Source organism: Variovorax sp. CAN15 (assembly GCF_030462475.1).
Taxonomy (GTDB): domain Bacteria; phylum Pseudomonadota; class Gammaproteobacteria; order Burkholderiales; family Burkholderiaceae_C; genus Variovorax.
Genome location: NZ_JASMRZ010000051.1, coordinates 1 through 41,098 on the forward strand (window position 1 = coordinate 1; position 41,098 = coordinate 41,098).

General features: G+C 67.4%; 42 protein-coding genes, 2 tRNA genes and 3 pseudogenes. 29 read left to right on the forward strand and 18 right to left on the reverse strand.

Going from position 1 to position 41,098, the window contains the following annotated elements; genetic code table 11:
- From QMO14_RS23525 to QMO14_RS23535, 3 genes and pseudogenes are all read right to left on the reverse strand, one after another.
- Positions 1-107 (reverse strand): annotated as a pseudogene (locus tag QMO14_RS23525) (TOBE domain-containing protein); the annotation flags it as partial.
- Positions 86-769 (reverse strand): universal stress protein, encoded by a 684-nt coding sequence (locus tag QMO14_RS23530; RefSeq protein WP_301510137.1) that lies wholly within the window; start codon positions 767-769, stop codon positions 86-88. The gene QMO14_RS23530 and the pseudogene QMO14_RS23525, both read right to left, overlap by 22 nt.
- 1 nt (position 770) lies before the next feature.
- Positions 771-1,037: a hypothetical protein gene (locus QMO14_RS23535; RefSeq protein WP_301510138.1), complete on the reverse strand. Its 267-nt coding sequence runs from the start codon at positions 1,035-1,037 to the stop codon at positions 771-773.
- 218 nt (positions 1,038-1,255) lie between these two features.
- Between QMO14_RS23535 and QMO14_RS23540 the strand changes: the two are divergent.
- Positions 1,256-2,971 (forward strand): annotated as a pseudogene (locus QMO14_RS23540) (adenosylcobalamin-dependent ribonucleoside-diphosphate reductase); the annotation flags it as partial.
- 57 nt (positions 2,972-3,028) lie between these two features.
- Here QMO14_RS23540 and QMO14_RS23545 read toward each other — a convergent pair.
- Positions 3,029-4,285, reverse strand: coding sequence for a DUF4010 domain-containing protein (locus QMO14_RS23545; RefSeq protein ID WP_301510139.1), 1,257 nt, complete (start codon positions 4,283-4,285; stop codon positions 3,029-3,031).
- Positions 4,286-4,388: 103 nt separating this feature from the next.
- Between QMO14_RS23545 and QMO14_RS23550 the strand changes: the two genes are divergently transcribed.
- The 8 genes from QMO14_RS23550 (at position 4,389) to QMO14_RS23585 (ending at position 12,095) form a co-directional block, all read left to right on the forward strand.
- Positions 4,389-5,426: a zinc-dependent alcohol dehydrogenase family protein gene (locus QMO14_RS23550; RefSeq protein ID WP_301510140.1), complete on the forward strand. Its 1,038-nt coding sequence runs from the start codon at positions 4,389-4,391 to the stop codon at positions 5,424-5,426.
- 75 nt (positions 5,427-5,501) lie between these two features.
- Positions 5,502-5,882, forward strand: a complete 381-nt coding sequence (locus tag QMO14_RS23555) for a hypothetical protein (RefSeq protein ID WP_301510141.1) — start codon at positions 5,502-5,504, stop codon at positions 5,880-5,882.
- A gap of 20 nt (positions 5,883-5,902) precedes the next feature.
- Positions 5,903-6,568 carry a PRC-barrel domain-containing protein gene (locus QMO14_RS23560; RefSeq protein WP_301510174.1) on the forward strand — a complete coding sequence of 222 codons (666 nt, stop codon included), beginning with the start codon at positions 5,903-5,905 and terminating at the stop codon, positions 6,566-6,568.
- Positions 6,569-6,661: 93 nt separating this feature from the next.
- Entirely contained in the window at positions 6,662-6,892 is a 231-nt protein-coding gene (locus QMO14_RS23565) for a hypothetical protein (protein ID WP_301510142.1), read from the forward strand.
- A gap of 24 nt (positions 6,893-6,916) precedes the next feature.
- Positions 6,917-8,143 (forward strand): cyclopropane-fatty-acyl-phospholipid synthase family protein, encoded by a 1,227-nt coding sequence (locus QMO14_RS23570; protein WP_301510143.1) that lies wholly within the window; start codon positions 6,917-6,919, stop codon positions 8,141-8,143.
- Positions 8,140-9,501, forward strand: a complete 1,362-nt coding sequence (locus tag QMO14_RS23575) for an FAD-binding protein (protein WP_301510144.1) — start codon at positions 8,140-8,142, stop codon at positions 9,499-9,501. The genes QMO14_RS23570 and QMO14_RS23575 overlap by 4 nt, the downstream gene beginning before the upstream one ends.
- A 132-nt stretch (positions 9,502-9,633) precedes the next feature.
- On the forward strand, positions 9,634-10,473 hold the full coding sequence (locus QMO14_RS23580) for a universal stress protein (RefSeq protein ID WP_301510145.1): 840 nt from the start codon (positions 9,634-9,636) through the stop codon (positions 10,471-10,473).
- A 71-nt stretch (positions 10,474-10,544) separates the two neighbouring features.
- Positions 10,545-12,095 carry a bifunctional aminoglycoside phosphotransferase/ATP-binding protein gene (locus QMO14_RS23585; protein WP_301510146.1) on the forward strand — a complete coding sequence of 517 codons (1,551 nt, stop codon included), beginning with the start codon at positions 10,545-10,547 and terminating at the stop codon, positions 12,093-12,095.
- Positions 12,096-12,099: 4 nt separating this feature from the next.
- Here the strand turns inward: QMO14_RS23585 and QMO14_RS23590 are convergent, their stop codons facing one another.
- Positions 12,100-12,606, reverse strand: a complete 507-nt coding sequence (locus tag QMO14_RS23590) for a universal stress protein (RefSeq protein WP_301510147.1) — start codon at positions 12,604-12,606, stop codon at positions 12,100-12,102.
- 167 nt (positions 12,607-12,773) lie between these two features.
- Between QMO14_RS23590 and QMO14_RS23595 the strand changes: the two genes are divergently transcribed.
- Positions 12,774-13,358 carry a hemerythrin domain-containing protein gene (locus QMO14_RS23595; protein ID WP_301510148.1) on the forward strand — a complete coding sequence of 195 codons (585 nt, stop codon included), beginning with the start codon at positions 12,774-12,776 and terminating at the stop codon, positions 13,356-13,358.
- 33 nt (positions 13,359-13,391) lie between these two features.
- Here QMO14_RS23595 and QMO14_RS23600 read toward each other — a convergent pair whose 3' ends face one another.
- The 4 genes from QMO14_RS23600 to QMO14_RS23615 form a co-directional block, all read right to left on the reverse strand.
- A complete protein-coding gene (locus QMO14_RS23600) occupies positions 13,392-15,056 on the reverse strand; it encodes an alpha/beta hydrolase (RefSeq protein WP_301510149.1) in 1,665 nt (554 codons plus the stop codon).
- A gap of 87 nt (positions 15,057-15,143) precedes the next feature.
- Positions 15,144-15,518 carry a TraR/DksA C4-type zinc finger protein gene (locus QMO14_RS23605; RefSeq protein WP_301510150.1) on the reverse strand — a complete coding sequence of 125 codons (375 nt, stop codon included), beginning with the start codon at positions 15,516-15,518 and terminating at the stop codon, positions 15,144-15,146.
- Between the two features lie 88 nt (positions 15,519-15,606).
- Entirely contained in the window at positions 15,607-17,082 is a 1,476-nt protein-coding gene (locus QMO14_RS23610; RefSeq protein WP_301510151.1) for a trypsin-like peptidase domain-containing protein, read from the reverse strand.
- 31 nt (positions 17,083-17,113) lie between these two features.
- Positions 17,114-17,641 (reverse strand): flavodoxin, encoded by a 528-nt coding sequence (locus tag QMO14_RS23615; protein WP_301510152.1) that lies wholly within the window; start codon positions 17,639-17,641, stop codon positions 17,114-17,116.
- Between the two features lie 203 nt (positions 17,642-17,844).
- Between QMO14_RS23615 and QMO14_RS23620 the strand changes: the two genes are divergently transcribed.
- The 8 genes from QMO14_RS23620 (at position 17,845) to QMO14_RS23655 (ending at position 22,118) form a co-directional block, all read left to right on the forward strand.
- The gene (locus tag QMO14_RS23620; RefSeq protein WP_301510153.1) at positions 17,845-18,267 is read left to right on the forward strand and encodes a universal stress protein; all 423 of its coding nucleotides are present in this window, start codon (positions 17,845-17,847) and stop codon (positions 18,265-18,267) included.
- Positions 18,268-19,710 (forward strand): trypsin-like peptidase domain-containing protein, encoded by a 1,443-nt coding sequence (locus QMO14_RS23625; protein WP_301510154.1) that lies wholly within the window; start codon positions 18,268-18,270, stop codon positions 19,708-19,710.
- A 10-nt stretch (positions 19,711-19,720) separates the two neighbouring features.
- Positions 19,721-20,254 (forward strand): NUDIX hydrolase, encoded by a 534-nt coding sequence (locus QMO14_RS23630; protein ID WP_301510155.1) that lies wholly within the window; start codon positions 19,721-19,723, stop codon positions 20,252-20,254.
- A 44-nt stretch (positions 20,255-20,298) separates the two neighbouring features.
- Positions 20,299-20,454 carry a hypothetical protein gene (locus tag QMO14_RS23635; RefSeq protein ID WP_301510156.1) on the forward strand — a complete coding sequence of 52 codons (156 nt, stop codon included), beginning with the start codon at positions 20,299-20,301 and terminating at the stop codon, positions 20,452-20,454.
- The gene (locus QMO14_RS23640; RefSeq protein WP_301510157.1) at positions 20,451-20,762 is read left to right on the forward strand and encodes a high-potential iron-sulfur protein; all 312 of its coding nucleotides are present in this window, start codon (positions 20,451-20,453) and stop codon (positions 20,760-20,762) included. Before QMO14_RS23635 ends, QMO14_RS23640 begins: the two co-directional genes overlap by 4 nt.
- 103 nt (positions 20,763-20,865) lie before the next feature.
- Positions 20,866-21,201, forward strand: a complete 336-nt coding sequence (locus QMO14_RS23645) for a hypothetical protein (protein WP_301510158.1) — start codon at positions 20,866-20,868, stop codon at positions 21,199-21,201.
- Positions 21,202-21,255: 54 nt separating this feature from the next.
- Complete coding sequence (locus QMO14_RS23650) at positions 21,256-21,693, forward strand: Hsp20/alpha crystallin family protein (RefSeq protein WP_301510159.1); 438 nt, start codon at positions 21,256-21,258, stop codon at positions 21,691-21,693.
- Between the two features lie 53 nt (positions 21,694-21,746).
- Positions 21,747-22,118: an Hsp20/alpha crystallin family protein gene (locus tag QMO14_RS23655; protein WP_301510175.1), complete on the forward strand. Its 372-nt coding sequence runs from the start codon at positions 21,747-21,749 to the stop codon at positions 22,116-22,118.
- Positions 22,119-22,167: 49 nt separating this feature from the next.
- Here QMO14_RS23655 and QMO14_RS23660 read toward each other — a convergent pair whose 3' ends face one another.
- Positions 22,168-22,419, reverse strand: a complete 252-nt coding sequence (locus QMO14_RS23660) for a hypothetical protein (protein ID WP_301510160.1) — start codon at positions 22,417-22,419, stop codon at positions 22,168-22,170.
- 116 nt (positions 22,420-22,535) lie between these two features.
- Here QMO14_RS23660 and QMO14_RS23665 point away from each other — a divergent pair, with 116 nt between their 5' ends.
- Positions 22,536-22,754: a hypothetical protein gene (locus QMO14_RS23665; protein WP_301510161.1), complete on the forward strand. Its 219-nt coding sequence runs from the start codon at positions 22,536-22,538 to the stop codon at positions 22,752-22,754.
- 557 nt (positions 22,755-23,311) lie between these two features.
- Here QMO14_RS23665 and QMO14_RS23670 read toward each other — a convergent pair.
- The 5 genes from QMO14_RS23670 to QMO14_RS23690 form a co-directional block, all read right to left on the reverse strand.
- Positions 23,312-23,388, reverse strand: a tRNA-Arg gene (locus QMO14_RS23670).
- A 186-nt stretch (positions 23,389-23,574) separates the two neighbouring features.
- A tRNA-Pro gene (locus QMO14_RS23675) sits at positions 23,575-23,651 on the reverse strand.
- 35 nt (positions 23,652-23,686) lie between these two features.
- The gene (locus QMO14_RS23680; RefSeq protein ID WP_301510162.1) at positions 23,687-24,391 is read right to left on the reverse strand and encodes a glutathione binding-like protein; all 705 of its coding nucleotides are present in this window, start codon (positions 24,389-24,391) and stop codon (positions 23,687-23,689) included.
- Positions 24,392-24,510: 119 nt separating this feature from the next.
- On the reverse strand, positions 24,511-24,756 hold the full coding sequence (locus QMO14_RS23685; protein WP_301510176.1) for a UBP-type zinc finger domain-containing protein: 246 nt from the start codon (positions 24,754-24,756) through the stop codon (positions 24,511-24,513).
- 59 nt (positions 24,757-24,815) lie between these two features.
- A complete protein-coding gene (locus QMO14_RS23690; RefSeq protein ID WP_301510163.1) occupies positions 24,816-26,498 on the reverse strand; it encodes an FAD-dependent oxidoreductase in 1,683 nt (560 codons plus the stop codon).
- Between the two features lie 173 nt (positions 26,499-26,671).
- Here QMO14_RS23690 and QMO14_RS23695 point away from each other — a divergent pair, with 173 nt between their 5' ends.
- The 3 genes from QMO14_RS23695 to QMO14_RS23705 all read left to right on the forward strand — a co-directional run bounded on the left by QMO14_RS23695 (position 26,672) and on the right by QMO14_RS23705 (position 30,352).
- On the forward strand, positions 26,672-27,553 hold the full coding sequence (locus QMO14_RS23695) for a GNAT family N-acetyltransferase (RefSeq protein WP_301510164.1): 882 nt from the start codon (positions 26,672-26,674) through the stop codon (positions 27,551-27,553).
- Between the two features lie 179 nt (positions 27,554-27,732).
- Entirely contained in the window at positions 27,733-29,871 is a 2,139-nt protein-coding gene (gene ppk1, locus QMO14_RS23700) for a polyphosphate kinase 1 (RefSeq protein WP_301510165.1), read from the forward strand.
- A gap of 19 nt (positions 29,872-29,890) precedes the next feature.
- Positions 29,891-30,352 carry a histidine phosphatase family protein gene (locus QMO14_RS23705; protein ID WP_301510177.1) on the forward strand — a complete coding sequence of 154 codons (462 nt, stop codon included), beginning with the start codon at positions 29,891-29,893 and terminating at the stop codon, positions 30,350-30,352.
- A gap of 34 nt (positions 30,353-30,386) precedes the next feature.
- Here the strand turns inward: QMO14_RS23705 and QMO14_RS23710 are convergent, their stop codons facing one another.
- Positions 30,387-31,907: a Ppx/GppA phosphatase family protein gene (locus tag QMO14_RS23710; protein ID WP_301510166.1), complete on the reverse strand. Its 1,521-nt coding sequence runs from the start codon at positions 31,905-31,907 to the stop codon at positions 30,387-30,389.
- Positions 31,908-32,166: 259 nt separating this feature from the next.
- Between QMO14_RS23710 and pstS the strand changes: the two genes are divergently transcribed.
- From pstS to phoR, 7 genes are read left to right on the forward strand one after another with little or no spacing between them, the layout of a single operon-like run.
- Positions 32,167-33,201 carry a phosphate ABC transporter substrate-binding protein PstS gene (pstS, locus tag QMO14_RS23715; protein WP_301510167.1) on the forward strand — a complete coding sequence of 345 codons (1,035 nt, stop codon included), beginning with the start codon at positions 32,167-32,169 and terminating at the stop codon, positions 33,199-33,201.
- Positions 33,202-33,231: 30 nt separating this feature from the next.
- Positions 33,232-34,314 carry a phosphate ABC transporter permease subunit PstC gene (pstC, locus tag QMO14_RS23720; RefSeq protein ID WP_301510168.1) on the forward strand — a complete coding sequence of 361 codons (1,083 nt, stop codon included), beginning with the start codon at positions 33,232-33,234 and terminating at the stop codon, positions 34,312-34,314.
- The gene (pstA, locus tag QMO14_RS23725) at positions 34,311-35,195 is read left to right on the forward strand and encodes a phosphate ABC transporter permease PstA (RefSeq protein WP_301510169.1); all 885 of its coding nucleotides are present in this window, start codon (positions 34,311-34,313) and stop codon (positions 35,193-35,195) included. The genes pstC and pstA overlap by 4 nt, the downstream gene beginning before the upstream one ends.
- A 20-nt stretch (positions 35,196-35,215) precedes the next feature.
- Entirely contained in the window at positions 35,216-35,995 is a 780-nt protein-coding gene (gene pstB, locus QMO14_RS23730; protein ID WP_301510170.1) for a phosphate ABC transporter ATP-binding protein PstB, read from the forward strand.
- A gap of 16 nt (positions 35,996-36,011) precedes the next feature.
- Positions 36,012-36,713, forward strand: a complete 702-nt coding sequence (gene phoU / locus QMO14_RS23735; RefSeq protein WP_301510171.1) for a phosphate signaling complex protein PhoU — start codon at positions 36,012-36,014, stop codon at positions 36,711-36,713.
- Between the two features lie 27 nt (positions 36,714-36,740).
- A complete protein-coding gene (gene phoB / locus QMO14_RS23740; RefSeq protein ID WP_007836652.1) occupies positions 36,741-37,433 on the forward strand; it encodes a phosphate regulon transcriptional regulator PhoB in 693 nt (230 codons plus the stop codon).
- A 44-nt stretch (positions 37,434-37,477) separates the two neighbouring features.
- Complete coding sequence (gene phoR / locus QMO14_RS23745; protein ID WP_301510172.1) at positions 37,478-38,815, forward strand: phosphate regulon sensor histidine kinase PhoR; 1,338 nt, start codon at positions 37,478-37,480, stop codon at positions 38,813-38,815.
- Between the two features lie 19 nt (positions 38,816-38,834).
- Here phoR and QMO14_RS23750 read toward each other — a convergent pair whose 3' ends face one another.
- Together QMO14_RS23750 and QMO14_RS23755 are read right to left on the reverse strand one after the other, a co-directional pair.
- Complete coding sequence (locus QMO14_RS23750; RefSeq protein ID WP_301510173.1) at positions 38,835-40,178, reverse strand: MATE family efflux transporter; 1,344 nt, start codon at positions 40,176-40,178, stop codon at positions 38,835-38,837.
- Positions 40,175-41,098 (reverse strand): annotated as a pseudogene (locus QMO14_RS23755) (hypothetical protein); the annotation flags it as partial. The gene QMO14_RS23750 and the pseudogene QMO14_RS23755, both read right to left, overlap by 4 nt.

Genomic DNA, 41,098 nt, shown 5'->3' on the forward strand with positions numbered 1-41,098 from the left:
AGCGGCGTGCGGTCGTTCTGCCGCGCGATCAGCGGCACGCCGGCCACGTCGACGTGGATCAGCGTGTCGGCGCCCAGCGCCTCGATCAGCTCGACGCGGCCGAGCACGTCCGACACCGGCGCGCCCTGCTTCGGATCAGACGCAGGTAGCCGCGCAGTCTCGACATCGTCGTGCCGTGCCCCGAATCCGCAGCGCTCATCGGGGCCACGAGGTGGACTTCCTGTGCCGAGCACAGCAGCGGCAGGGCGGTTTCCAGCGCACGGGCGGACTCGCGCGCACCGCGCCATGCGACCAGCACCTTGCCGGGGTTCGGCGACACCCTGCCCGCGAGCGGTACGACCAGCGCCGGCTTGCCGCTGGCCAGCACGACCGCCTCGACGAAATCGGCCGGCACGTCGAAGCCGGTCTTGTCGCGCGGATCGCGCTGCCCCAGCACCATGAGATCGCAGGTCAGCGCATGCTGGACGAAGCTTTCGACGACGGGCTCGCCGCGCAGCTCGCGCCAGTCGCTGCGGCTGGCGTGGTCCTGCAGCAGGCGCTCGAACACCGCCGCGGCATGCGCGCGGTGCTCGGGGTCTATGTCTCCGGCCATCGGCATCGGAGGCAGGCCGCCGATCATCGGCAGAACGGCCAGCACCGAGGGCGACACCGCGAAGAGCGCGGTCAGGGCCGAGCCGTGTAATGCCGCCAGGCGGTGGGCGAGGCGCAGGCGCACCTCGGCGCGGTCCGTGCCGTCGAGGTGGACGAGGATCGAACGAAGCGTGCTCATGTCAGGCTGCGCGCGCGCCGGATGAGTGGTCGGCGGCCACCGTGGACGGCATGGCCGGCATGAGGTCGGTGCCGGCGGTGTCGAACCAGCGGCAGATCGAATCGGCGCCGAACCTGAAGGGCGCCCGCTCGTGCAGGAAGCCCCGTGCGAGCTCGCCGCCCGCATCCACGGGAATGCCCGCGGCCTGGAGCAAGGCGATGCGCCCCTGCTCCGTGGTCCCGAAGGGAATCCGGACCGTGATGTCGGCAAGCCGGTAGTGACGCGGCATGGGTTTGCTTCTCCTCTGAGCGGATGTGTCCGTGTGTGCGGGGTCCGGTTCACTCTAGGAGTTCGACGCGGCCGCGGCCTTGCGATGGATCAAGGCCGCGGCGGGGCGCGCACCCATCATGGGTGCCCGACCTTCCGCCGATGGCCATGACAAGCTTCACCGTCGACAGCCCGAGACTTCCCGAACTGCCCGTCCAGCCGATCTGCTGCGACGTGCTGATGGAGAAGTACGCGCAGGACGGCGAGCATGGCATCGACGACATCCACCGCCGGGTGGCGCGGGCCCTGGCACAGGCCGAGAAAACCGGCGAGCGCGAGGCCTGGGAGGCGCGCTTCCTGCAGGCATTGCGCGACGGCTTCGTGCCCGCGGGGCGCATTCAGTCGGCGGCGGGCACGGCGCTGACGGCCACCCTGGTCAACTGCTTCGTTCAGCCCGTGGGCGACTCGATCACCGGCGACGACGAGGGCTATCCGGGGATCTACATCGCCCTCGCGGAGGCCGCCGAGACCATGCGCATGGGCGGCGGCGTCGGCTACGACTTCTCGCGCATCCGCCCGCGCGGGGCCTGGGTGGCCGGCACCCGTTCCAGCGCCTCCGGGCCCGTGCCGTTCATGCGCGTGTTCGATTGTTCCTGCCAGACGGTGGAGTCGGCCGGTGCGCGGCGGGGCGCACAGATGGGCGTGCTGCGCTGCGACCATCCCGACATCGAGGACTTCATCGGCGCGAAGGACCACGGCGAGCTGACCAACTTCAACCTGTCGGTGGCGCTGACCGATGCCTTCCTGCTGGCCGTGCTGGACGGCAGGGAGGTCGAGCTGGTGCACCGGGCCGAGCCCGGGCCGCGCATCCGCAGCGCGCAGCAGCACCGCCGCGAGGACGGACTGTGGGTGTACGGCCGCCGCCCCGCGAAGGCGCTGTGGGAGAGCATCATGCGCTCGGCCTACGCGCACGGCGAGCCGGGCGTGCTCTTCCTGGATCGCATCAACGCCGACAACAACCTCGCCAGCTGCGAGACGCTTGCCGCCGCGAACCCCTGCGGCGAGCAGCCCCTGCCGCCCTACGGCAGCTGCTGCCTCGGGTCGATCGACCTGACGCGCTTCGTGAAGGACCCCTTCGAGCCGGCGGCACGCTTCGACGAGGAAGCCTTCTCCCGGCTCGCCGCGCTGGCCGTGCGCATGCTCGACAACGTGCTGGACATCACGGCCTGGCCGCTGGAGCGCCAGGGCCGCGAGGCGATGCTGAAGCGGCGCATCGGCCTGGGCTTCACCGGCCTGGGGGACGCGCTGGTCATGCTCAACCTGCGCTACGACGCGCCACCGGGCCGCGCCGCCGCACGGCGCATCGCGCGGCTGCTGCGCGACGCGGCCTATGCCGCTTCGTGCGCGCTGGCCCGCGAGCGCGGGGCATTCCCGCTCTTCGATGCCGGTACGTACCTCGGGCGGGGCACCTTCGCGTCCCGCCTGTCCGAACCGATGAAGACGCGCATCCGCGCCCGGGGCATGCGCAACTCGCACCTGCTGTCGATCGCGCCCACGGGCACCATCAGCCTGGCCTTCGCCGACAACGCGAGCAGCGGCATCGAGCCGGCCTTCGCGTGGACCTGCACGCGGCGCAGGCGCCTGCCTGAAGGCGGGACGCGGGAATACGAGGTCGAGGATCACGCGCTGAGGCTGTATCGCCAGCGCAGGGGCGAGCGCACGGCGCTCGGGCCGGCCTTCGTCACGGCGCTGCAGATGAGCGCCAGGGCGCATTTGGACATGGTGGCGGCGGTGGCGCCCTACATCGATGCCGCCATCTCGAAGACGGTCAATGTGCCCGTCGACTGTGCCTTCGAAGACTTCGAGGAGCTCTACATGCACGCCTGGCAGCTCGGGCTCAAGGGCCTGGCCGCCTACCGATCGGGCTCGGCGGCGCAGGGTTCGGTGCTGGAAGTGCGCACGCGGCCGGCGTGCAGCGGCTGCGCGGCGCCGGTGGCCTCGGCCTGATCCGGCTCAGGTCCGCAGCCAGGTGGCCGCGATGCATGCGCAGCCCAGGCTGGCCAGCAGTGCCACCCCCACGCGCAGCGCATAGGCGCGCCCGCCCGCGCCGAACGCCACCGCGCAGCGTGTGAGCGTGTTGGTGCCCACGGCCACCAGCACGCCCTGGATGAACAGGTCGGTCGTCAAAGTGCCGGCTGCGTGCAGCGATGCGAGCGAAGCCACGGGCGCGTGCGCATCCACCAGGGCCGCGAGCGCGATGCCGGCCTGAAGCCCCGCATCGCCGAAGTGCCGCTGCGCCGAGCCCACCAGCAGCGCGACGAGCGCCAGCGCGAGCGCGACGGCGAGGGCTTCGCGCGGACGCAGCGCGCTGCGCTGCGTGGCGGGTGGCTCGACGGCCGCGGCGTCGCGCGACGTCAGCAGCGGCAACAGGCCTGCGGCCACGGCGCCCGCCGCGCCGGCCAGCGCCACGGGCAGAAGGGCGGCCCCCGCCTGCGGCGACAGCGCGCTCGTCATCGCGATCGCCAGCACCCAGGTCGCCACCGCCGACAGCGCCGCGGCGCCGGCCAGCAGCCCGGTATGCAGCGGCTGCGCCCGCGCACGGTTGCCGAACGAGGCCACCGTGGCGGTGCTGGAGACGAAGCCCGACGCGAAGCCCGCGCCCAGCAGGCCGCCGCGCACGCCGAGCCATCGCACCGCCGCCTGTCCGGCGGCCTGCATCGCCATGATCAGCAGCACCATCGAGGCCAGCGGCCGGGGGTTGATGCCGCCGAGCATCTCGATCGGCCGCGAGGGTATGAGCGGCAGCGCGATGAGGGCGAGCGCCGCCAGCAGCACGCCGTCGTGCAGCTCCTGCTCGCTCAGCAACTGCGTGGCGAACCGGTGCAGCCTGCGGCGCGCCGCCAGCAGCAGCGCCAGGCCCATTCCGCAGGCAGCGCCCAGCCCCGGTTCGACGACGCACAGCACGCCGATCAGGTAAGTCGCGAAGAGCGCGATCTCGGTGGTCATGCCGGGGTCCGGCGAGCGGCTCTTCCAGTGCGACACCGCGGCCAGCGCGGCGACGAGCGCGCCGCCGATCGGCACCAGCGCCGCGAAGGAGAGGGCCTGCGCTATCGCACCCGTCAGCGCGACGATGGCGAAGGTGCGCAGTCCCGCCGCCGCGCGGCGCTCGCCGTCGCCCTTGCGGCGCTCGCGCTCGATGCCGATCACGAGGCCGATGCCCACGGCCACGGCGAGTCCGACGATCGTGGCCGACGGGCCGGGGAAGTTCATGCACGCAGTCTCTCCGGCAGGCGCGCCGCGTCAAGGCGTGCGCGCGGATGTCCCTTGCGCTGGATCAAGGCAGCCGCGCCCACGCGGGCATAACGTGCCGGGCATGAAAGCACTCGTCTACCAGGGCCCCGGCCTGAAGTCGCTCGAAGACCGCCCGAAGCCGGAAATCCTGGCGCCGGGCGACGCCATCGTCCGGATACTCAAGACCACCATCTGCGGCACCGACCTGCACATCCTCAAGGGAGACGTGCCCAGCTGCACGCCGGGGCGCATCCTCGGCCACGAGGGCGTGGGCGTGGTCGAGACCGTGGGTGCCGGCGTGACCGCGTTCCACCCCGGTGACCACGTGTTGATCTCGTGCATCTCGTCGTGCGGCAAGTGCGAGAACTGCCGCCGCGGCATGTATTCGCACTGCGCCACCGGCGGCTGGATCCTGGGCAACACCATCGACGGCACGCAGGCCGAGTACGTGCGCATACCGCACGCCGACACCAGCCTCTACCCCGTGCCGGCCGGCGCGGACGAGGACGCGCTGGTGATGCTCAGCGACATCCTGCCCACCGGCTTCGAGTGCGGTGTGCTCAACGGCAAGGTGGCGCCCGGCAGCACGGTGGCCATCGTCGGCGCGGGCCCGATCGGGCTGGCCACGCTGCTCACGGCCCAGTTCTACTCGCCCTCGCAGATCATCCTCATCGACCTGGACGAGGGCAGGCTGGAGGTCGCGCGCCGCTTCGGCGCCACGCACACGATCAACAGCACCGGCGGCAACGCGGCCGAGGCGGTGCTCGCGCTCACCGGCGGACGCGGTGTGGACGTATCCATCGAGGCCGTGGGCATCCCGGCCACCTTCGTGCTGTGCCAGGACATCGTGGCGCCCGGCGGCACCATCGCGAACATCGGCGTGCACGGGCATGCGGCCGACCTTCACCTGGAGCGCCTGTGGTCGCAGAACATCGCGATCACCACGCGGCTGGTCGACACCGTGTCGACGCCCATGCTGCTGAAGACGGTGCAGTCCGGCAAGGTGGACCCGGCCCGGCTGATCACGCACCGGTTCAGGCTTGCCCAGGTCATCGATGCCTACGACACCTTCGCGCGCGCGGCCGAGACGCATGCGCTGAAGGTGCTCATCGAGACGTAGCGCCCCGAAAGGCCGTGCCGCGCCTTTCCCGCTGTCTTTCTTTTTTCTTTTTTCTTTTTCGTACGGATATCCGCCATGTCGCTTTTCCACGCCGTCGCCTGGGTCGATCACCACGCCGCGCAAGTCTTCCAGTTCGATGCTTCGCAGGTCCTTGCGCAGCAGGTCAGGGAGCACGCGCGCTACACCCGCCAGCACGGCAGCAGCGTTCGCAGCGAACACGAGTTCTTCGGCGAAGTCTGCGACGCCCTGAAGGGGATCACGCAGGTGCTCGTCACCGGCTCCCGCATGGCGCAGGCCGACTTTCGTCACTACGTCGAGAAGCACCGGCCCGAAGTGGCGGGGCAGATCGTCGGCTGGGAGACGGCGGAGCACATGAGCGCCAACGAGCTCGTCGCGCTGGCCCGGCGGTATTTCTCGGTGCACGAGGGCATGGCGGCGCCCATGAAGGCCGGTTGAGCGGGAGCGGCTCCGTGAAGATGCTGCGCCATCTCGCCGCCCTCGGGCTGACGTCCGCGCTCGCAGGCATCGCGGCCGCGCAGGTGGCCGGTGCCACGCGCACGGGTGCGACGCTGACCGAAACCGGGCAGCTGATCCCGGGATGGAGCGCGAAGCAGAGCATCCTCGGGCGTGCCGTGTATGACGCGTCGGGCGAACGGATCGGCAAGGCGCTGGACCTGATCGTCGGCACCGACAGGCGCGTGACCTTCCTGATCGTGGAGATGGGAACCTTTCCCTCGGGCTCGCGGCACCTGGTCGCCGTGCCGGCATCGCAGCTCGCGGTGCGCGGCGGACGCCTGCTGCTGCCCGATGCCGATCGCCAGGCGCTGGCGTTGCAGCCCGCGTTCGTCCATGCCCCCGTCACCCGCACGCAGAGTGCGATCGTCGAGCAGGCACTGCAGGACGCCGACAGGGCACGGCGGACCATCGCGCGGCTGGAGCGCCAGCTGGCGCACGGCGAGGGCGGCGAGGCCCGTGCGAGCCTGGAGCGGCAGATCCTCGTGCTGCGGCAGGCCGTGCATGCGGTGGAGGAGAAGGTGGCCGAGATGGATGCCGCCGACTCCGACCGATGGCAGGCCGCGGAGGCCCAGGTCGGCCAGGCCGCGGCGCGCCTGCGAAGCGCGATGCGCGGCGCGCCGGCCTGAAGGGAACCGGGAACCGCACGCGGCTTGATGTGCGTCAACCTGCGCCCGTGGCATGTACCTAGGATGGACCGAAGACTCTTGGAGACATTTCTCATGCCCGCGGAACCTTTCCCCCTCATCCAGACGCAGCCGGTGCCGCCTGACGGCAGCTACCTCCAGGCCATCATGAACTGGCAGATCGCGATTGCGGGGAGCGCGCTGCAGGCGCAGCTGAGGCAACTGGAGTTGATGGCCGACTGGCAGCGCTCCTTCGGTGCCGTGCAGCGCGAGCTCACCGACCAGTGGATCTGCAGGTTCGGCGGCGGCGTGCCGCTGGACGGTTAGGCGAAAGCGGAAACGGACGCTCCCATGACGCTGTCGCAGCCCCTGCGCAACATGCTCGACGACCTGGGGCGGCGGTCCGCGGCCTGCTTCGCCATCGCGATGCCCGATGGCAGCCGCCACCGCGCCGGCGAGGGCGAGCCGGCCTTCACCGTCGTCTTCCACACCGAGGCCGCCTTGTTCGCCACCGCGACGCGCGGCCACATCGGCCTGATGGAGGCCTATTTCGACCAGGAAGTGGATGTGCAGGGCGATTTCGGCGCGGCCCTGGCGGCGGGCATGGCCGCCGGCTTCGACCATCGGGCCGGCGCGCTCAACGGTATCGAGAACAGCCTGCACGAGCTGCGGCACTCCAACCGCGACCCCGCCCAGGCCAAGGCCAATGCCCGTGCGCACTACGGACTGGGCACGGGCTTCTACCGCCTGTGGCTCGACGATCCGCTCATGATGTACACCTGCGGCTACTGGCCCGAAGGCACGCACAGCCTCGAGGAGGCGCAGCGCCGCAAGATCGACCACGTCTGCCGCAAGATCCTGCTGTGCCCCGAAGACCACTTCATCGACATCGGCTGCGGCTTCGGCGGCTTCATGTTCCGCGCCCAGGAGAAGACCGGCGCCACGGGTGTGGGGCTCAACACCACCACCGAGCAGGTCGAGTGGCTGCGCGACGAGATCGAGCGCCGCGGGCTCGAAGCCTCGCTGCAGGTGCGCGAGGCCGACTTTCGCGACGTCGACGAGCAGTACGACAAGGTCGTCTCCATCGGCACGCTGGAGCACGCCGGCCGCGACCAGCTGCCGGAGGTGGTCCGGGCCCATGCGGAGTTCCTGAAGCCCGGCGGGCTCGGCATCCTGCACTTCATCGGCCATGTGGGCCGCTTCGAGACGGAGCTCTTCATCCGCAAGCACGTGTTCCCGGGCGGCTGGATTCCCAGCCTCGCCGATGTGATCGTGGAGATGGAGCGCAACGGCCTGGAGGTGCTGGACATCGAGAACCTCCGCCGCCACTACGCGCCGACCCTCGATGCCTGGGCCCGGCGCTTCGATGAGCACTGGCCCGCGATACAGCGCCTCGATCCGCAGCGATTCGACGAACGCTTCCGGCGCGTCTGGCGCACCTACCTGGTCGGCTGCGCCGAGATGTTCCGGTCGCCAGAGGGTTACACGCACCTGTTCCAGGTCGTCTTCAGCAAGGGCAACGTGACGCCGCGCAGCTACCCGATGGACCGGGCGCACCTGTACGAGCCCGGGCAATGACCTCCGGCAATGAGGCGCGGGCCCACGAGGCGCGCAGAGGCCGCCTGCTGGACGCCATGCGCGAAGGCGGCGCGGGGCCGGGGGCGCCGATCGCGCTGGCGAAGCGCACGTCGAATCTCTTCCGCGACCGCGAGGCCGGCCCCCGGCGAAGGATCGACCTCGGCGAATTCGACCATGTCATCGACGTCGACGCGTCGCGCGGCACGGTCGAGGTCGAGGGCATGGCCACCTACGAGACGCTGGTGGACGCCACGCTGCGGCACGGCCTGATGCCGGCGGTGGTGCCGCAGCTCAAGACCATCACCGCGGGCGGGGCGGTGGCGGGCGTGGGCATCGAGGCCACGTCGATGCGCCAGGGGCTGGTCCACCACACGATGCTCGAGCTCGACGTGCTGCTGCCGGACGGCCGCATCGTCCGCTGCACGCCTGACAACGAGCACCGCGACCTGTTCTTCGGCTTTCCGAACTCGTACGGATCGCTGGGCTACGCGCTGCGGCTGGTGCTGCGCACGCAGCCGGTGCTGCCGTTCGTGCGGGTGGAGCACGTCGCATACGGGCATCCGCGCGAATTCTTCGCGGCGCTGGCCGAGGCGGCGGAAGGCGATGCCGACTTCGTCGACGCCGTGGTGTTCGGCCCCCGGTCGATGGTGCTGAACGTCGCGCGCTTCGAGCGCGACGCGCCGTGGACGAGCAACTACGAATTCGAGCGCATCTACTACCGTTCGCTGCTGGAGATGCCGGTCGATCACCTCGCCGTGCGCGACTACCTCTGGCGCTGGGACACCGACTGGTTCTGGTGCTCGCGCAATTTCGCGGCGCAGCACCCGCTGGTGCGGCGCATGTTCGGCCGCAGCCATCTCAACTCCCGCACCTACACGCGGCTGATGCGCATGAACGCCCGCTGGGGCGTGACGAGGCGCATGGCCGCGCTGCGGGGGATGCATGTGGAACCGGTCATCCAGGACGTCGACATTCCGATCGGCTCCGCGCACAGCTTCCTGGAGTTCCTCGGGCGCGAGATCGGCATTCTTCCGGTCTGGATCTGCCCGGTGCATGTGCCGGACCCGGGCGCGGACTTCGTGCTGTACCCGCTCGAGGCGGGCACGCTGTACGTCAACTTCGGCTTCTGGGACGTGGTGGAGAGCCGCGAGGCGCACGAAGCCGGGCACTTCAACCGCCTGGTCGAGCAGGAGGTGCTGCGCCTGGGCGGCATCAAGTCGCTCTACTCCGACAGCTTCTTCACGCGCGAGGAGTTCGATCGTGCCTACGGCATGGATGCCTACGACGCACTGAAGCGCCGCTACGACCCCGAAGGGCGGGCGCCTCGCTTGTATGAAAAGTGCGTGCTCAAGCGCTGACCCGGCGCTGGCTTGATCGCCATCAACACCCGTGCACGCGGGACGCGTGAACATGTGCCCGAGGTCCGGTTCCCTCCGGTATTTCCTCCAGATGCCGTGCCTGGACGCGGCGCATCAACTTGCGGGGCAGACATGAATTTCAGAACCATCCTCGTCCACCTCGACCGCTCGGTCCGCAGCCCGGTGCGCGCGGCACTGGCAGCCCGGTGGGCGCGTTCGCACGAGAGCCATCTGACCGGGCTGATTCCCACCGGCCTGTACGACGGCGTGATTCCCGCCGACGCCATCGCCACCGGCATGACCGACTACATCGCCGAGTCGGCCGACTACCTGCGGCGCCGCGCCGAGGCCATCGCGCGCGAGTTCAGGCAGGACATCGCCGCCTCGGGGCCGCTGTCGTACGAGGTTCAGCTGGTCGACGGTGTCACCGAAGAGGCCGTGGTGCGCTACGGGCATGCGAGCGATCTCGTCGTGGTGGGGCAGAGCGACGAATCGACGAAGCGCGACAACGCGGCGCACGGCCTTGCCGGGCACCTGCTGATGGAAGTCGGCCGGCCGGTGCTCGTGGTTCCTTTCGCCGGCGAGTTCTCCGGCGTGCCCAGGAACATCGTGGTGGCGTGGGACGGCTCGCGAGAGGCGGCCGTGGCCCTCCATGCGGCATTGCCTGCCCTGCGCGGCGCGCGCGTCACGCTGCTGTCGCTGCGCCACCCGCGCGACGGCGATGATGCGCAACGCCTGCTGGTGCGGGAGATGCTCCAATTCCTGCTGCGCCACGGCGTGCAGGCGCGCGCCGAGTCCGAGGTGACCGAGATCGGCATTGCGGATGCGCTGCTTTCCCGGGTGTCCGACCTCGGTGCCGATCTTCTCGTGATGGGCGCCTACAGCCATTCGCGCCTTCGCGAGCGGATACTGGGCGGCGTGACGCGGCAGATACTGGCGCAGATGACCGTGCCCGTGCTGATGGCGCACTGAGCCCTTCGGGCGCTTGCGGCGCCCGTTCTTCCTGTTTTCCATTCCGGACCTCGCCATCCGGCACCCGCCGCATGGACACCACACTGGTCGACGCACTGCGCGCGGAACTCCAGCGCGAAACCGGACAGGCCGTGGCGCTGGTCGAGACGCACATCTCCTGGGTGCTGCTGACTGCGACGCAGGCCTTGAAGCTCAAGAAGCCGGTGCGGCTGCCGTTCCTCGACTTCGGCAGCGTCGAGTCGCGCAGGCACTTCTGCGAAGAAGAGCTGCGCCTGAACCGGCGTTTCGCGCCATCGCTCTACATCGACGTGGCCCCGGTCTGCGGCACGCGCGAGTCGCCCCGCATCGGCGGTGGCGGCACGCMGGTCGACCACGTGGTGCGCATGCGGCGTTTTTCCGAATCCGCGCTGCTGCGCAATCTGCTGGCGTCGAACGCGCTGGAGCCACGGTTGCTCGACAGCTTCGCGCAGCGGCTGGCCGGACTGCATGGGGAGGCGCCGCGCGCGGCGCCGGTTTCCGGCTTCGGCGCGCCCGACGCGATCGTCCGCGCGGCGAACGACGTACTGGCCTCCCTGCGCGCCCAGGCGCGGCAAGGCGAGGGTGATCGTGCCGCATCGCTCGCTGAACTCGGCGCCTGGATCGACGAACAGGAACGGGCACTGCGCATGGCCTGGATCGCCCGCCAGCAGGCCGGTGCCGTGCGCGAATGCCACGGCGACCTGCACCTGGCCAACGTGGTGCTGGTCGATGGCGCGCTCACACCCTTCGACTGCATCGAGTTCGATCCGGCCCTGCGCTGGATCGACGTCATGAGCGACGTCGCCTTCCTCACCATGGACCTGAAGGCGCACGGCCATGGCGAACTCGCGTTCAGCTTCCTCGATGGCTGGCTGCAGCACGGCGGCGACTACGCGGGGCTGCAGGTGCTGCGCTTCTACGAGGTCTACAGGGCGCTGGTGCGGGCCATGGCTTCAGGCATGGCGCCGGGAAGTCCGGGCGGGGGGACGAGGAGGCCGGACTACCTGGCATGCGCATGGCAACTGCTGACACAGCCGGAAGACGGGGCGCGGCTGATGATCACGCACGGGCTTTCGGGCTCCGGGAAATCCAGCGTGGCCCGGCAACTGCTTGGCGCCACCGGTGCCATCCGCTTGCGCTCCGACGTGGAACGCAAGCGCCTGTTCGGCCTTGCCCCACTGGAGCGCTCCGCCGCCGCGGGCCTGGACATCTACGGCGCGGATGCGACCCGCCGGACCTTCGAAAGGCTGCGAGCATGCGCCCGCGATGCCCTGCTGGCGGGCTACCCGGTGATCGTGGATGCGGCGTTCCTGCGCCGTGACGAGCGGCGCAGCTTCGGGACCCTGGCGACGGAGCTGCGCGTGCCTTTCTCGATCCTGGACTGCGTCGCCACGCCCGCCACGCTGCGGCGCCGGGTGGCCGACCGGGACGCGGCGGGCACGGACGCATCGGAAGCCGGGCCGGCCGTGCTGGAGCGGCAGCTGGCCACGCATGAGCCGCTCGATGCGCACGAGCGCGCGGCCGCCATCGAAGTGTCCACAGAAGACGCCATCGACATCGCTCGGCTGCGGTCCCGATGGCGCTCGGCGGGCCTTGCCCGCTGAAACCTCACTGGCTGGCCAGTGCTCCGCTGGGCAGCGTGAAGCGTTCGTGCTCGGCCTTCGCGCTTTCGGGCGCACGCACGAGCAACACGGGTACGGGCGACATGCGCAGGATGTGCTCCGCGCTGCTGCCCATGACCCAGCGGCCGATTCCGCGGCGGCCGTGCGTACCGATCACGATCAGTTCGGCCTTCCACGCCTGCGCTTCGGCGATCAACTGGTCGTGCACGGTGCCCTTGAAGCTGTCGAGCAGCACGGTCTCGGCCTCGACGCCTTCCCTGGTCGCCTCGGCCCGCGCGCCCTCGAGAAGCTTCGTTGCGTTGCCGCGCAGCTCCTCGAGCCAGTTGCCGGCATAACCCGCGTAGGCGTCCATGGCCAGCGCGAACGACAGCTCGTCGATGACGTGCGCCACGCGCAGCCGTCCACCCGTGAGCTTCGCGAGCTGGATGGCTTCGGCGAGACCCCGGCTGGCCGTTGAACTGCCGTCGATGGGAACAAGAATTCGCTTGTACATGGCACGACTCCGGTCTGTTGATTGGATCGCTCCAGTATCCGGACGAACGCCTCGCGCGGTTTGACGTCGATCAAAGGCGAAGCCCCGGAGCCGGACCGGGCTTGATCTGGAGCAACCCTGCGCGCAAGCGAAAGCGCGACCCTCGGGGCATGCACAGGAACACACTCATGCCCCACGCCACCGTTCGCATCATCCGGCAGGAGCACGCGGCGCTCGCCGCCATGCTCCGATCCATCGTCATGCTGCTCGAACAGCACCGCAGGAAGGGCACGCTGCCCGACTTCGCGACGCTCAGGGCGATGCTCTTCTACGTGGACGAATTCCCCGAGAAGCGCCACCACCGCAAGGAGACCGAGCTGCTGTTTCCCAAGCTGCGCGCCCGCACGCCGATCTCGCGGGAACTGCTGGACAGGCTCGACAGCGACCACGCCAAGGGCGAACGCCGGATCCGCAACGTGGAGCACGCGCTGCTCGCCTTCGAGATGCTCGGCGAGCCGCGGCGCGAGGAGTTCGAGAAAACCGTCGGCGAGTACGTCGATTTCTATCTCGACCACATGGCGCTCGAAGAGCGCGAGATCCTGCCGCTGGCCGAGCGGGTGCTGACCGAGGACGACTGGCGCGACCTCGACGACGCCTTCTCGCAGAACCGAGACCCGATGACCGGGCATGTGCCCGATACGGAATACAACGCGCTCTTCACGCGCATCGTCAACATCGTTCCCGCGCCGATCGGGCTGGGGCCGGCGCTGTAGGGGCCACCGGCTCTCCAGCTTCCTCTTCGGCGGTCAGCGCATCAGCACATAGGTGCCGGGCGCTTCGCAAAGCGGAGCAAGACCGCGCCGCGGCGCTCCCAACGCCGGCGGACGGCGCCTGGGCCCCGACTGCGCCGCGAGCCACTGATGGAAGCCAGGCCACCACGAACCTTCGACTTCGCGCGATTGCTCCAGGAAGTCGTCGGGCGGGACGTAGGCGCCATGCCTGCGCCGGCGCAGCACGCGGTAGCTGCGGTGCGCATGCCCGGGCTCGCTCACGATGCCCGCGTTGTGGCCGCCTTCGGTGAGCACGAAGCTCACATCGGAGTCGCACAGCAGGTTGAACTTGTAGACGGAACGCCAGGGCGCGACGTGGTCTGTGCGCGTTCCGAGAAGGAACACCGCAACGTCGATGTCGCCCAGCGAAACAGGTCGCCCGTCGACGAGGTAGCGGCCCTCGGCCAGTGCGTTTTCAAGGAAGAGGCTGCGCAGGTAGTCGGCGTGCATGCGGTAGGGCATGCGTGTGCCGTCCGCGTTCCAGGCCATCAGGTCGTTGGGCGCCTGGCGTTCGCCGAGCAGCCAGGTGCGCACCAGCGGTGCCCAGATCAGTTCGCCGGGGCGCAACGACTGGAAAGCCGCCGCCATCTGCGCCGCGCCCAGGAATCCCTGGTACGCCATGACGTCCTCGAGGAAGGCGAGCTGGCTTTCGTCGATGAACAGGCCGATCTCCCCGGGCTCGGTGAAATCGGTCTGCGCGGCCAGCAGCGAGAGCGAGGCGAGGCGGTCTTCCCCGTCGCGCGCCATCGCCGCCGCCGCGATGGCCATCAGCGTGCCGCCCAGGCAGTACCCGAGCGCATGCACGCGATGACCGGGCACCACGGCCTCGACGGCATCGAGGCTGGCGCGGATGCCCAGGCGCAGGTAGTCGTCCATTCCGAATCCGGCGTCTGCGGCAGCAGGGTTCTTCCAGGAGACGGCAAACACCGTGTGGCCCTGGCCGACGAGATAGCGGATGAGCGAGTTGTGCGGGGAGAGATCCAGCACGTAGTACTTCATGATCCAGGCGCTGACGACCAGCACCGGCTCGGCATGCACAGTGGGCGTGGAAGGCGCGTACTGGATGAGCTCGACGAGCTCGTTGCGCATGATGACCTTGCCCGGCGTGAGCGCCACCTCGTGCCCCGGCCTGAAAGCCTCGGCGCCGGCCTGCGGCATTCCGAAGGTGCCGCGCAACAGGTCTTCCGTGCCCTGAAGCGCGCCGGTGAGCAGGCTCATGCCCGCGGTCGCCGCGGCCTTCTTCAGCACCTGCGGGTTGGTCGCCGGGAAGTTGGCGGGCGAGACCATCTCGAGCCATTGCCGCACGGTGAAGGCGACCAGCTGTTCGTGGTGCCGGTCCACGCCGGGAACGTCACGGACCAGTTCGAGCAGCCGCCGTCCGCCCGATTCGAAGGCCTCGCGGTAAACGCAGAAGGGCCAGGCGGCCCATTCGTGCGCGGCCAGCCGGGCGGCCGGTTCCTGCGGACTCGCGAGGGGCAGGGCCTGGTGCAGCGCCAGGCCGGCGCCGCGTCCGGGCTGGGTCGCGAAGTGGACGGCCCAGTCGGACCACGCCAGCATCAGCGCCGCCGGAGACATGCCGCCGCCGAAGCGGCCCCAGGCGGCGTGGAGCAGGCGGTCGAGTTCGTTGTGCTGGCGGGTCAAGCCGTATCCTTTGAAGAAGGCGCCTCGGGGTTCCGAACGGCGCGGGTGTGATCCAGACGCCTCGTCGATTTCGGAGGTTGCCTCGCCTCAGCGGCGCTGGTGCGCCTCGATCGCCGATTGGCAGGCCGCGCACCTGATGGCCGTGGGCTGCGCAAACAGCCGCGCGCGCGGAATCTCGCGGCGGCAGTCCTCGCAGACGCCGTAGCGGCCGTCGGACAGGCGCGCGAGCGCCTGCTCGATTTCCTCGAGCCTGGTGCGGTCGATCTCGATCTCGGCGAGGTGCACGTCGGCAGCGCGCTCGGTTTCGGCGTCGTCGGCATGGGTCGTCACTTCGCGTCCGCCCTCGGCGGACAGGAGTTCGGCCGTGGGAGCCGAGGCGCGGAGCTCGTCGAGGACCTGCCGCTTCATCGACTCGAGCTGCCGATGGAGGGTTTGGCGGTCGGTGGCATCGAGGTGTTTCATGGTCGTCTGTCCTTGCGATGAAATAGTGTGAGAAGGCCCCTGGCTGCCCATGGGGTGTGCGCGGCGCCCGCCCGGCGGTCGCCGGTGGTCATGAGCGGCCTCGGCGCGAGGCCGGAAGACGCACCGCCACGTAGGCGAGCCGGCGGTCGCGCATGACCAGCAGTGCGACGGTGTTTCCGCCCGGCACGCGGGCGATTGCCTGCCCGAGATCCTCGACGCGATACAGCTTCGTCGTGTTCACGGCCACGACCACGTCTCCCGCACGGATGCCTTCGCCGCGGGCGAGCCCGCCGGCTTCGCGCACCATCAGGCCGCTGTCGACCTTGAGCTGCAACCGCTGGGCGGGCGAGAGCTCGCCCAGGCTGAGGCCCAGGCCGTCGTTCCATTCGTGGGGCGCGGCCGTGAAGGACGTTCCGGCCGGGGCCGGCTGTACCGCCAGCGTCGCGCGCAGCATCCGGGGCGCGCCTTGGCGCCAGACCTGCATTTGCATCCGGCTGCCGGGTGGGCGTCGCGTGATCTGCTGCGGCAGGTCGGCGAACCTCTCGACGGGCCGGCCGTCGAGCGCGAGCAGGGCGTCGCCCTGCGCGAGACCGGCGGCCTGCGCCGGGCTGTCGGGGTCGACGCGGACCACCAGGGCGCCCGTCGCGGCCGGCAAACCGAAGGACTGGGCCAGCGCGGGTGTCATTTCCTGGAACTCGGCGCCCAGGTAGGCCCGGCGTACGCTGCCGTGCGCCTGCAGTTCGCCGGCAATGCGCATCGACAGGTCGATCGGCACGGCGAAGGACAGGCCCATGTACCCGCCGCTGCCGCTGTAGATCATCGAGTTGATGCCCACCACCTCCGCGCGGCTGTTGAACAGCGGGCTGCCCGAGCTTCCCGGGTTGATCGCGACGTCGGTCTGGATGAACGGGATATCGCCGGCGCCCGCCATGACGCGCCCGACCGCGCTCACCACGCCGGCGGTCACGCTGCCGTGGAAGCCGAAGGGCGAGCTGATCGCGGCAACCCAGTCGCCCGGCGCGAGCGCCGAGGAGTCGCCGATGACGGCCACGGGCAGGCCGGTTGCATCGATCTTCAGCAGCGCGACGTCGGTGCGCCGGTCCACGCCGGCCACGCGCGCCGTGAAGCGGCGGCCGTCGTCCAGCTGGACCTGCGCTTCGTCGATGTTCGTGACGACGTGCGCGCTGGTGAGAATCAGGCCGTCGCTGCGGATGATCAGGCCCGAAGCGAGGTCGCGGATCTGGCTGATGCGCGCGCTCGCGGGCAGGGGCCAGGCCAGGCGGTCGGCGAAATCGTGCTCCGGTGCGATCTCGAGTTCGATGTCTTCCGGGTTCAGGTCGCGGCCGATGCGCAGGGTGCTGATGTCGACCACCGACCGGCCGCGGCTGGCGAGCAGGGACGAGAAATCGGCGGAGCCCGGGGCCGCCTGCACGGCGCGAACCGGAGGTGCCGGCACCGGCAGGGGGGCAGGCTCCGGCTCCGGTTTCGGCGTCGTCGCGGCACATGCGCACAGCAGCGAGGCGCTGGCTGCCAGTGCCGCGGCAAGGCGGACGGCGCGATGCATCGCGTTCACGCAAGGAAGAAGCGTGGCCACGTCAGCTCGACTGCGGCGACAGCGTGACGGGGCGCGCCACGTCGTGCGAGTCTTCGGCCTCGCGCACGGCGGTGCCGAAGGCCTGCAGTCGGGCCGCGCAGCTGCCGTCGTCCACTTCGCGCATGGTGACGGAGGAACTCAGGATCGGCGCGCGGCCGAGGACGCGGGCGACTTCCGCCGCGGCGTTGGGCGCTCCCTGTCCACCCATCACCGACAGCACGGCGACATCGGGAAGCCGATCGCGCTGGCGTGCGACGAACGCGCGCATGGGGCTGGCGAGCTGCAGCATCCAGATCGGCGACACCAGCACCACGGCATCGAAGTCGCCAGGCGGCGGGCCGTCGTAGCGGATCGCGGGCTGCAGCCGGAAGAAGGAGTCGACCACGCAACGCAGGGTGCCAAGGGCGCCTTTTCGAGGGTGCGCTTCGGCCACGCTTGCAAGTTGCCAGTTCTGCTGGCTGCATAGCAGTTCCGCGACCCGGCGCGAAGTGCCCGTGTACGAATAGACGATCACCAGGATGTTGTTCATGGTTGCCTCAACTGCGTTCATGGATGGCCAATGTAGGCACTCGGGCAGGGCGTTGCCTTGCGCTGCATCAAGGGGCGCAGGGTGTGGCGGCCGCGGGCCGCGAGCTCCCGGATTCCTTGATGCAGCGCAAGGCGCGGCATCGGCTGCGGGGCGACGATTCCCTGCATCGGGGGCGACCCCAGACCCCAGCCGAAGGAACCATCATGAAGATCCTGCTTGCCGTCGACGGAAGCGACTACACGAACCGAATGCTGTCCTACCTGACCCGGCACAAGGAATGGTCGGGTGCGGGCCATGCCTTCACGGTCTTCCACGTGGTGCTGCCCGTGCCGCACCGCGCCGCCGCCTTCGCGGGGCCGGACATCGTGCACGGCTACTACGAGGACGATGCGCGGGTGGTGCTCGAGCCGGTGCGCGCGCTGCTTGCCGGCAGCGGCATCGAAGCCCGCTTCGAACACCGCATCGGCCACCCCGCCGAGGAGATCGCCGCGTTCGCGCAGAAGGGGCAGTTCGATCTGGTGATCATGGGCTCGCGTGGCCATGGTGCCCTGACGAACCTGGTACTGGGTTCCGTCGCCACCAAGGTGCTCGCGGCATGCACGGTGCCGGTCCTGCTGGTGCGCTGAATGAATGCCGTCGCCTTGGCGAGGAGCACGATCGCCGCCGCTTTGCTCGGCGCATTCGCGCTGGCGGGCGCGACGAGTGCCTGGGCGCAGCCTCGGTCGTGCCTGGAGCGGGTGCGGCCGGCATCGCAAACCGCCGACTTCTCGGCGGCCGCCGCGCGGCAGGCACCGGCGGTGGTGAGCATCATGGTCACGGGCTCCGGCAACGACCGGCCGGTTGTCGGCGACATGCGGCCCTTCGCATCGTGGGGGCAGGGCGCGGGCCGCAGTTTTGCTTCGGGATTCGTCATCGGCAGCGACGGCTTCATCCTGACCAGCGCGCACGCGTTGGCCGGCGCCCAGGCGATCTCCATCACCACCGCCGACCGGCGGCGGTTCGATGCCGAGATAGTGGGAATCGATCGCCCAACGGATGTCGCGCTGCTGAGAGTCGCCGCCTCCGGGCTGCCGGTCGTCGCCGTGGGCCGCGGCAGCGAGCTGTGCCCCGGCGAGTGGGTTGCCGCGATGGGGGCGCCGTTCGGCTTCGAGCAAAGCGTGACGGCGGGCGTGGTGAGCGCCAATCCGCGCTACGTTCCCGGAGGAAGCGGGGTGCCGCTGATACAGACCGATGTCGCACTGAACCCCGGCAACTCGGGCGGCCCCCTGTTCGACGAACGCGGCCAGGTGGTGGGCATGAACTCGATGATCTATTCCCCCGGCGGCGGGTATTTCGGCATGTCGTTCAGCCTGCCCATCGATACGGCGATGCGTGTCGCGGATGAACTCCGCGCGAGCGGTCGCGTAAGGCGAGGGCACATCGGCGCCCGCACCCAGCCCTTGACGGCCGAGCTGGCGCCGGCTTTCGGCCTTGCTGGCGCGCAGGGAGCGCTGGTTGTGCGGATCGACCCCGGCAGCCCGGCCGAGGAGGCGGGGCTGCGCAGCGGCGACGTGGTGCTGGCCGTGGGCGCCGACGCCGCGATGAGCTATGCCGACATACAGAACAGCGTGGCGGCAGCCCGAAAGGGCAGCCGCATCTCGCTGAAGATCTGGCGCCAAAGGGCCCCGTTGACGGTGCAGGTGGGCGTGGCCGAGAACGCGCCCGATGCCACGCCCCGGCTGGCCGTACGCACCGCCGCGCAGGAAACGCGCTTCGGGCTGGAGTTCGCCGAGCGCAAGGGTGTGCTGGGCATCAGCATGCCGTCTCCGGGGCTCTACGTGCAATCGGTCTCCGGCTCGGCCCAGCTTGCCGGATTGCATCATGGCGACATGCTGATCGCCGTCAACGACGTGGAGGTGGCAGACCTCGCGGACTTCGACGCGGCGATACGGTCCGTCCGCGACGCAGACACGGTCGCGCTGCTTGTCATGCGCGGTTCGGCCCGAAGCTATGTGCCTATCCTTCCGCGCGGCTCGCCGCATGCCCCGGTTGCTCGGAATGCAGGCGACAAAGCGGCACCGACCCCCTGAGGCTTTCGCAATGGAAAGATCGATCAGCTGCGGCGTTCTCGTGCTCGATCCGGCGGGCCGGCTGTTGCTTTGCCATGCGAGCGACAGCCGGTATTGGGACATTCCCAAGGGAATGCGAGAGGGGCAGGAGCAGGGCGCGCAGGCCGCCACGCGCGAGGCGCTCGAGGAGTGCGGCCTGCGGCTGCTGCCCGGGCAGCTGAGGGAAATCGGGCTTCTTCCCTATCGCAAGGGCAAGGACCTGTGGCTCTTCGCCGTGCTGGTGCGGCATTTCGAGGCGAAATCGTGCGTGTGCTCCAGCTTCTGCACGGATCGCCATGGGCGGCGGCGCCCCGAGATGGACGGATTCCGCTGGGCCGCATTCGAAGAGTTGCCGCAGCTTTGCGCACCCAGCCTTGTCGCCGTGCTGACACAGGCGATCTCGCTGGCAGGGATTCACGGGCAACTTCTGTACGAGGTGGGGCCGATCGACGCGGCACCCGAAGCACGCCCCCGTTGCGGGCTTGATCCCGAGCAAGGCCGCGCGCAGCCGATCGCTCAAGAATGATCGCGGTCCATTCCAGCAGCTCATCACGATCACGAGGTCTCCCGATGAACATCACATTGAACGCAGCCCTGCAAGCACTGGGGTTCTGCATCGCGACGCTCCTGGCCACGGGGGTGCTCGTGCTGGCGGGGCTGAATGAACGCAACAGCGCGCAGGAAAACCTCGCGTCCATCTCACACACAACGAAAGACCCACGATGAACTCCAGCCAGAACCGCCGAACCTTCGTGATTGCGCTCGCCGCGACCGGCATGGCAGCCTGCGCGACCAGCTCGTTCGCACAGGCCCGGCTCGACGAAAAAGACCCGCAGGCCGTCGCCCTCGGCTACACGGCCGACTCCACGAAAGTCGATGCGAAGAAATATCCGAAACACGACAACGCACAGCTGTGCAGCGGCTGCGCGCTGTGGCAATCCAAGCCGGCCGACGCGCAGGGCAACTGCGCACTGTTCGCAGGCAGGCAAGTCAATGCAAAGGGGTGGTGCAGCGCCTGGGCCAAGAAGGCATAGTCCGGCCCCGCGCGGCTGTCGAAAAAATCCCTCTTGAAATCAGCGGCAGCCGGCCTATCTTTTCCTCCGTCGGAAATTGGTCAACCGAAAAGGAGGTACTGAAATGACCATGAACTTGCTCAAGCAAATCGCCGGCTCCCGCCTACCTGTCTCGTTCTATCGCAGCGAGGACATCGATCAGGTCCGAATACTTCGGGCCGCCGGGCTGGTCGTCGCCCTGGTGCCATCGCCCTCGAACCCGCTGTCCTTGTCCGGTTCCGCCGCGGCCGCGCAGGTGCTGGCCGTTACGCAGAAGGGGCGCGAGGAACTGGCGAAATTCAACTATCCGGAATCACGGCCTCCGCGCTGGCGGAACCGCTCCGCGCGCTTCACTGCACGGCCGCGCTCCTATGCGAGCGGCCCTTCGCAGCCCGGCAGCGCGCGCCATCTGCCCCAGTAAGGGCTCCGGTCCTTTTTCAGGTCCTGTCTGTTCCAGATTCTTGGAGGCTCAGCCATGCACAGAACTTTCTTCCCACGCGACATGCTTGCCGAGATGGACCGCTTGCAGCGGGACATGCAGCAAGCTTTCGATCTGGCGCCGACGATCCGCGGCTTCGGCAGCAACGGTTTTCCGGCGCTGAACATCGGTGCCACGCCGCAGGCGGTGGAAATCCATGCGTTCGCACCGGGCGTCGACCCAGGCACATTGGAGGTCCAACTCGAACGCGGCCTCCTGACGATCGCGGGCAAGCGCGCGAGCGTGCTGCCCGAGGCGGACGCGAAGGCCGCCGTGCACATCAACGAGCGCTTCGAAGGCGCGTTTCGCCGCATGCTCACGCTGCCGGACGATGCGGACCCGGACGCGGTCGATGCAAAGCTCACCGACGGTGTGCTGCGCATCACCATTCGCCGGCGCGCGTCGGCCCAGCCTCGCCGCATTGCGGTCCAGTGAGACAAGAGGAGATGACGACCATGAGCAACGACATCCAGACTCGCTACACCGGTATGCCGGAGAGCGCTGAAGCGAAGGCGTCGCGCTATGGCAGCGCGGCCCTGACGCCGCCAGTGGACGTGATCGAGGACGCCGGCGGCATAACGCTCTATGCGGATCTTCCTGGCGTCGCGCGCGAGGGGCTTTCCCTTCACGTGGAGGCTGCCACCCTGACCATCGAGGCCGAGTCGAGCCTGACGGTTCCCGATGGCCTGAAGACCAGCCATACGGAAGTCGGGCTGGGACGGTTCCGCCGTGTCTTCACGCTAAGCAAGGAACTGGACACCGAAAAGGTGTCCGCGGAGCTTTCGCAGGGTGTCCTGAAGCTGCGGATTCCCAAGGCGGAGCACGCGAAGCCCAGGCGGATCAACGTGGAAGTGGCCTGAGCGCACGCGCTTCGAGCCGGGCGACCGGCTCGAAGCGCGTGGCAGGCCGTCATTGCAACGCGACCTCGCTGCCGTCCGCGGCGACCATGACGCCCGGCGAGGCTTCGTCGATCTCGATGGGAACCCCCATGTGCTTCGTGGCGCTCATGTCGCGTTCACCCGGGATGGTCACGAGCCCGAGGTTTCGCAGGTACTCGTCGCGCAGGGCCGGCGACAGCACGAACTTCCGCGGATAGGCGTTGTTGTTCTCCCTCCAATGCGCGGAGAGTTTCTCGGTCATCTGCAGGTAAAGAGTGGTCATCGTTCGATCGTACTGGTAGGCATGGCCCTACATCGCGATCGGCCGCGGCGCTCCAGAATTGCCACGGGGCGATATGAACACCGACGACAAGAAGCGGACACCTATGAGGATCAGCAATGCCGATGGACTTTCTTCGCCGCATCGAGGAGGCATCCTTCCCCCTGGCGGTTGTCGAGGAGGCCGACATCCAGTGCGCGGCGGTTCTGGCCGCTGCCAATCTCATCGAAGCGAGGCTGCCGCAACCGGGTGAGTCGCTCAGGCGGTCTGCCTTGATCTTGCGCATCACGCCGCTCGGTCGGGCCGAGCTTTCCCGATCGCGGCATCAGCGCGCATAGAGTTCTTCGGGGCCGCGCGGCGAAGGCTATGCCCAAAAGAAAACCCGCCGAAGCGGGCTAAATGGACAGCCAGGGAGGGAGGAGGGGGAGATTGGCTGCCCGAAATGAAGTGTAGCCCTTTTGTTTGCAGAAATCTCCTGCAGCGAAAAGATGCCCCGATGTGCCCTTGGGAGGAAGCGCTCGGTGGTGCCGCTCGAGGCGCACGACTTCGACCGCTGGTTGACCTGCACCGTGGAGGAAGCGCGCGACATGCTCATGCTGCCTGCCGAAAGAGTGATCGCTTCAGGCCCCCCGGTCGATGACGCTGCGCCGGCGGCAGAAGAAGCGTCGGCTGAGGCCCGATCTACTCGACCTTGGGGCCAAACGGCGGGCACGTAGGCACGCATTGACATGATTTGGGTGCCGGCCCCTCGGCCTTCAGGCTCCGTCGGTATTGCGAGCGTGATTCGGAGAGCGGAGAGCGGAGACCAGGTACCAGCCGTCGCCTTCTGCTCGAGTTCCACGAGCCGAAGCAGCGGTATTGCGTCAGAGAAAACCGCGACGGTCAGAGACGGGATTGGCCTGCCCGGAGGGGATCGAACCCCCGACAACCTGCTTAGAAGGCAGGTGCTCTATCCAACTGAGCTACGGGCAGATCCCGGCTGCAAAGAAGCCAGGAAAATCAAGGACTTGAGCGCGATTGCCCTCAAGTGGCAGCGGCGGATTCTACCGAGTTCCGCGTCATGATTCGCGGGGAGGGCGCTGCTTCGGGGCAAGCGCCGGACGACCCAACGAAAAAAGCACACAGCCGTTGAGAGACTGTGTGCTTTTCGATTTCTATTGGTCGGGGCGAAAGGATTCGAACCTTCGACCCTCTGGTCCCAAACCAGATGCGCTACCAGGCTGCGCTACACCCCGACAAGCCCTCTATTCTAGCCCGGATAAAAGGACTCTCAGCGTTTCTCGTACTGAGTCTTGCCGAAAAGAATCTCCCGCTCCTTGTCGCCGGTGATCGGCTGACGCAGATCGGCCAGAACTTTCACGCCGCGTTGCACGGCCGGGCGCGCGGCGATGCCGTCGAACCAGTCCTTCAGATGGGGGAAGTCGGTGAGGGTGATGCCCTGGTTTTCCCAGCTGCGCAGCCACGGGAAGATGGCGATGTCGGCGATCGAGTAGCTCTTGCCGGCGATGAACTTGCTTTTCGACAACTGCTTGTCGATCACGCCGTAGAGGCGCTTGGCTTCGTTGCTGTAGCGGTCGATGGCATAGGCGATTTTCTCGGGCGCGTACAGGCGGAAGTGGTGCGCCTGGCCAAGCATGGGGCCCACGCCGCCCATCTGGAACATCAGCCACTGCAGCACGTCGTAGCGCTCGCGGTCGCCGGTGGGCAGGAACCTGCCGGTCTTGCCAGCGAGGTAGACGAGGATGGCGCCCGATTCGAAGAGCGAGATCGGCTTGCCGTCCGGACCATTGGGGTCGGTGATGGCGGGGATCTTGTTGTTGGGGCTGACCCGAAGGAAGTCGGGCGCGAACTGGTCGCCCTTGCCGATGTTCACAGGGTGCGCGTGATACGGCAGCCCGCACTCCTCCAGCATGATGTGAATCTTGTGGCCGTTCGGCGTGGGCCATGAATAGACCTCGATGGGCGATGCGGGCATGTTGTCTGGCACTCCGGTGATGGGATGTGTTTGATTCGAGCCCGGCAGCATATACGTGCGAATTCAATCGCGTGCTGGCGCGGGAATTCGGAGTCTGGCTGGCGAAGCTTCCGAAAATTTCAGCCGACTTGCTTCTCGTGCAGGTTGCACCACATCCAGCTTTCACCAGGCTCGATCGACTGGATGACAGGGTGGCCTTCGGCGTGGGAGTGTCGCGTCGCATGACGGTTCTTCGACGAATCACAGCAGCCGATGTGCCCGCAATGCACGCACAGGCGCAGGTGGACCCAGGTGTCGCCGGTCTTCAGGCAGTCTTCGCAGCCGCGCTGTTGCTGGGCGTGGGGCTGGGCGATCTCGGCGGGCACGTGCTCACAGGGTTTGATGGGCAACTTCGGACTCCTTCTGGTTTGAGCTGATGCGCCGTTCAGGCCACGGCCGAGGCCTGCGACAGGTGCTGGTGAATCAGCGCGACCGCGGCCGCGCCTTCGCCGATGGCGCCGCCCACGCGCTTGACCGAGCCTGAACGTACGTCACCGACGGCGAACACGCCCGGCACGCTCGATTCGAGCGTCGCGGACGGCCGCGCAGGAAAGCCGCGGCTGGCGGCGTCCCCGGTCAGCACGAAGCCATGCTTGTCGACCGCCACGCCACAGCCGTCGAGCCATGAGGTTTCCGGCTCCGCGCCGACGAAGAGAAAGATGTTGCGCGCCGCGCAGTCATGTTCGTTGCCGGAGGTGTGACAGCGCCATGTCGCGCCCGTGAGGCCTTCGTCGGAGCCGCCATGCAGGCGAACGAGCTCGGTGTGCGGCTGCAGCGAGATGTTGGGCGTGGCCTCGATCCGGTCGATCAGGTAGCGCGACATGCTGGCGGCGAGCGACGGCCCACGCACAAGCACATTGACCTTGGCCGCATGGCGCGACAGGAACACTGCGGCCTGGCCGGCCGAGTTGCCGCCGCCGACCAGGGCGACCTCTTGTTGCGCGCAGATCTTCGCCTCGATCGCCGAGGCCCAATACCAGACGCCTCGGCCTTCGAATTCGGCAAGCCTCGGAACTTCAGGGCGGCGGTAGCGAGCGCCACTGGCGATGACCACCGTACGCGCATGGATCGTCCGGCCATCGGCCAGCGCGACGGCCAGACTCTCGAGCGCGTTCTCGCGCGAGCAGTCGAGCGACACGACCTTGGCCGGAATCAGCATCTCCACGCCGAATTTCTGGGCCTGCACGAACGCGCGGCCCGCCAGCGCCTGTCCCGAGATGCCGGTTGGAAAGCCCAGGTAGTTCTCGATGCGCGCGCTGGCACCGGCCTGGCCGCCGAACGCGCGGCAGTCGAGCACGATCACGCGCAGCCCTTCGGAGGCCGCGTATACCGCAGTCGCCAGTCCGGCGGGCCCGGCACCGACGACGGCCACGTCGTACAGCTCGTTGCGCTCGGCCGTGTCGACCATGCCGAGGCAGCGCGCCAGCGCATCGTCGCTCGGGTTGACCAGCACCGATCCGTCCGGGCACACCGCCAGCAGCTTGCAGGCGCCGTACTGGGCAAGCAGCGCGGCGGCGTCGTGGTCTTGCGCGGCGTCGACCAGGTGATATGGATAGCCGTTGCGGCGCAGGAAGTTTTCAAGCCGCGCCATGTCGGGCGACTGCGGCTGGCCGATCAGGACCGGCCCGCTGGCACCCGATTCGATCAGCGCCACGCGCCGCAGGATCAGCGCGCGGGTGATGCGCTCGCCGAGGTCGGCCTCGGCCACCAGCAGCGCACGCAGCTGCGCGGGCGACACCAGCAGCGCTTCCACATCCTCGTCGGCGTGGCCGTCGACGAGGGCAGGGCGGCCGCTCAGCTGGCCGACCTCGGCGAGGAATTCGCCCGGCCCCTGCCGCAAGATCGGCACCACATGACCGAGCCCGTCGCGTTGCGTGACAGCCACGACGCCTTTCAGCAGCACGAACATGCCGGGGCCTGTTTCGCCCGCGGTGAACAGCCGGGTGCCGCGCGCGAACTGCTGCACGGTGCCGAAGCGTGCAATGCGCGCAATCTCGGTGTCACTGAGGACGGGGAAAGTCTGGTGGAGGCGGCTGTTGTCAGCGCCGTTGGCGGCGGTTGTGGCCATGGGTGGAGCTCCATTTCGCGAATCCACCGCATTAAACGACGAAGCCGGCCCAAGTGGTTCGCAGCCGTTTTTACGGGTGGCTTGGGGCTGTAACGGCGTCACGCACCTGCAATGTTCCTGACATGCCCGCTTCATCGCAGGTACGGAGACTCCCTCGGCAGAAAGGGTTCCCCATGAAAGAACTGCCCAACCCGACGTTTCCGCTTTCGCAGATAGGGCTTCGCGCGGCCTTGTGGCCCGCTCCCGCGACCGGTGCTTCCACCGTTGCCGCCCGTACGTCGGTGCCCCAGGCGCCGGCGGTCATCCTGCCGCAGGCCGTCGAGTCCAAGCAAGGCATCACAGTCGGCTGGGCCCGTCATGTCGACGACGTGCGCGCTGCCCAGCGTCTTCGCTACGACGTTTTCGTCGGTGAAATGGGTGCCCGGGTTTCCTCGCCGCTGGCCGGCCACGACATCGACCTGTTCGACGACTTCTGCGAGCACCTCCTGGTGCGCGATGAGCTGACCCAGCAAGTCATCGGCACCTACCGCGTGCTCACGCCGGCCCAGGCCCGCCGGGTCGGCAGCACCTACAGCGATACTGAATTCGACCTCACCCGCCTGCGCGACCTGCGCGAGCGCATGGTCGAACTGGGCCGCAGCTGCGTGCATCCTGATCATCGTCAAGGCGGCGTGATCCTCGCGCTCTGGGGTGCCCTGGCCGGCTTCATGCACCGCAACAAGCTGGACACGATGATCGGCTGCGCGAGCATTCCGATGTCACATAACGGTGTCACGAATGGTGATGCCGCCGCCAGCATCTGGCGCCAGGTTTCGGCCAAGCACATGGCACCCATCCAATATCAGGTGCAGCCGCGCCTGCCGCTACCGGTCGAGCGCCTCGACACCACGCTCGACGTGGAGCCCCCGGCGCTCATCAAGGGCTACCTGCGCCTGGGTGCGAAAGTGCTCGGCGCGCCGGCCTGGGACCCGGATTTCAACGCGGCCGACCTGCCGATGCTGATGCGCATCGACGACCTGCCGGCGCGTTACCGCAAGCATTTCCTGGGCGCATGAAGCCGGCGGCCGACCGGCCCGAAACCGGGTCGCTCGCTTCTACATCTGGAGCCCTTGGCCAGCAACCTGCTGGGGCCGAGGCGTCACCGAATAGTCATGGAACTGTCACAAGAGGGGCTGACACTGTCATATTTCAGCCTGTGTTTCCTCCTGTGTCGCCTGCTTCAGAATCAGTGTCCATGTCACCCGCCCCCGCAAACCCGTCCCTCGACGTTGCGGCCCCCGAGTTCACATTGCTGGACCGCGACCACAGCATTCTTTCGTTCAACGAGCGCGTGCTCGACTGGGCGCACCGCAAAGAGGTGCCGCTGATCGAGCGACTGCGCTACCTGTGCATCGTTTCGTCGAATCTCGACGAGTTCTTCGAGGTCCGCGCCGCCCCGCATCTGATTGCGGGCAGCGCCGGCGACCACAAGGGCACCTACACCGTCGAATCGTTCCAGCGGCTGGCCGAAGCGGCTCACAAGCTGGTGGCGCGCCAGTACGCGCTGTACAACGACGAGCTGATGCCGACCTTCGCGACGCACGGCATCCGCATCATTTCGCACGGCGAGCGCAATCCGGCGCAGCGCAAATGGGTCAGCGAGTATTTCGAGCGCGAGGTGCGCCCGCTGCTGATTCCGGTCGGCCTCGATCCGGCGCATCCGTTCCCGCAGGTCGCGAACAAATCGCTCAACTTCATCGTCAGGCTGGGCGGTAAAGATGCTTTCGGGCGTGAAAACCCGATCCAGATCGTCAAGCTGCCGCGCGTGCTGCCGCGTCTGATCAAGATGCCGGCCAAGGTGTCGGAGGGCAAGACGCTCTTTGTGGCGCTTTCCAGCGTGGTGCGTGCGCACCTGAGCAGCATGTTTCCGGGGCGCGAGGTGGGCGACTTCTCGCAGTTCCGCGTGACGCGGCATTCCGACCTGGCCGTGGACGAGGAAGACGTCAAGAACCTGCGCACGGCGTTGCGTCAAGGCTTGCAGCACCGGCACTATGGCCAGGCCGTACGTCTCGAGGTCTCGGCGAGTTGCGCCGAATCTCTCGCGAGCTTCCTGCTGGCGCAATTCAATCTGCCGCCCGAGGCGCTGTACCGAGTGCATGGGCCGGTGAACTTGGCCCGGCTCACGCAACTGGCCGACCTGCTCGACGAGCCGCAGCTGCGTTTTCCGCCGTACCGCGCGTCTTACCCTGTGACCTTGTCGCCTGGCCAGTCATTCTTCGAGCAGCTGCAGCGCGGCGACGTGCTGATCCACCAGCCCTTCGAGAGCTTCGAGGGGGTGCTGGCCTTCCTGCGCGAGGCGGTGCAAGACCCGCAGGTGCTGGCGATCAAGCAGACCATCTACCGCACGGGCGCGGATTCGGAAATGATGGACCTGCTGCGCGAAGCCGTTCGGCGCGGCAAGGAAGTCACGGTGGTCGTGGAGCTGAAGGCCCGCTTCGACGAAGAAGCCAACATCAACTGGGCCGAGATGCTCGAGTCGATCGGCGCGCAGGTGGTGTACGGCGTGGTCGGTCTCAAGACCCACGCCAAGATGCTGCTGGTGACGCGGCGCGAGGGCAAGCAGTTGCGCCGCTACGGCCATCTTTCCACGGGCAACTACAACCCGCGCACCGCCAGGCTCTACACCGACATCAGCCACCTCACGGCCGATCCGCTGTTGACGGCGGACATGGAGGCCGTCTTCGTGCACCTGGCGAGCCAGAGCCGGCTGCCGAAGCTCAACCGCATGTGGCTGGCGCCGTTCGACCTGCACAAGAACATCATTGCGCAGATCGATGCGCTGGGCCTGGCTGCCGCCGCGGGACAGCCGACACGCATCGTCGCCAAGATGAATGCGTTGACCGACGACGAAATCATCGCTTCGCTGATCCGTGCGGGGCAGAGGGGCGTGAAGATCGACCTGATCGTGCGCGGCGCCTGCACGCTGCCGGCGCAGGTGCCGGGCATTACCGACAACATCCGGGTGCGCTCGGTGATCGGCCGCTTCCTGGAGCATTCTCGGGTCTTCTATTTCCGCAATGGCGATGACGAGTCGCTGTACCTGTCGAGCGCTGACTGGATGAACCGCAACATGATGCGGCGCATCGAGCTTGCATGGCCGGTGACGGACCCGGGCTTGCGCCAGCGGCTGATCGACGAGTGCCTGGTGGCTTATCTGCACGACGGCCGGGACGCCTGGGATCTGGGCGCGAGCGGCAGCTACACGCGCGTCGACCGCGATACGCAATCGGGCGAAGCGGGCTCATCGCCCGTCGTCGATGCCCACGGTGCGCAGGCGGCGCTGATGAATCGCTACGCGTCACGAGGGCATCTCAGCGATGCATCCAGCAACTGAAGATCGAAAGACGATGACCATGGACTTGATCTTCTGGCGCCACGCCGAAGCCGAGGACTGGACCGAGGGTTGCGACGACATGCAGCGCTCGCTCACCGGGCGCGGCGAAAAGCAGGCCAAGCGGATGGCGGCATGGCTTGATCGGCAACTGCCGGATGGCACGCGCATCATCTGCAGCCCGGCGCGGCGCTGCGAGCAGACTGCGCTGGCGCTGGGCCGCAAGTACAAGCTGCGTTCGGAACTCGCTCCGGACACCACCGCCGAGGCGCTGCTCGGCGCGGCCGGATGGCCCAATGGCAAATCGGTTGTGCTGATGATCGGCCACCAGCCGTCGGTGGGGCAGGCGATCTCGCTGCTGCTGGGCCTGAAGCAGGACAGCTGCCCGGTGCGCAAGGGGGCGTTGTGGTGGATCCGCACGCGCGAACGCGACGGCGATGTGCAGACCGTCGTGGTGACGGTGCAATCGCCGGAGTTGCTCTGATCAGATAGGCAAAGAGGCTGGCGGGCGAGGGCGCTCAGCAGCCGCTGAGTTCCACCCGCCAGTTGCTTGTCTTCTGCCAGGCCAGAACTTCTTCGCGCAGCAAATGCGCCGATTGCGGATACGCCTCGGCCCAATCGGGAGCGCAGGCGATGGTGAATGCCCGCGCACCCAACGCCGCGAGATGCAGTGCCCGTGGATCGGGGTCGCGCCTTGCGTGGCACAGGATCACCGCGAGCCGCAACGACAGCAGTTGCATAACGAAGGTCTCGTCGTCCAACGAGGCTTCGAGCTTGCGAAGCTTGCCGCGCTGGCCCAGCACCAATTGGCCCAGCGCGTGGAGTTCGTTGACCGCAAAGCCCGGTGCGTCGGTGTTGTCGAGGATGTAGGCGCCGTGCTTGTGGTAGTCGCTGTGCGATACCAGCGTGCCGATCTCGTGCAGTTGTGCTGCCCACCCGAGCTTGCGCAGCGCCCGGCCGGCCCGGTTGGTGGTACTGCCGCCGCGCGCAGCGGGCGATAGCTGCACGAAGAGTGCTGCGGCGGTATCGCCGACACGCCGGGCCTGCTCCGGATCAACCGCGAACCGGTTGGCCAGCCGCGCCACGGTGGTGGTGCGCATGTCGGCGACGCTCTCGTCGCGTTCCAGCAACTCGTAGAGCACACCATGGCGCAGCGCGCCCTGGGCGACCTTCATTTCGTCGATGGAAAGGAGGTCGAAAACCGCGCGCAGCACGCTCAGACCGCCGCCGATCACGGCCTTGCGGTCTTCGCGCATGCCGTCGATGCGCAGCTTGTCGGCGCTGCCGGCCTTGAGCAGGCGGTCGAGCAGCCAGTCGAGACCGTCTCGTGTGACGAGGCCGGGTTCGCCGCCCGCCGCAGCCAGCACGTCGCCGACCGCGCCAATGGTGCCCGAGGCGCCGTAGGCCACGTCCCATTGGTCGCGCATGTAGCTGCCGAGCGCATCGTCGAGTACGGCCTTGGCCGCGACTTCGGCGGCGCGGAAAGCCGTCTGGGTGAAGAGGCCTTCGCCGAAGTGCTTCATGGACCACGCGACGCTGCCGACGCGGTACGACTCCATGCGGTCGGCTTCCATGGCATGGCCGATGATCATTTCGGTCGAGCGCCCCCCGATGTCGACCACCAGCCGGCGTTCGCGGTCGGAGGCATCGTTGTGCGGCAGCATGTGCGCCACACCCTGATAGATGAGGCGGGCTTCCTCCCGCCCCGGGATCACGTCGATGCCGAACCCCAGAATGGTGCGCGCGCGCAACAGGAATTCTTCACGGTTGCGGGCTTCGCGCAGGGTCTGCGTTGCCACGGCCCTGACCTGCGAACGCTTGAATCCCGCCAGACGCTCGCCGAAGCGGGCGAGGGCGTCCCAGCCGCGCTGCATGGCTTCGGTGGTCAGGTTGCGTGCGCTGTCCAGGCCGTTGCCCTGTCGCACCGTTTCCTTGAGGTATTCGGTGCGGTGGATCTGGCCGTGGTCGACCTGTCCGATTTCGAGCCGGAAACTGTTCGACCCCAGGTCGACTGCCGCGAGGCGGGTGCCGTTTTGCATGTGTTCTGAAAGAGAGGCGGGGATTCTTCGTGTTGGATCGTAGCGCCGTGACAGGACGCGCCGCCGCCGGATCCCGCTGTGGCGGGTTTCAAGAGGCTAGGTGCGGCAAATGACCGTTGTGTGACAGCGTCACACGAAGCGTCAGTGAAGGAAAGGCATTTTCCCTCGGTAGAGGGGTGTCATATTGATGTCACAGAAGCTTTTTAGAGTCCGTCCCAAGCCCGAAAAGGGACTACTTCTTACCTCTAAAGGAAGCTTCATGAAAACGACGTTCAAATTTGCAACAGCCGGCCTCGTGGCTGCGGTGTTCTCCCTTCCCGCCTTCGCACAAGACGTGACCGGCGCCGGCGCCAGCTTCCCGGCTCCGCTTTACGCCAAGTGGGCTTCCGACTTCAACAAGGCTACCGGCGTCAAGATCAACTATCAGTCGGTCGGCTCGGGCGCCGGCATCAAGCAGATCGAAGCCAAGACCGTCGATTTCGGCGCTTCGGACGCTCCCCTCAAGGACGAAGAACTCCAGGCCAAAGGCCTGATGCAGTTCCCCACCGTCATCGGCGGCGTGATCCCCGTGGTCAACATCCAGGGTGTGAAGCCCGGCGAGCTGAAGCTCAACGGCCAGGTCCTGGGCGACATCTACCTGGGCAAGATCACCAAGTGGAACGACCCCGCCATCAAGGCACTGAACGGTTCGCTGAACCTTCCGGACGCTGCAATCGCACCGGTCCGCCGCGCTGACGGTTCGGGCACCAGCTTCCTGTTCACCAACTACCTGAGCAAGGTCAATGCCGAGTGGAAGTCCAAGGTCGGCGAAGGCACCGCCGTGAACTGGCCCACCGGCGCGGGCGGCAAGGGCAATGAAGGCGTCGCAGCCTTCGTGAACCGCCTGCCGAACTCGATCGGCTACGTCGAATACGCCTACGTCAAGCAGAACAAGATGACGTACGCCCAGATGCAGAACGCCGCCGGTACCTTCGTGTCGCCCGACGACTCGGCATTCAAGGCCGCCGCAGCCGGCGCCGAATGGAACAAGAGCTTCTATCAGGTGCTGACCAACCAGGCCGGCAAGGATGCATGGCCCATCACCGGCGCCACCTTCATCCTGATGCACAAGGTGCAGGACAAGCCCGCCAACGCGACCACCGTGCTGAAGTTCTTCGACTGGGCCTACAAGAGCGGCGACAAGACGGCCGACGATCTCGACTACGTGCCGATGCCCGACACCGTGAAGGCCACCATTGCCAAGGCATGGGGTGAGGTGAAGGATTCGTCAGGCAAGCCCGTCGCGTTCAAGTAAACCTGCCCATCTGTCCAGGACGGCGCGCCCATGAGCAATTCTTCGCTCGAGGACGCGCCGCTTTCGTCTTTGCCGGAGCGCCCCGTGTCATCCACCTTTCCCGCCGCCACCACCTCTCTCGACCTCGCGGCCGAGCGCGGTCGTGCCACCGCACCTCCGCCGCCCGTGAAGGCACCGCGTTCCGGCCCGATGGCCGACCGGCTGTTCGGCTGGGCCGCCAAGGGCGCCGCATTGCTGACGCTTGCGATGCTCATCGGCATCCTGCTGTCCCTGATTGCCGGCGCCTGGCCCGCCATCTCGAAATACGGCCTCGGTTTTCTCACGAGCAGCGTGTGGGACCCGGTCAAGGACGAGTACGGCGGTCTGGTGATGATCTACGGCACGCTCGCCACCTCGTTCATCGCACTGGTGATCGCGGTGCCGGTGAGCTTCGGCATTGCGCTCTTCCTTACCGAACTTTCGCCCAGCTGGCTCAAGCGCCCGCTGGGTACGGCCATCGAACTGCTGGCTGCGGTGCCTTCCATCGTGTACGGCATGTGGGGCCTGCTGGTGTTCGGGCCGATCCTGTCGGCCTGGGTGCAGCAGCCGTTGCAGAAGCTGCTCTCCGGCGTGCCATACCTCGGAGCCCTGGTTTCCGGTCCGCCCGTGGGCATCGGTATTCTGTCGGCCGGCATCATCCTCGCGATCATGATCATTCCGTTCATCGCCTCGGTGATGCGCGACGTGTTCGAAGTGACTCCGCCCCTGCTGAAGGAGTCGGCCTACGGTCTCGGCTCCACCACCTGGGAGGTCGTCTCCAAGGTGGTGCTGCCCTACACCAAGGCAGGCGTGATCGGCGGCATCATGCTCGGTCTCGGCCGCGCGCTGGGTGAAACGATGGCGGTCACGTTCGTTATCGGCAACATGAACCAGCTCAACTCCCTTTCCGTGTTCGAGGCTGCGAACAGCATCACCTCGGCACTCGCCAACGAATTCGCCGAAGCCGGCGCGGGCCTGCACCAGGCCGCGCTGATGTATCTCGGCCTCGTGCTGTTCTTCATCACCTTCATCGTGCTGTCGCTCTCCAAGATGCTGCTGGCCAAGATGAAGAAGAGCGAAGGAACCAAGTCGTGAGCACCGCTCAGAACCTTCTCTCGGCCAAGGCATTGGCCGAAACGCGCCAGGCCAAATTCGCCGCGCGCAACCGTGTCAACAAGATCGCGCTCGCGCTGTCGCTGGCCGCAATGGCCTTCGGCGTGTTCTGGCTGATCTGGATCCTCTGGGAAACGCTGCGCCAGGGCGTGGGTGGCCTTGCCATCGCCACCTTCACTCAGATGACGCCGCCTCCGAACGAGGTGGGCGGCATCGCGAACGCGATCTTCGGCTCGTTCGTGATGGTGATGCTGGCCACCTTCGTGGGCACGCCCATCGGCATCATGGCCGGCATCTATCTGGCCGAGTACAACCCCAAGGGCTGGCTCGCCTCCGTCACGCGCTTCGTCAACGACATCCTGCTGTCGGCGCCGTCGATCGTGATCGGCTTGTTCGTCTATGCCGTGGTGGTGGCCTACTTCAAGACCTTCTCGGGCCTGGCCGGCGCCCTTGCGCTGGCGCTGATCGTGATTCCGGTGGTGATCCGCACCACCGAGAACATGCTGCAACTGGTGCCGCCGGGCCTGCGCGAAGCGGCCTACGCACTTGGTACGCCGAAGTGGAAGGTCATCATCAGCATCACGCTGCGCGCCGCCCGCGCGGGTGTGGTCACCGGTGTGCTGCTGGCCGTGGCGCGCATCGCGGGCGAAACCGCGCCGCTGCTCTTCACTGCCCTGAACAACCAGTTCTGGACCGCCGACGTGAGCCAGCCGATGGCCAGCCTGCCGGTCACGATCTTCAAGTTCGCGATGAGCCCGTACGAGAACTGGCAACAGCTGGCATGGGCCGGCGTGTTCCTTATCACGATTGCCGTGCTTGCCCTCAACATCCTGGCGCGGGTACTGACGCGCAACAAACATTGAATCCGGAAGAAGACAACAACATGCCAAATACCGTTGCACAACCGTCGCGCTCGAAGATCTCGGTCAAGGACCTGAACTTCTATTACGGCAAGTTCCACGCGCTCAAGGGCATCAATCTCGAAATTCCCGAGAACAAGGTCACGGCTTTCATTGGCCCCTCGGGCTGCGGCAAGTCGACCCTGCTGCGTACCTTCAACCGCATGTTCGAGCTCTATCCGGAGCAACGCGCCGAGGGCACCATCGCCCTCGACGGCGAGAACCTGCTGACCTCGAAGCAGGACGTGGCGCTGATCCGCGCCAAGGTCGGCATGGTGTTCCAGAAGCCCACGCCGTTCCCGATGTCGATCTACGACAACATCGCCTTCGGCGTGAAGCTGTTCGAGAACCTCTCGCCCAGCGAAATGGACGACCGCGTCGAATGGGCCCTGAAGAAGGCCGCGCTGTGGACCGAAGTGCGCGACAAGCTGCAGCAAAGCGGCTCGGGCCTCTCCGGCGGCCAGCAGCAGCGTCTGTGCATCGCGCGCGGCATCGCGATCAAGCCCGAGGTGCTGCTGCTTGATGAACCCTGTTCGGCACTCGACCCCATCTCTACCGCGAAGATCGAGGAACTGATCGCCGAGCTCAAGAATGAATACACGGTGGTCATCGTGACGCACAACATGCAGCAGGCCGCCCGCTGCAGCGACTACACCGCCTATATGTACCTCGGCGACCTGATCGAGTTCGGCGCTACCGAACAGATGTTCTTCAAGCCGCAGCGCAAGGAGACCGAGGACTACATCACCGGCCGTTTCGGTTGAAGTCAAAGGAGACAACATGACCGAGAAACACCTCTCCAGCCAGTTCGACAGCGAGCTCAACGGCGTTTCGTCGCGCGTGATGGAGCTCGGCGGCATGGTCGAATCGCAGATCAACCAGGCCGTGTACGCGCTGCTGMAGTTCGACTCCGAAGCAGCCAACCGCGTGATGGAAACCGAGCACCGCGTCAACGCGATGGAAATCGACATCGACCGCGAACTGTCCTCCATCATCGCGCGCCGCCAGCCCACCGCACGCGACCTGCGGCTGCTGATCGCCATCAGCAAGACCACCGCCAACCTCGAACGCGTGGGCGACGAAGCCAACAAGATCGCTCGCATGGTCAAGTCGATCATCGAGAGCGGGGCAGCCCGGCAGTTGCCCACGACCGAACTGCGCATTGCCGCCGACCTTGCTGCGGGCCTGCTGCGCAAGGCGCTCGACGCTTTCGCACGGCTCGACACCGCCGCGGCGCTGTCGATCCTGAAGGACGACGACCTGATCGACAAGGAGTTCGACGGTTTCGTCCGCAAGCTGGTCACCTACATGATGGAAGACCCGCGCACCATCTCGGCCAGCCTGGACCTGCTGTTCCTGGCCAAGGCCATCGAACGTATCGGCGATCACGCGAAGAACATCGCCGAATTCATCATCTACATCGTCAAGGGTGCCGATGTGCGGCACACTTCGATGCAGGAAATCGAGTCCGCGCTGCAGTAACAACCGCGGCAAGACTCCCAAGCAAGCATGAAGAAACCCCGAGTCCTGATCGTCGAAGACGAGTCCTCGATCGCCGAGCTGATCGCCGTCAACCTGCGCCACAACGGCTTCGAGCCGATCTGGTCGGAAGATGGCGCCGCGGCCCAGCGCGAGATCGACGCCTTCCTGCCGGATCTGATCCTGCTCGACTGGATGCTGCCGGGCCAGAGCGGCCTGCAGCTCGCGCGCCAGTGGCGCAAGGACCCGCGCACCAAGGCCATCCCGATCCTGATGCTCACCGCGCGCGGCGACGAACCCGACAAGGTTGCCGGCCTCGATGCCGGTGCCGACGACTACATCACCAAGCCGTTCTCCACCCAGGAAATGCTGGCCCGCATCCGTGCGGTGCTGCGTCGCCGGGCGCCGGAAGTGGTCACCGAGCGCGTCGAGATCGGCGAACTGGCCCTCGATACCTCCACCCATCGTGTGACCTGGCAGGGCGGCGCGCTGAAGGTCGGCCCGACCGAATTCAAGCTGCTGGCCTATCTGATGCAGCATGCCGAGCGCGTGCACAGCCGTGCGCAGTTGCTCGACAAGGTTTGGGGCGACCACGTCTATATCGAGGAGCGCACGGTCGACGTGCACGTCAAGCGCCTGCGCGAATCGCTGGGTGCGGCGGCGCCGATGGTCGAAACCGTCCGCGGAGCGGGCTACCGCCTGACCGCCCAAGTCACGGTTTGACCGTCGTGGTGCCCCTTGGCTGCGGGCGCGGATAATCGCCCGCCATGCCTTTTCGAATTGCTACATTTTTAATAGCATCTCTCCTTTTGGGGGCGGGTGCTGTTGCCATTTTTGGCTGGGGGTTCGGGTGGCTGGGTGCTTGGCTTGGTGCGGTGCTCTGGCTGGGGTTGGACGCTTGGCGGGCCGATCGCCTGCTGCGGGTGTTGCGCAACGATGCCAGTGGGTTGCCATCTCGCGGGCCCGGTGTCTGGGGCGAGCTCTCCGAACGCATCCGCAAGCTGCTGCGCGACCGCGAGCAGCAGACCCGCCAAGCTGAAGATCGCCTGCAGGAGTTCCTTGCTGCAATCCAGGCATCGCCCAACGGCGTGGTGCTGCTCGATGAGCAGGGCCGCATCGAGTGGTGCAACCAGACAGCCGCCAGCCAGTTCGGCATCGATGCCGAGCGCGATCTGGCACAGCATCTGGCGAATCTCGTGCGCGACCCCGCTTTCGTGGCGTATCTCGCATCCTGGAACTACAGCCGCGACGTGGTCATTGATGCCCCCGGACTCGGCCACGGCCATCAGCGCAGCCATCCGGTTCGTCTTTCGGTGCAGGTGCATCCTTATGCCGGCAATCGCCGCATGCTGCTCACGCGCGACATCACCGCGCTGGAGCAGGCCGAGGCGATGCGGCGTGATTTCGTGGCCAACGTGTCACATGAAATCCGCACACCGCTCACGGTGCTGGCAGGCTTCGTGGAGACCCTTCAGAACCTCCCGCTCGATGCGGACGAGCGCATGCGCTACCTGTCGCTGATGGGGCAGCAGTCGCATCGCATGGAGACTCTGGTGAACGATCTGCTGACGCTGTCGCGGCTCGAAGGCAGCGCACCGCCCTCCGGCAGCCAATGGATTCGCATCCGTGCGCTGTTTGCGCAGTGCGAGGACGAGGGGCGCGGCCTTTCGGGGCGCCTGACGCCGCAAGGACACCGGCTGTCGTTCACCGTCGATGCCGAGTCCGAAGTGTCGGGCGCGCCGACCGAGTTGCAGAGTGCGATGTCCAACCTGCTGAGCAATGCGATCCGCTACACGCCCGGAGGTGGCGAGGTGGCCGTTAGCTGGCGCGTGCTGCCGGACGGGCGAGGCGAATATGCCGTGAAAGATACCGGCCCGGGCATCGCCGCCGAGCACATTCCGCGGCTGACCGAGCGCTTCTATCGCATCGACCGCAGCCGCTCTCGCGAAACCGGAGGCACCGGGCTGGGGCTGGCGATCGTCAAGCACATCGCGCAGCGGCATGGCGCGGAGCTGCGCATCGAAAGCACGGTGGGCAAGGGCTCCCGCTTCGCGCTGGTGTTTCCGGCGGCACGTGTGCGAGAAGCGCGCGTGATGGCGAAATAGGCCTTCTAGCCCTTTTTCTTTATCCCGCGCGCTGGCGCATCGTCCAGCGCAGAAGCGCGCCGAAGAGCAGGGCGGTCAGGGCGAGCGCGGCGGCACTCATGATCCAGAACGCCAGCGGCGACTGCATTGCCGTCCAGGGCCCGAGGCCGCGGTAAGCAAGCAGATAGCTGCCTCCCAGGCCGACTCCCCACAGCATCGTGCAGTAGATCACCAGCGGCGCCAGCGTGACCCGATAGCAGCGCAGAACAAAAACACAAAAGGTCTGCACGGCATCGGCGAAGTGGTAAAGCGCCACCGCCAGCAGCAGCGCACCCGCCATCGCAATGACGACCGGGTTGTCGGAGTACACGTTGGCGAGTTCGTTTCGCAGCAGGGCCATGACGGCGGCATAGAACAGCGCGCAGAGAGCAGTCAGCTCGAAGCCCATGCGGCAGGCGTGCTGGGCCTTGGCGTCATCGCCGGCGCCGAGCCAGAAACTCACGCGAGCGCTGGTCGCGATGGCCAGCGACAGCGGCGTCATGTAGGCCACGGCCAAAAGGTTCGAAGCGATCTGGTGCGCCGCCGCGGCAGCGGTGCCAAGGCGCGCGATGAACAGGGCCATCAGCGTGAACGACGTGACTTCAACGAGCACCGCCAACCCGCCTGGCACGCCGAGCCGCGCGAACTTGCTGATCTGCCGCCAGTCGGGCGCTTCGATGCGCTTCCAGAGCCCGTAGCCGCCATAGAACGGCTGGTTGCGCAGCAGCCAGATGGCGCAGCCGAGCATGGTCCAGTTCACGCACAGCGTGGCCCAGCCGCAGCCCACGAGCCCCATGGCCGGCAGGCCCGCGCCGCCGAAGGTGAACCAGATGGACAACGGCAGCTTCACGACCAGCGAGCCCAACTGCAGCCACGTCACAAGCTTGGGCTTGCCCAGGCTCTGGTTGAGCGTGCTGAAAAGGCGAAAGAGCAGGGCGGGTGCCAGCGCGAAGGCCAGCACGGCAAGGTAGGCCTCGACTTCGCCGCGCATCTCCGCCGGCACCTGGGTCCATTGCAGGACCGAACCCGGCAGCAGCAGGATCACCATGCCGACCACGATGGCGATGGCCGCGAGGTAGAGCGATTGCCGCACCGACCGGCCCACCTCGTCGCCGCGCCCGCCACCGTGCAACTCCGCCCAGATGGGCAGCAGCGCCTGAAGAACGCCCATCAGGGAGACATACACGCTGATGAAGACGGCGGCCCCAACCGACAACGCAGCCAGCGCATTCTCGGAATAGCGGCCCGCGATGATGGTGTCGGTCACGCCGAAGGCCATCACGGCCAGCTGGCCGACGAGCACCGTGCCCGCATGCCGCGCGATCAGAGCCCGTTCGCTCCTCACTGCGGCGGGATCTTCTGGTAGAGCAGGAGGTCGTCAGCCGGGCTGCTGGGACGGCGCAGCGTACCGGCGAAGCGCCACTGGTCGAAGGGGATGATGGTGTGCAGCCGCTCGATCGTGTCGGGGCTGACCAGCAGCCACGGGCAATCCGTGCCCAGCAGCAGCGGCTGAACGTTGAAGTTGCCGTGATGGCGCAGTGCTGCAATGTGTGGACGGCTCAGCGCCAACTCCGCGATGCAGCGCGGCTGGCCGACGCGCTCGGCAACGGCGCGGATCTGCGGGATGTAGCTGCGTGCGTAGTCGATGGGCGGCAGCCACAGCGTCATCAGCAGCATCCAGCACAGGGCCGTGCCACCGGCCGGCAGCACCAGCGTCTTCCAGAGTGCCGCACGGTGCCGCCCCGTGCGCCAGCGCACCAGCCAGCACCAGGCGATGGTCGCGGCCACGGCGAGTACCACGGCGATCGGCGAAAACTCGGGCACGAAACCGGGCACCAGCCGCGCGACGCTGGCCGCGGGTTTGGGCGGCACGCCGGTCTGCATCGCTATCCAGTAGATCCAGCCCAGCACGGCGAGTCCACTGAAGAAAAGAACATTGAACCAGTCGATCAGTGCGGCGGCGCTGCGCCGGAAGGTAGGCAATGCGAAGGCCGCGAGCGTGGCGAAGGCAGGCAGGGCCAGCAGAAGCGAACGGTCGGAGTAGTCTGTGGTCCAGGTGGCGGCCAGCGGCACCAGCGCGAACCAGAAGGGCAGTGCGACGTGGCGCGCAGTGAGCTGTCGCCGCCAGCGCCAGAGCGTCCAGATGGCGAGGGGCCAGACCGGCCAGGTGAACCAGAGCAGCAGCTTGGCCTGGCCGCGCACGTCGCCCACCAGGGTGTTGCCCATCACGGTGATCTTCCACGTCGGTAGCTTCAGGCTGAAGAC

Bases quoted from the DNA above. Each gene is read 5' to 3' on its own strand.
- QMO14_RS23620 (WP_301510153.1), top strand. From the start codon at position 17,845: ATGAAGATCCTGCTTGCCGTCGACGGAAGCGACTACACGAACCGAATG.
- QMO14_RS23710 (WP_301510166.1), bottom strand. From the start codon at position 31,907: ATGCAAAACGGCACCCGCCTCGCGGCAGTCGACCTGGGGTCGAACAGT.
- QMO14_RS23580 (WP_301510145.1), top strand. From the start codon at position 9,634: ATGAATTTCAGAACCATCCTCGTCCACCTCGACCGCTCGGTCCGCAGC.
- QMO14_RS23570 (WP_301510143.1), top strand. From the start codon at position 6,917: ATGACGCTGTCGCAGCCCCTGCGCAACATGCTCGACGACCTGGGGCGG.
- phoB (WP_007836652.1), top strand. From the start codon at position 36,741: ATGAAGAAACCCCGAGTCCTGATCGTCGAAGACGAGTCCTCGATCGCC.
- QMO14_RS23535 (WP_301510138.1), bottom strand. From the start codon at position 1,037: ATGCCGCGTCACTACCGGCTTGCCGACATCACGGTCCGGATTCCCTTC.
- ppk1 (WP_301510165.1), top strand. From the start codon at position 27,733: ATGTCACCCGCCCCCGCAAACCCGTCCCTCGACGTTGCGGCCCCCGAG.
- QMO14_RS23665 (WP_301510161.1), top strand. From the start codon at position 22,536: ATGCCGATGGACTTTCTTCGCCGCATCGAGGAGGCATCCTTCCCCCTG.
- QMO14_RS23545 (WP_301510139.1), bottom strand. From the start codon at position 4,285: ATGAACTTCCCCGGCCCGTCGGCCACGATCGTCGGACTCGCCGTGGCC.
- pstS (WP_301510167.1), top strand. From the start codon at position 32,167: ATGAAAACGACGTTCAAATTTGCAACAGCCGGCCTCGTGGCTGCGGTG.
- phoR (WP_301510172.1), top strand. From the start codon at position 37,478: ATGCCTTTTCGAATTGCTACATTTTTAATAGCATCTCTCCTTTTGGGG.
- QMO14_RS23690 (WP_301510163.1), bottom strand. From the start codon at position 26,498: ATGGCCACAACCGCCGCCAACGGCGCTGACAACAGCCGCCTCCACCAG.
- QMO14_RS23595 (WP_301510148.1), top strand. From the start codon at position 12,774: ATGCCCCACGCCACCGTTCGCATCATCCGGCAGGAGCACGCGGCGCTC.
- QMO14_RS23695 (WP_301510164.1), top strand. From the start codon at position 26,672: ATGAAAGAACTGCCCAACCCGACGTTTCCGCTTTCGCAGATAGGGCTT.
- QMO14_RS23610 (WP_301510151.1), bottom strand. From the start codon at position 17,082: ATGCATCGCGCCGTCCGCCTTGCCGCGGCACTGGCAGCCAGCGCCTCG.
- QMO14_RS23655 (WP_301510175.1), top strand. From the start codon at position 21,747: ATGCCGGAGAGCGCTGAAGCGAAGGCGTCGCGCTATGGCAGCGCGGCC.
- QMO14_RS23630 (WP_301510155.1), top strand. From the start codon at position 19,721: ATGGAAAGATCGATCAGCTGCGGCGTTCTCGTGCTCGATCCGGCGGGC.
- QMO14_RS23640 (WP_301510157.1), top strand. From the start codon at position 20,451: ATGAACTCCAGCCAGAACCGCCGAACCTTCGTGATTGCGCTCGCCGCG.
- QMO14_RS23705 (WP_301510177.1), top strand. From the start codon at position 29,891: ATGGACTTGATCTTCTGGCGCCACGCCGAAGCCGAGGACTGGACCGAG.
- QMO14_RS23660 (WP_301510160.1), bottom strand. From the start codon at position 22,419: ATGACCACTCTTTACCTGCAGATGACCGAGAAACTCTCCGCGCATTGG.
- QMO14_RS23645 (WP_301510158.1), top strand. From the start codon at position 20,866: ATGACCATGAACTTGCTCAAGCAAATCGCCGGCTCCCGCCTACCTGTC.
- QMO14_RS23575 (WP_301510144.1), top strand. From the start codon at position 8,140: ATGACCTCCGGCAATGAGGCGCGGGCCCACGAGGCGCGCAGAGGCCGC.
- QMO14_RS23635 (WP_301510156.1), top strand. From the start codon at position 20,299: ATGAACATCACATTGAACGCAGCCCTGCAAGCACTGGGGTTCTGCATC.
- QMO14_RS23625 (WP_301510154.1), top strand. From the start codon at position 18,268: ATGAATGCCGTCGCCTTGGCGAGGAGCACGATCGCCGCCGCTTTGCTC.
- QMO14_RS23560 (WP_301510174.1), top strand. From the start codon at position 5,903: ATGCTGCGCCATCTCGCCGCCCTCGGGCTGACGTCCGCGCTCGCAGGC.
- QMO14_RS23550 (WP_301510140.1), top strand. From the start codon at position 4,389: ATGAAAGCACTCGTCTACCAGGGCCCCGGCCTGAAGTCGCTCGAAGAC.
- pstC (WP_301510168.1), top strand. From the start codon at position 33,232: ATGAGCAATTCTTCGCTCGAGGACGCGCCGCTTTCGTCTTTGCCGGAG.
- pstB (WP_301510170.1), top strand. From the start codon at position 35,216: ATGCCAAATACCGTTGCACAACCGTCGCGCTCGAAGATCTCGGTCAAG.
- QMO14_RS23565 (WP_301510142.1), top strand. From the start codon at position 6,662: ATGCCCGCGGAACCTTTCCCCCTCATCCAGACGCAGCCGGTGCCGCCT.
- QMO14_RS23530 (WP_301510137.1), bottom strand. From the start codon at position 769: ATGAGCACGCTTCGTTCGATCCTCGTCCACCTCGACGGCACGGACCGC.
- QMO14_RS23680 (WP_301510162.1), bottom strand. From the start codon at position 24,391: ATGCCCGCATCGCCCATCGAGGTCTATTCATGGCCCACGCCGAACGGC.
- QMO14_RS23590 (WP_301510147.1), bottom strand. From the start codon at position 12,606: ATGTACAAGCGAATTCTTGTTCCCATCGACGGCAGTTCAACGGCCAGC.
- QMO14_RS23555 (WP_301510141.1), top strand. From the start codon at position 5,502: ATGTCGCTTTTCCACGCCGTCGCCTGGGTCGATCACCACGCCGCGCAA.
- QMO14_RS23650 (WP_301510159.1), top strand. From the start codon at position 21,256: ATGCACAGAACTTTCTTCCCACGCGACATGCTTGCCGAGATGGACCGC.
- QMO14_RS23605 (WP_301510150.1), bottom strand. From the start codon at position 15,518: ATGAAACACCTCGATGCCACCGACCGCCAAACCCTCCATCGGCAGCTC.
- QMO14_RS23615 (WP_301510152.1), bottom strand. From the start codon at position 17,641: ATGAACAACATCCTGGTGATCGTCTATTCGTACACGGGCACTTCGCGC.